This window comes from Intrasporangium mesophilum, from assembly GCF_054783095.1.
The window spans coordinates 54,885-109,936 of the sequence record NZ_BAAGRF010000001.1; the positions used below are offsets into that span (position 1 = coordinate 54,885).

General features: G+C 68.6%; 56 protein-coding genes and 3 tRNA genes (2 of these 59 cut by a window edge). 27 read left to right on the plus strand and 32 right to left on the minus strand.

Features of this window, described 5'->3' with window-relative positions; translation table 11 throughout:
- Positions 1-867: the 5' portion of a phosphoketolase family protein gene (locus ACYVLP_RS00285; RefSeq protein ID WP_460625351.1), read on the minus strand. Its footprint begins 1,515 nt before the window's first position; the window shows 867 of its 2,382 coding nt (coding positions 1-867); the start codon lies at positions 865-867; its stop codon lies beyond the left edge, outside the window.
- A gap of 154 nt (positions 868-1,021) precedes the next feature.
- Entirely contained in the window at positions 1,022-1,195 is a 174-nt protein-coding gene (locus tag ACYVLP_RS00290) for a CsbD family protein (RefSeq protein ID WP_452270761.1), read from the minus strand.
- Between the two features lie 238 nt (positions 1,196-1,433).
- Here ACYVLP_RS00290 and ACYVLP_RS00295 point away from each other — a divergent pair, with 238 nt between their 5' ends.
- From ACYVLP_RS00295 to ACYVLP_RS00340, 10 genes are all read left to right on the plus strand, one after another.
- The gene (locus ACYVLP_RS00295) at positions 1,434-2,456 is read left to right on the plus strand and encodes a cation diffusion facilitator family transporter (RefSeq protein WP_460625432.1); all 1,023 of its coding nucleotides are present in this window, start codon (positions 1,434-1,436) and stop codon (positions 2,454-2,456) included.
- Positions 2,453-2,965, plus strand: a complete 513-nt coding sequence (locus ACYVLP_RS00300) for a methylated-DNA--[protein]-cysteine S-methyltransferase (protein ID WP_460625352.1) — start codon at positions 2,453-2,455, stop codon at positions 2,963-2,965. The genes ACYVLP_RS00295 and ACYVLP_RS00300 overlap by 4 nt, the downstream gene beginning before the upstream one ends.
- 188 nt (positions 2,966-3,153) lie before the next feature.
- Positions 3,154-3,654 (plus strand): RNA polymerase sigma factor, encoded by a 501-nt coding sequence (locus tag ACYVLP_RS00305; protein ID WP_460625353.1) that lies wholly within the window; start codon positions 3,154-3,156, stop codon positions 3,652-3,654.
- Positions 3,647-4,255 carry a methylated-DNA--[protein]-cysteine S-methyltransferase gene (locus ACYVLP_RS00310; protein WP_460625354.1) on the plus strand — a complete coding sequence of 203 codons (609 nt, stop codon included), beginning with the start codon at positions 3,647-3,649 and terminating at the stop codon, positions 4,253-4,255. The genes ACYVLP_RS00305 and ACYVLP_RS00310 overlap by 8 nt, the downstream gene beginning before the upstream one ends.
- A 130-nt stretch (positions 4,256-4,385) precedes the next feature.
- Positions 4,386-4,934 carry an NUDIX domain-containing protein gene (locus tag ACYVLP_RS00315; protein ID WP_460625355.1) on the plus strand — a complete coding sequence of 183 codons (549 nt, stop codon included), beginning with the start codon at positions 4,386-4,388 and terminating at the stop codon, positions 4,932-4,934.
- Between the two features lie 116 nt (positions 4,935-5,050).
- Complete coding sequence (locus ACYVLP_RS00320; RefSeq protein WP_460625356.1) at positions 5,051-5,554, plus strand: RNA polymerase sigma factor; 504 nt, start codon at positions 5,051-5,053, stop codon at positions 5,552-5,554.
- On the plus strand, positions 5,551-6,417 hold the full coding sequence (locus ACYVLP_RS00325; RefSeq protein WP_460625357.1) for a hypothetical protein: 867 nt from the start codon (positions 5,551-5,553) through the stop codon (positions 6,415-6,417). The genes ACYVLP_RS00320 and ACYVLP_RS00325 overlap by 4 nt, the downstream gene beginning before the upstream one ends.
- Before the next feature lie 51 nt (positions 6,418-6,468).
- Positions 6,469-7,515 (plus strand): PHP domain-containing protein, encoded by a 1,047-nt coding sequence (locus tag ACYVLP_RS00330; RefSeq protein ID WP_460625358.1) that lies wholly within the window; start codon positions 6,469-6,471, stop codon positions 7,513-7,515.
- Between the two features lie 62 nt (positions 7,516-7,577).
- Positions 7,578-7,650: transfer RNA gene (locus tag ACYVLP_RS00335), tRNA-Glu, on the plus strand.
- Between the two features lie 21 nt (positions 7,651-7,671).
- Positions 7,672-7,745, plus strand: a tRNA-Asp gene (locus ACYVLP_RS00340).
- A 101-nt stretch (positions 7,746-7,846) separates the two neighbouring features.
- On the opposite strand, the gene ACYVLP_RS00345 is transcribed toward ACYVLP_RS00340, so the two are convergent.
- Entirely contained in the window at positions 7,847-8,980 is a 1,134-nt protein-coding gene (locus ACYVLP_RS00345; RefSeq protein ID WP_460625359.1) for a PucR family transcriptional regulator, read from the minus strand.
- Between the two features lie 156 nt (positions 8,981-9,136).
- On the opposite strand from ACYVLP_RS00345, the gene ACYVLP_RS00350 reads away from it, so the two are divergent.
- The 3 genes from ACYVLP_RS00350 to ACYVLP_RS00360 are packed head-to-tail and all read left to right on the plus strand — an operon-like array spanning position 9,137 to position 12,248.
- Positions 9,137-10,249: a ferredoxin reductase gene (locus ACYVLP_RS00350; protein WP_460625360.1), complete on the plus strand. Its 1,113-nt coding sequence runs from the start codon at positions 9,137-9,139 to the stop codon at positions 10,247-10,249.
- A 12-nt stretch (positions 10,250-10,261) separates the two neighbouring features.
- Positions 10,262-11,560 (plus strand): fatty acid desaturase family protein, encoded by a 1,299-nt coding sequence (locus ACYVLP_RS00355; protein WP_460625361.1) that lies wholly within the window; start codon positions 10,262-10,264, stop codon positions 11,558-11,560.
- On the plus strand, positions 11,550-12,248 hold the full coding sequence (locus tag ACYVLP_RS00360) for an HAD family hydrolase (RefSeq protein ID WP_460625362.1): 699 nt from the start codon (positions 11,550-11,552) through the stop codon (positions 12,246-12,248). The genes ACYVLP_RS00355 and ACYVLP_RS00360 overlap by 11 nt, the downstream gene beginning before the upstream one ends.
- A 24-nt stretch (positions 12,249-12,272) precedes the next feature.
- Here the strand turns inward: ACYVLP_RS00360 and ACYVLP_RS00365 are convergent, their stop codons facing one another.
- The 3 genes from ACYVLP_RS00365 to ACYVLP_RS00375 form a co-directional block, all read right to left on the minus strand.
- Positions 12,273-13,190, minus strand: coding sequence for a hypothetical protein (locus ACYVLP_RS00365; RefSeq protein WP_460625363.1), 918 nt, complete (start codon positions 13,188-13,190; stop codon positions 12,273-12,275).
- A 186-nt stretch (positions 13,191-13,376) separates the two neighbouring features.
- Positions 13,377-15,236, minus strand: a complete 1,860-nt coding sequence (locus ACYVLP_RS00370) for a hypothetical protein (RefSeq protein WP_460625364.1) — start codon at positions 15,234-15,236, stop codon at positions 13,377-13,379.
- Positions 15,237-15,349: 113 nt separating this feature from the next.
- On the minus strand, positions 15,350-16,786 hold the full coding sequence (locus ACYVLP_RS00375; RefSeq protein ID WP_460625365.1) for a GuaB1 family IMP dehydrogenase-related protein: 1,437 nt from the start codon (positions 16,784-16,786) through the stop codon (positions 15,350-15,352).
- Positions 16,787-17,029: 243 nt separating this feature from the next.
- Between ACYVLP_RS00375 and ACYVLP_RS00380 the strand changes: the two genes are divergently transcribed.
- Positions 17,030-19,207, plus strand: a complete 2,178-nt coding sequence (locus ACYVLP_RS00380) for an MMPL family transporter (RefSeq protein ID WP_460625366.1) — start codon at positions 17,030-17,032, stop codon at positions 19,205-19,207.
- A gap of 107 nt (positions 19,208-19,314) precedes the next feature.
- Here the strand turns inward: ACYVLP_RS00380 and ACYVLP_RS00385 are convergent, their stop codons facing one another.
- Positions 19,315-23,580 (minus strand): P-loop NTPase fold protein, encoded by a 4,266-nt coding sequence (locus tag ACYVLP_RS00385; RefSeq protein ID WP_460625367.1) that lies wholly within the window; start codon positions 23,578-23,580, stop codon positions 19,315-19,317.
- Between the two features lie 304 nt (positions 23,581-23,884).
- Here ACYVLP_RS00385 and ACYVLP_RS00390 point away from each other — a divergent pair, with 304 nt between their 5' ends.
- Both ACYVLP_RS00390 and ACYVLP_RS00395 read left to right on the plus strand, forming a co-directional pair.
- Complete coding sequence (locus tag ACYVLP_RS00390; protein WP_460625368.1) at positions 23,885-24,913, plus strand: M12 family metallopeptidase; 1,029 nt, start codon at positions 23,885-23,887, stop codon at positions 24,911-24,913.
- Between the two features lie 225 nt (positions 24,914-25,138).
- Positions 25,139-25,660 (plus strand): hypothetical protein, encoded by a 522-nt coding sequence (locus ACYVLP_RS00395; RefSeq protein WP_460625369.1) that lies wholly within the window; start codon positions 25,139-25,141, stop codon positions 25,658-25,660.
- Between the two features lie 71 nt (positions 25,661-25,731).
- Here ACYVLP_RS00395 and ACYVLP_RS00400 read toward each other — a convergent pair whose 3' ends face one another.
- Entirely contained in the window at positions 25,732-26,328 is a 597-nt protein-coding gene (locus ACYVLP_RS00400) for a YceI family protein (RefSeq protein WP_460625370.1), read from the minus strand.
- 347 nt (positions 26,329-26,675) lie between these two features.
- Between ACYVLP_RS00400 and ACYVLP_RS00405 the strand changes: the two genes are divergently transcribed.
- Positions 26,676-26,749 (plus strand) — tRNA-Phe (locus ACYVLP_RS00405).
- A 261-nt stretch (positions 26,750-27,010) separates the two neighbouring features.
- On the opposite strand, the gene ACYVLP_RS00410 is transcribed toward ACYVLP_RS00405, so the two are convergent.
- The 5 genes from ACYVLP_RS00410 to ACYVLP_RS00430 all read right to left on the minus strand — a co-directional run bounded on the left by ACYVLP_RS00410 (position 27,011) and on the right by ACYVLP_RS00430 (position 30,666).
- Positions 27,011-27,442, minus strand: a complete 432-nt coding sequence (locus ACYVLP_RS00410) for a VOC family protein (RefSeq protein ID WP_452270783.1) — start codon at positions 27,440-27,442, stop codon at positions 27,011-27,013.
- A 40-nt stretch (positions 27,443-27,482) separates the two neighbouring features.
- The gene (locus tag ACYVLP_RS00415; protein ID WP_460625371.1) at positions 27,483-27,935 is read right to left on the minus strand and encodes a helix-turn-helix transcriptional regulator; all 453 of its coding nucleotides are present in this window, start codon (positions 27,933-27,935) and stop codon (positions 27,483-27,485) included.
- Positions 27,936-28,041: 106 nt separating this feature from the next.
- Positions 28,042-28,743: a response regulator gene (locus tag ACYVLP_RS00420; RefSeq protein WP_460625372.1), complete on the minus strand. Its 702-nt coding sequence runs from the start codon at positions 28,741-28,743 to the stop codon at positions 28,042-28,044.
- Positions 28,740-29,987, minus strand: a complete 1,248-nt coding sequence (locus ACYVLP_RS00425; RefSeq protein ID WP_460625373.1) for a sensor histidine kinase — start codon at positions 29,985-29,987, stop codon at positions 28,740-28,742. The genes ACYVLP_RS00420 and ACYVLP_RS00425 overlap by 4 nt, the downstream gene beginning before the upstream one ends.
- A 157-nt stretch (positions 29,988-30,144) precedes the next feature.
- Positions 30,145-30,666, minus strand: a complete 522-nt coding sequence (locus ACYVLP_RS00430; protein WP_460625374.1) for a hypothetical protein — start codon at positions 30,664-30,666, stop codon at positions 30,145-30,147.
- Between the two features lie 488 nt (positions 30,667-31,154).
- Between ACYVLP_RS00430 and ACYVLP_RS00435 the strand changes: the two genes are divergently transcribed.
- Positions 31,155-31,703, plus strand: a complete 549-nt coding sequence (locus tag ACYVLP_RS00435) for a dihydrofolate reductase family protein (RefSeq protein WP_460625375.1) — start codon at positions 31,155-31,157, stop codon at positions 31,701-31,703.
- A 172-nt stretch (positions 31,704-31,875) separates the two neighbouring features.
- Here the strand turns inward: ACYVLP_RS00435 and ACYVLP_RS00440 are convergent, their stop codons facing one another.
- The 8 genes from ACYVLP_RS00440 to ACYVLP_RS00475 all read right to left on the minus strand — a co-directional run bounded on the left by ACYVLP_RS00440 (position 31,876) and on the right by ACYVLP_RS00475 (position 38,260).
- Positions 31,876-32,502: a PIN domain-containing protein gene (locus ACYVLP_RS00440; RefSeq protein ID WP_460625376.1), complete on the minus strand. Its 627-nt coding sequence runs from the start codon at positions 32,500-32,502 to the stop codon at positions 31,876-31,878.
- Complete coding sequence (locus ACYVLP_RS00445; protein ID WP_460625433.1) at positions 32,499-33,254, minus strand: ImmA/IrrE family metallo-endopeptidase; 756 nt, start codon at positions 33,252-33,254, stop codon at positions 32,499-32,501. Before ACYVLP_RS00445 ends, ACYVLP_RS00440 begins: the two co-directional genes overlap by 4 nt.
- Before the next feature lie 98 nt (positions 33,255-33,352).
- On the minus strand, positions 33,353-33,691 hold the full coding sequence (locus ACYVLP_RS00450; RefSeq protein ID WP_460625377.1) for a helix-turn-helix domain-containing protein: 339 nt from the start codon (positions 33,689-33,691) through the stop codon (positions 33,353-33,355).
- Between the two features lie 170 nt (positions 33,692-33,861).
- Complete coding sequence (locus ACYVLP_RS00455; protein ID WP_460625378.1) at positions 33,862-34,245, minus strand: VOC family protein; 384 nt, start codon at positions 34,243-34,245, stop codon at positions 33,862-33,864.
- 206 nt (positions 34,246-34,451) lie between these two features.
- Positions 34,452-35,948: a PepSY-associated TM helix domain-containing protein gene (locus ACYVLP_RS00460; RefSeq protein WP_460625379.1), complete on the minus strand. Its 1,497-nt coding sequence runs from the start codon at positions 35,946-35,948 to the stop codon at positions 34,452-34,454.
- Positions 35,949-36,117: 169 nt separating this feature from the next.
- Positions 36,118-36,864: a hypothetical protein gene (locus ACYVLP_RS00465; protein ID WP_460625380.1), complete on the minus strand. Its 747-nt coding sequence runs from the start codon at positions 36,862-36,864 to the stop codon at positions 36,118-36,120.
- A 63-nt stretch (positions 36,865-36,927) separates the two neighbouring features.
- Positions 36,928-37,341 carry a (R)-mandelonitrile lyase gene (locus tag ACYVLP_RS00470; RefSeq protein WP_460625381.1) on the minus strand — a complete coding sequence of 138 codons (414 nt, stop codon included), beginning with the start codon at positions 37,339-37,341 and terminating at the stop codon, positions 36,928-36,930.
- Positions 37,342-37,351: 10 nt separating this feature from the next.
- Positions 37,352-38,260, minus strand: a complete 909-nt coding sequence (locus ACYVLP_RS00475; protein WP_460625382.1) for a helix-turn-helix transcriptional regulator — start codon at positions 38,258-38,260, stop codon at positions 37,352-37,354.
- 174 nt (positions 38,261-38,434) lie between these two features.
- On the opposite strand from ACYVLP_RS00475, the gene ACYVLP_RS00480 reads away from it, so the two are divergent.
- The 3 genes from ACYVLP_RS00480 (at position 38,435) to merB (ending at position 41,047) form a co-directional block, all read left to right on the plus strand.
- Positions 38,435-39,454, plus strand: a complete 1,020-nt coding sequence (locus tag ACYVLP_RS00480) for a zinc-dependent alcohol dehydrogenase family protein (RefSeq protein WP_460625383.1) — start codon at positions 38,435-38,437, stop codon at positions 39,452-39,454.
- Positions 39,455-39,636: 182 nt separating this feature from the next.
- Entirely contained in the window at positions 39,637-40,308 is a 672-nt protein-coding gene (locus ACYVLP_RS00485; protein ID WP_460625384.1) for an alpha/beta hydrolase-fold protein, read from the plus strand.
- A gap of 76 nt (positions 40,309-40,384) precedes the next feature.
- Positions 40,385-41,047: an organomercurial lyase gene (merB, locus tag ACYVLP_RS00490; protein WP_460625385.1), complete on the plus strand. Its 663-nt coding sequence runs from the start codon at positions 40,385-40,387 to the stop codon at positions 41,045-41,047.
- Between the two features lie 41 nt (positions 41,048-41,088).
- Here merB and ACYVLP_RS00495 read toward each other — a convergent pair whose 3' ends face one another.
- On the minus strand, positions 41,089-41,718 hold the full coding sequence (locus ACYVLP_RS00495) for a TetR/AcrR family transcriptional regulator (RefSeq protein ID WP_460625434.1): 630 nt from the start codon (positions 41,716-41,718) through the stop codon (positions 41,089-41,091).
- Positions 41,719-41,860: 142 nt separating this feature from the next.
- On the opposite strand from ACYVLP_RS00495, the gene ACYVLP_RS00500 reads away from it, so the two are divergent.
- The 4 genes from ACYVLP_RS00500 to ACYVLP_RS00515 all read left to right on the plus strand — a co-directional run bounded on the left by ACYVLP_RS00500 (position 41,861) and on the right by ACYVLP_RS00515 (position 44,327).
- Positions 41,861-42,778, plus strand: coding sequence for an NADP-dependent oxidoreductase (locus ACYVLP_RS00500; protein ID WP_460625386.1), 918 nt, complete (start codon positions 41,861-41,863; stop codon positions 42,776-42,778).
- 114 nt (positions 42,779-42,892) lie between these two features.
- Positions 42,893-43,309, plus strand: a complete 417-nt coding sequence (locus tag ACYVLP_RS00505) for a hypothetical protein (RefSeq protein WP_460625387.1) — start codon at positions 42,893-42,895, stop codon at positions 43,307-43,309.
- A gap of 233 nt (positions 43,310-43,542) precedes the next feature.
- Positions 43,543-43,746 carry a hypothetical protein gene (locus ACYVLP_RS00510; protein ID WP_460625388.1) on the plus strand — a complete coding sequence of 68 codons (204 nt, stop codon included), beginning with the start codon at positions 43,543-43,545 and terminating at the stop codon, positions 43,744-43,746.
- A gap of 152 nt (positions 43,747-43,898) precedes the next feature.
- The gene (locus ACYVLP_RS00515; RefSeq protein ID WP_460625389.1) at positions 43,899-44,327 is read left to right on the plus strand and encodes a nitroreductase/quinone reductase family protein; all 429 of its coding nucleotides are present in this window, start codon (positions 43,899-43,901) and stop codon (positions 44,325-44,327) included.
- A 128-nt stretch (positions 44,328-44,455) separates the two neighbouring features.
- Here ACYVLP_RS00515 and ACYVLP_RS00520 read toward each other — a convergent pair whose 3' ends face one another.
- The 3 genes from ACYVLP_RS00520 to ACYVLP_RS00530 form a co-directional block, all read right to left on the minus strand.
- On the minus strand, positions 44,456-44,989 hold the full coding sequence (locus tag ACYVLP_RS00520) for a hypothetical protein (RefSeq protein ID WP_460625390.1): 534 nt from the start codon (positions 44,987-44,989) through the stop codon (positions 44,456-44,458).
- The gene (locus ACYVLP_RS00525) at positions 44,986-45,552 is read right to left on the minus strand and encodes an RNA polymerase sigma factor (RefSeq protein ID WP_460625391.1); all 567 of its coding nucleotides are present in this window, start codon (positions 45,550-45,552) and stop codon (positions 44,986-44,988) included. Before ACYVLP_RS00525 ends, ACYVLP_RS00520 begins: the two co-directional genes overlap by 4 nt.
- A gap of 150 nt (positions 45,553-45,702) precedes the next feature.
- The gene (locus ACYVLP_RS00530) at positions 45,703-47,280 is read right to left on the minus strand and encodes a Na+/H+ antiporter (protein WP_460625392.1); all 1,578 of its coding nucleotides are present in this window, start codon (positions 47,278-47,280) and stop codon (positions 45,703-45,705) included.
- Between the two features lie 177 nt (positions 47,281-47,457).
- Between ACYVLP_RS00530 and ACYVLP_RS00535 the strand changes: the two genes are divergently transcribed.
- On the plus strand, positions 47,458-47,667 hold the full coding sequence (locus ACYVLP_RS00535; RefSeq protein WP_460625393.1) for a hypothetical protein: 210 nt from the start codon (positions 47,458-47,460) through the stop codon (positions 47,665-47,667).
- Here the strand turns inward: ACYVLP_RS00535 and ACYVLP_RS00540 are convergent, their stop codons facing one another.
- The 6 genes from ACYVLP_RS00540 to ACYVLP_RS00565 all read right to left on the minus strand — a co-directional run bounded on the left by ACYVLP_RS00540 (position 47,668) and on the right by ACYVLP_RS00565 (position 53,322).
- Positions 47,668-48,372, minus strand: coding sequence for a VIT1/CCC1 transporter family protein (locus tag ACYVLP_RS00540; RefSeq protein ID WP_460625394.1), 705 nt, complete (start codon positions 48,370-48,372; stop codon positions 47,668-47,670).
- On the minus strand, positions 48,369-49,700 hold the full coding sequence (locus ACYVLP_RS00545; protein WP_460625395.1) for a DUF2252 domain-containing protein: 1,332 nt from the start codon (positions 49,698-49,700) through the stop codon (positions 48,369-48,371). Before ACYVLP_RS00545 ends, ACYVLP_RS00540 begins: the two co-directional genes overlap by 4 nt.
- A 539-nt stretch (positions 49,701-50,239) precedes the next feature.
- On the minus strand, positions 50,240-50,464 hold the full coding sequence (locus tag ACYVLP_RS00550; protein WP_460625396.1) for a hypothetical protein: 225 nt from the start codon (positions 50,462-50,464) through the stop codon (positions 50,240-50,242).
- Between the two features lie 59 nt (positions 50,465-50,523).
- Entirely contained in the window at positions 50,524-50,973 is a 450-nt protein-coding gene (locus ACYVLP_RS00555) for a hypothetical protein (RefSeq protein WP_460625397.1), read from the minus strand.
- A 361-nt stretch (positions 50,974-51,334) separates the two neighbouring features.
- Positions 51,335-51,838: a hypothetical protein gene (locus ACYVLP_RS00560; protein ID WP_460625398.1), complete on the minus strand. Its 504-nt coding sequence runs from the start codon at positions 51,836-51,838 to the stop codon at positions 51,335-51,337.
- 476 nt (positions 51,839-52,314) lie between these two features.
- On the minus strand, positions 52,315-53,322 hold the full coding sequence (locus tag ACYVLP_RS00565) for a DUF4917 family protein (RefSeq protein WP_460625435.1): 1,008 nt from the start codon (positions 53,320-53,322) through the stop codon (positions 52,315-52,317).
- 256 nt (positions 53,323-53,578) lie between these two features.
- Between ACYVLP_RS00565 and ACYVLP_RS00570 the strand changes: the two genes are divergently transcribed.
- Positions 53,579-53,773: a transposase gene (locus ACYVLP_RS00570; RefSeq protein ID WP_460625399.1), complete on the plus strand. Its 195-nt coding sequence runs from the start codon at positions 53,579-53,581 to the stop codon at positions 53,771-53,773.
- A 447-nt stretch (positions 53,774-54,220) separates the two neighbouring features.
- Here the strand turns inward: ACYVLP_RS00570 and ACYVLP_RS00575 are convergent, their stop codons facing one another.
- Positions 54,221-55,052: the 3' portion of a HesA/MoeB/ThiF family protein gene (locus ACYVLP_RS00575; protein WP_460625400.1), read on the minus strand. 56 nt of this gene lie beyond the right edge of the window; only the last 832 of its 888 coding nucleotides appear in the window; its start codon lies off the right edge, out of view — the gene reads right to left on this strand; its stop codon occupies positions 54,221-54,223.

A 55,052-nucleotide genomic window follows, 5' to 3' on the forward strand; every position in this document is an offset into this window, starting at 1 on the left:
GCCCTTGGGCGTCCGCAGCACGATGAGCGGCCAGTACGGCCGCCGGCCGTCCCAGTCGCCGCCACGCGCGGATGCCTGGATCGCGGTGATGCGGTCATATGCCGTCGCGAGCGTCTCCGCGAACCGTTCGTGCATGCCGGGCAGGTCGTCGCCCTCGACCTCGAGCACGTCGTAGCCGTGCCCCTCGAGGTAGCTGCGCACCTCGGCGGGGTCCTTGCGGCCCATGACCGTGGGGCCGGCGATCTTCGCGCCGTTGAGATGCAGGATCGGCAGGACCGCACCGTCACGCCTCGGGTTGAGGAACGAGACACCGTTCCAGGAGCCCGCCAGCGGGCCCGTCTCCGCCTCGCCGTCACCCACGACCGCGAGCGCGAGCAGGTCGGGGTTGTCCATGACGGCCCCGAAAGCGTGGGAAAGGACGTAGCCGAGCTCGCCGCCCTCGTGGATCGAGCCCGGTGTCGTCACCGACACGTGGCTGGGTATGCCGCCGGGCGCGGAGAACTGCCGGAACAGCCGTCGCAGGCCGGCCAGGTCGCAGGTGACGTTGGGGTACGTCTCGGTGTACGTGCCCTCGAGGTAGCCGGCGGCGACGAGCGCCGGGCCGCCGTGCCCGGGTCCGGTGAGGTAGATCGTCTCCTGGCCGGTATGCCGGATGATCCGCGACATGTGCGCGTAGGCGAAGGACAGGCCCGGGCTCGTGCCCCAGTGCCCGAGCAGCCGCGGCTTGATGTGCTCCGGCGCAAGGGGCTCGTGCAGGAGCGGGTTGTCCTGGAGGTAGATCTGGCCGATGGTCAGGTAGTTGTTGGCCCGCCACCAGGCATCCATCGCCGCGATCTCGTCTGCGGTGGCTGCGGGGACGGTGGGCACGGTTGTCGTTGTCACAGGGTGCCGCCTCTCGACCGAAGAGCTCGGGGGTTCAGAACGAGCCTCACGGACTCAGCGGATGGCCGCAAGGCCTCGCCCCGAGACGGGTGTATCCGCGTGCCGGCGTGGGCGCGCGGATACACCTCGTGCGTTCAGCTCAGCTCTTGAACGCGTCCTTGACGTGCTCGCCCCGTTGCTTGAGGTCGGCCGCTGCCTGGTCGCGCTTGCCTTCGGCCTCGAGCCGCTCGTTGTCGGTCGCCTTGCCGGCGGCCTCCTTGGCCTTGCCCTTCACGTCCTGGCCGGCGTTCTTGGCCTTGTCTGCGTTACCCATGTGCGGACACTCCTTTCGCATCCATTCGGACACAGGCCTCCCTACCCGTTTCGGTCATCCGCTCACCAGCCAGACGGTGGACATGGACGAGACAGTCGGTGCCCTTTGCGACACTGGAGGGGTGTCACAGCCCTCCACGCAGCCCCCCGAGCAGTCCGAGTCATCGCCCGAGTCATCCCCCGAGTCATCGCCCGAGTCGTCATCGCCTCAGCCCGCGCAGTCCACGTCGGCGAGCCGCGTGCAGCGGCCGCACGACCTGAGCAGGTTCGCGTACCTGTCGATCGCGGCGGCGATCGTGACGATCACGCTCAAGGTGATCGCCTGGCAGATCACCGGCTCGGTGGGACTGCTGTCCGACGCTGCGGAGTCGGTGGTCAACCTCGTCGCCGCCGTCGCTGTGCTCATCGCGCTCAAGGTCGCGGCCATGCCCGCGGACAAGAACCACCATTTCGGCCACACCAAGGCGGAGTACTTCTCGGCGGCGATCGAGGGGGTCATGATCTTCGTCGCGGCCCTGGTCATCATGTGGACGGCGGTCGACCGGTTCCTGCACCCGCAGGCGCTGGAGAACGTCGGCCTCGGCCTCGCCATCTCCGTCGTCGCCTCGATGGTCAACGGCGTCGTCGCCGTCGTGCTGCTCCGAGCGGGGCGCCGCTACCGCTCCCTGACCCTGACGGCAGACGGCAAGCACCTCATGACGGACGTGTGGACCTCGGCCGGCGTCGTCGTCGGCGTCCTCATCGTGGCACTGACGGGTGTGGCCCGGCTCGACCCGGTCGTTGCCTTCCTCGTCGGTCTGAACATCGTCTGGACGGGCTGGAAGCTGATCCGCGAGTCCACCGAGGGCCTCATGGACATCTCGATGTCGAAGGAGGACAACCGCGCGATCGCCGACATCCTCACGAGGTTCGTCACGAGCGAGGTCCACTTCCACGCGCTGCGCACCCGTGAGTCCGGTCACCACCGTTTCGCCGAGGTGCACGTCCTCGTGCCGGGCGCCTGGACCGTGCGGCAGGGACACGACCTGGTCGAGGAGGTCGAGGCGGCGGTGCACCGCGACTTCGGGGAGATCGCGCTGACGTGCCATCTCGAGCCGAAGGAGGACCCGCGGGCGTACGGCGACTACTCGGCCGAGTTCCCGGTGCCGACGCACGAGGACATCCTCGCCGCGCACGAGCCCGTGACCCGGTCCCGCGGCGCGACGAGCACGACCCGGCGCGGCCCGTCCAGCGCGACGACTCCGGGTGGCGACCTGCTGTGAGCCGCAGCCATGTGGTCCTGCCCTCGCCCCTCGGCGAGCTCACTGTCGTCGCCGAGGACGGCGCGATCACGCACCTGCTCATGGATGCAGCGAGGCACCGGCCGGACGACGCGGAGGTCTACGGACCGGTGGGCGACATCGCGGAGGAACCCTTCGCGTCGGCGAGCGTGCAGCTGGCGGCGTACTTCACCGGTGCGCTGACCACCTTCGACCTGCCGCTCGCACCCCAGGGCGACGACTTCCACCAGAAGGTGTGGGCGCTGCTGCGCGAGATCCCGTACGGCGAGACCCGCAGCTACGGCGATCTCGCACGCGCGCTCGGCGACCGCAACCTCGCCCAGGCAGTCGGGTCGGCCAACGGCCGCAACCCCATCTCCATCGTCGTCCCCTGCCACCGGGTCATCGGCAGCGACGGCTCTCTGGTCGGGTATGCCGGTGGGCTCGACCGCAAGCGGTACCTCCTCGCGCTCGAGGAGCCTCCCGCGGACCAGGTCGGCCGGCTCTTCTGACCTCGAGCTCACTCGACTCACTGCCCGCCGCCCCACCCAGGTCGAGTGGGCGCTCCGTCACACCAGCCCCAGCAGCCCCAGCAGCCCTGTGACAGGTGGGACCACGCGCTCACTCGACTGGATCTGGCGGGGCTGGTGCGATGCTGGGCCCGACCTCACACTTTCGCGGGCTGGAGCGTCTACCGGACATGAGGACACCGTTCGAGCAGGCCGTCACCGACCACGGGGCCGTGGTGCTGCGGGTCTGCCGCGCCGTCCTGGGCCCCATCGAAGCCGACGACGCGTGGTCAGAGACCTTCCTGTCGGCGTTGCGTGCCTGGCCGGACCTGCCGGACGACGCGAACGTCCGGGCCTGGCTCGTCACCATCGCCCACCGCAAGGCGCTCGACGTGGTCCGGGCCGAGAGGCGGCATGCGCTGCCGGTCGAGTCGGTGCCCGACCGCCCGGGCCCACAGGCGGACCAGCCCGATGCTGATCTACCCGACGACGCTCTGTGGTCGGCGCTGGCCCAGCTGCCCCCGAAGCAGCGCCAGTGCGTGGCCTACCACCACGTCGCCGGCCTGCCACACCAGGAGGTCGCCGTCATCGTCGGAGGCACCGCAGCGGCCGCACGCCGCGCCGCCGCCGACGGCATCGCGCGACTTCGCGAGACCTATCTCACCCGTGAGGAAGTGAGTTCCTATGTCTGACAATGTGATTCAGCTACTGTCCAATCCCGGCGCCGGTGACGCCGAGCGCCTTGTGGCCCTGCACGATGCGCTCGTCGAGCGCGCCACCGCTGCAGAGATCGTCGACGTCACCTACCGCACCGTCGACTCCCCTGTCGGGCCCCTGCTGCTCGCCGCGACCGACGCCGGCACCGTCCGCGTCGCGTACGCCGTCGAAGACCACGACCGCGTGCTGGAGACCCTGGGCAGGCACATCGGGACGCGAATCCTCAAGAGTGGCAAGCGTTTCGACCAGCTCGTGCAAGAGCTGGACGAGTATTTCAACGGCCAGCGCCACACCTTCGAGACTCCCGTCGACCTTCGCCTCGCGCACGGGTTCCGCCTCTCCGTGCTCCAGCACCTGCGCGACATCCCTTACGGCTCCACCGAGAGCTACGCCCAGGTCGCTGCGGCCGCGGGCAGCCCCAGGGCAGTCCGGGCCGTCGGGTCGGCCTGCGCGACAAACCCAGTCCCGATCGTGGTGCCGTGTCACCGGGTGGTCCGCTCGGACGGCAGCCTCGGCGGGTACCTCGGCGGCATCGCAGTGAAGGAGCGGCTGCTCGGCCTGGAGTCCGCCGCCTGACCTCGCAGGGGCGATCCCCCCGGACGCTGTGATCTTGCTCCGTATTCCGGAGCAAGATCACAGTGCGCGAGGCTCCCACCTGCGAGGCGCGCGGATGGCACCATTCCGGCATGGCTGACGGGACGCGACGATGAGCTGGCCGGTGCGGCATACCCGCGTGGCGTACGAGAACCGTTGGCTGACCGTCCGGGAGGACGCGGTCGTCCGGCCGGACGGCACCGACGGCATCTACGGGGTCGTCGAGCTCCGCCGACCGGCAGTGTTCGTCGTAGCCCTGACCGACGAGGACGAGGTTGTCCTCGTCACGGTCGACCGCCACACCGTGGGGCTCTCGCTCGAGGTGCCAGCGGGTGGCACCGACGGCGAGGACCCGCTGCTGGCGGCGCAGCGCGAGCTCGCCGAGGAGACCGGCCTCGCCGCGCACACGTGGCGCCAGGTAGGCGTCATGAACGCCCTCAACGGCGTATGCCGAGCGCCCGAGCTGGTCTTCCTCGCAACCCGCCTGTATCCCACCCCGGCCGTCGACCACGACGCATCGCGCGCCGAGGAGGGCATCCAGGCGGTCTCACGGGTCCCGGTCGCCGAGGTGCTTCGACGGCTCTCCGAAGGATCGATCACGGACGGCGAGACGGTCGCCGCGCTCATGTTCGCCCTGGTGGCGCTGGGTCGCGTGCACTGACCTGGTGCATTTCGCCGCCGGGGCATGCAACGGTTCGGGCGGCTGGCGGGTCCATGAGGTGTACGACAGTGACAGCAGAACCGACAGACCGGCGATCCACGACCTGGCGGGAGCACATGAGACGCAGGGACGAGGCGGCCTTCCGCACGTTCGTCGTCGAGCAGCAGACCATGCTGCGTCGACGCGCCTTCCTGCTCTGCGGCAACTGGGCCGACGGCGACGAGCTGGTCCAGGAGGCGCTCGCCCGGGTCTACGTCGCGTGGCCACGCATCGGGGACGGCGCCGAAACGGCATACACCAGGCGAACCATGTTGAACCTCTACCTCAACCAACAGCGGAAACGACGACGCGAGGTGCTCACCGACACCACACCAGAGCCGGCCGTGGAGGGCCCCGACCGCGAGCTGGCGATGACGCTCACGCAGCTGCTCGAGGACCTTCCCGAGAAGCAGCGAGCGGTGCTCGTGCTGCGCTTCTGGGAGGACCTCACCGTCCCTCAGATCGCGGAGTGCACCGGCGTCAACGAGGGCACGATCAAGAGCCAGATCTCGCGCGGGCTGTCGGCCCTGCGCAACCGGCTGGCCGATCCACCACTCACCGGGGCAGGAGCGGTGACATGAGCGGCGACATGAGCGAACACCCGATCCGCGACGGCGCGCCCGACCCCGCAGAGCAGGCGCTGCGAAAGGCGCTGGGCACTATGAACGACCTCGAACCGCCACGGGACGACCTCTTCGTCCAGCGCGCCCTCCTGCGCGGCCGCGCCGCCACGGCCCGACGCCGCTCGGCGCTGATCGGGGCGGCCGCGGCCTTCGTGGTCCTCGGCTCGGTCGGCGGGACCTGGTATGCCGCCAACCACAGCCTGACCGCGAACAGCGCGACCTCCGCGGGCGCCGGGGAGGCGGGCTCCGAGGCCAAGGCGCCTGCGGACGCCTCTGGCGGCTCTGGGTACAGCAGCGGCGGCGAGCCTGTCCCGCGCGCGCCGGCCGTGGCCTCGCAAGGCACCACGTCGGTCTGGTTCGAGGGGCCCTCCACGCCGGTCACCCAGGGCTTCGACTTTGTGTGGCCGTCGATCGCCTCGCGCTGGCCCGACACCTTCTCCGGCGCCTACACGACCGACGCCACCAACACACACCTCGTCGTCGCCGAGACCCAGCCGAACCCGGCCCTCGAGGCGCTGGTGCGGGGCGCGATGCCCTCGCCCAGCGACGTCGAGTTCACCACGGCCACGCACTCGTTCGCGCAGAAGGAGCAGGTGGCGCAGCAGGTGGTCGACGACACCGCCTCCTGGCGCTCCCAGGGCGTCGAGGTCTACAGCGTTCGCCAGGACGGGCGGGCCGACCGGGTCGTCGTCGTCGCGGACGAGGGTTCGACGCCCGGGGTGATCGTCCGACGCTACGGCGAGATCGTGCGAGTCGTTCCTGCGTCCCCAGCGCCCTCGGTGGCTCCCAATGGCGGCACCCTGCCGAACCTGCACCCCTGAGGCCGTCCTCGATCGCCGGCAAGGTCGGAGGCCGCGGTTAGGCTGGCCGCCATGGAGGAGCCGATCCCGCCGCAGGCACCGGTCAGCCCGCTGGAGGCGCTGCGTCGCATCTGCTTCCTGCTCGAGCGGGGCCGCGAGAGCAGCTACCGCATCGATGCGTTCCGCCGCACGATCGAGGCCATCACACTGGTCCCCGAGTCCGAGCTGCACGAGCGCGTCGAGGCCGGGACCCTCAAGCAGATCAAGGGAGTCGGCGACTCCAGTGCCGCGATCATCACGCAGGCGGTCCGCGGCGTCATGCCGTCCTACCTCACCTCGGCGGAGGAGAAGCACGGCGCGCCCCTGACGACCGGTGGCGCCGAGCTGTATGCCGCGCTCCGCGGAGACCTGCACACCCACTCCAACTGGAGCGACGGCGGCAGCCCGATCGAGGAGATGGTGCTCACCGCCGTGGAGCTCGGCCAGGAGTGGATGGCGCTGACCGACCACTCGCCGCGGCTGACCGTAGCCAACGGCCTGACCCGGCAGCGCCTTGCGGACCAGCTCCGGCGGGTCGACGCCATCAACGCCAGCCTCGGCGACCACTTCACGCTCCTGCGGGGCATCGAGGTCGACATCCACCTCGACGGCACCCTCGACCAGGACGACGACATGCTCGACCAGCTCGACGTCGTCACCGCCTCCATCCACTCCAAGCTCCGCCAGCCGGCATACGAGCTGACGCCCCGGATGCTCACCGCGGTCCGCAACCCGCGCACCAACGTCCTCGCGCACTGCACCGGGCAGCTCGTCACGGGCAACCGCGGCAAGCGGCCACCGTCCACGTTCGACGCCGAGAAGGTCTTCCGCGCGTGTCTCGACAACGATGTCGCCGTCGAGATCAACTCCCGGCCGGAGCGGTGCGACCCTCCGGACGAGCTCATCGAGCTCGCCCGTGACCTCGGCTGCCTGTTCACCATCGACTCAGACGCCCACGCGCCCGGCCAGCTCGACATGAAGTCGCTCGGCTGTGAGCGGGCGGAGCGGCTCGGGATCCCGGCCGAGCGCATCGTGACCACCTGGTCGGTCGACGAGGTGCGAGCGTGGGCCAAGGGGTGAGCCCGGCGGATTTGGAGCCGTGCCCAAAAACCCCTATAGTTTCGACGTCCCAACGGAGATGGGTCCCCATCGTCTAGCGGCCTAGGACTCCGCCCTTTCACGGCGGCAGCACGGGTTCGAATCCCGTTGGGGATACGCAGTTCAAGTTCATAGCAAGGCCCCGTAGCGCAGTTGGTTAGCGCGCCGCCCTGTCACGGCGGAGGTCGCCGGTTCGAGCCCGGTCGGGGTCGCTCGTAAGGTCGAGTGGCCGTGTCGTCACACACGTCTCGGTGAAGGTTCCCTTCACGTGGGACTGGTGTGACGACGCGGCCACTCGACGTTTTGGTGCACGCTAGCGGTAGCCGGCGCGCAGGACCAGCTCGAGCTCGAACCGCGCCTCGGGATCCTCCAGCACGTCCCCGAAGACCTGTTTCAGCTGGGCGACGCGGTAGCCGACGGTCTGCTGGTGGACGAAGAGGTCCTCGGCGATCGGGGCCCGCTGGCCCTGGTGCCGCAGCCACGCGAGCAACGTCTCGCTGAGGCGCTCCCGCGCGAGCGGCCGGAGGCTGTCGAGCGGCGCCAGCCGGCTGCGCGCGAGGTCGGCGGTGGCCAGCGGCTCGGAGTGCACGACGAGCGCCGCGAGGTGGTCCTCGACCCAGAGCGGCTCTGTGCGCGCCCGGTCCGTCTCACGGGTGGCCCCGATGTCGTGTGCGGCCGCGCTGTCGGCCAGGTGCAGGCTCTCCGACGCCTGCTGCCACGGGCGTGCCGGCCCGACGATCGCGGCCCTGCTACGCAGCGCCCGAGCCAGGTCGCGGCGACGCCGCTGGCCGGCCACGAACGGGTAGAGGACGAGGACGTCGGTGCCCCGCTCCGCGACGAGCGCATCCGGACCCAGAGCGGCCCGCAGACCGTCCGCGAGCGGCAGCGGGACGAGCGCGACGACCACCGTCTCGGGCAGCGACCAGCCGAGCGCGGCGGAAGCACGGCTCACGGCGCCGTCCGTGGAGTCGCCACGCAGGATCATGTCCACGAGCTCACCTCGCAGGCGCTGGTTCTCGCCGGCGCGCTCGGACTGCTCCTGCGCATAGCCCTGCGCACTGGCGGCCGACAGCTCGTCGATGTACGCGAAGAGCGACTCACCGAGCGACAGAAGGACATCCGGCGCCATCTGCGACACGTCGACGTTGTGGGAGATGGCCCGGAAGGTCACCCGGGCGCCATAGCGGTATGCCGCGAGCAGCGCCTCGAGGCTGCGGCCCGAGCGAACCTCTCCGCGCCCGAGGCTCTCGTACACCCACTTGCCGTCGTCCGACAGGGCCGGGAGCCGCGTGCCGGGCAGGTCGAGGAAGCGGTGGATCGCCATCTGGACGCCCTGACGCACACCTTGGCCGAAACGGCCCTCCATCGGCATCGCGTAGACCGGCACGTCGCGCGGGATGCCCGCGATGATCGCCTCGACGATGTCGCCGACGACGGGTCGCAACATGGTGCTGATTTCGGCCGGGAGATACAACCACGGCGGGTCGGACGTGGCGTGGGCCACTTTGCCCTCCTGTTTTTTGTCGCCAAACAATAGTTTCTTGTGCCAAAGAGTACGCGCTGGCCCAAGATCCGGACAGGGCTTGTCAAGGACCATGGATGTATGAGCCAGATCCGTGCCCTTCGCCGCGTGGCGTCGATCCTGACGACCCCGCACACGCCGGAGGACTTCCTCGGTCTGCTCAACCCGCTCGCCTCGTCGCGGCAGCTGCGTGGGGTTGTCACGCGCGTCGTCCGCGAGACACCGGACTCGACGACGATCCACTTCCGCCCCGGCCGCGGTTGGAACCCGCACCTGGCCGGTCAGTGGGCCCGCATCGGCGTCGAGATCGAGGGCGTGCGCCACTGGCGCAGCTACTCGCTCTCGGCCGCCGCCGGCCACGACCCCGCGATCACCGTTACCGCGATCGGCGTCGTCTCGACCGCGCTGGCCCGCCGGACCAAGGTCGGCGACATCCTCTTCCTCGACACACCGCAGGGCGACTTCGTGCTCCCGACCCGCCCGCGGCCGCTGCTCATGCTCACAGCCGGCAGCGGGCTGACCCCGGTCATGTCAATGGTCCGCACCCTCGTCCCGCGCCGTCCGGACGCCGACGTCGTCCTGGTCCACTCGGCCCGCCGCCCCGAGGAGGCACTGTTCCGCGACGAGCTGCTCGAGCTGGCCGACCAGTTCCCCGGGCTGCACGTGCGCCACTGGTACACCCGTGTCGAGCCCGGTCCCGCCGAGGCCGGAGACGTCGAGCAGGCCGGCCGCAGGCTGGACCTCTCCACGCCAGCCGACCTCGACCTGCTGTGCCCCGACTGGCGGCAGCGGGCGGCATACGCCTGCGGTCCCGCTGACTTCCTCGACGACGCGACGGCACTGTGGGAGCGTGAGTCTCCCGGCGGGGTCGACGACACCGGCGCCAACCTGACCATTGAGCGCTTCGCTCCCGTGCTGCTGCCGGGAACTGGCGGCGCCGGCGGGCTCGTTACGTTCGAGAAGTCCGACAAGGAGGTCGAGGCCGGCGGCGACGTGCCACTGCTCGACGCCGGCGAGCAGTGCGGCGTCGTCATGCCGAGCGGCTGCCGCATGGGCATCTGCCGCAGCTGCCTGACTCCCCTCGTCGCGGGCAAGGTCCGCGACCTGCGCACCGGTGAGGTGCACGGCGACGAGGGCGAGCTGATCCAGACCTGTGTCAACGCGGCTGCAGGCCCAGTCCACCTGGACATCTGAGAAGGGAATCCTATGACCGCCACAGCGAACCGCCCCACGACCACCGCGGCCGGCACACCGGTCGCGACCCAGGGACCGGGGGCACCAGGGGCATCCCAGGGCGCGCTCGTCCGCGCCAGCAAGCCCGTGCTCGCGGCCTCCGGCGGCCCGGCCAAGCGCCCGAGCGCCGCCGCCCACCTCAGCGATGCGGACGTCGAGCGGCTCGGCCAGGAGCTCGACGCCATCCGTGACCGGATCATCGCCTCACGCGGAGCCAAGGACGCGGCATACATCCGTCGCGTCATCCGGGTGCAGCGCACCCTCGAGGTGGCCGGGCGCGTGACGCTGCTGTTCTCGAAGAAGAAGGCAGCCCTCGTCGCGGGGACGGCCATGCTCTCGGTCGCCAAGATCCTCGAGAACATGGAGATCGGCCACAACGTCCTGCACGGCCAGTGGGACTGGATGCGCGACCCCGACATCCACTCGACGACGTGGGAGTGGGACTTTGTGTCCCCGGCGAAGTCGTGGAAGCACACCCACAACGACCTGCACCACACCTGGACCAACGTCCTGGGCAAGGACAAGGACGTGGGCTACTCGATCCTGCGCATGGACGAGGACCAGAAGTGGGAGCCGCGGCACCTGTTCAACCCGCTCTTCAACGCGGTGCTCGCGCCGTTCTTCGAGTGGGGCATCGCGATCTACGACCTCGAGCTCGAAGCCTGGCGCGACGGCGACAAGTCCACCGAGGCCGTCAAGAGCGACCTCAAGGACACCATGCGCAAGGTCGTCCGGCAGTTCGGCAAGGACTATGCCGCCACCCCTGTCGCGGCGATCCCGTTCGGGTCGGGCAAGGAAGCCTTCATCGGCACCTTCACCGCCAACATGATCCGCAACGTGTGGGCGCACTCGGTGATCTTCTGTGGCCACTTCCCTGACGGCGTCGACACGTTCACCGAGGAGGAGATCGAGGGCGAGACCCGCGGCGACTGGTACATCCGCCAGATGCTCGGGTCGGCCAACATCTCCGGCAGCAAGCTCATGCACATCATGACGGGCAACCTCAGCCACCAGATCGAGCACCACTGCTTCCCCGACCTGCCGAGCAACCGGTATGCCGAGGTCGCGGTCGAGCTGCGCGAGATCTGCGAGCGCTACGGCCTGCCCTACACGACCGGGCCCCTCCCCAAGCAGGTCGGCTCGGCCTGGGCCAAGGTCTTCCGGCTCTCCCTGCCGCCGAAGCGCAACCGAAGGCTGCCCAAGGCCGCGGTGAACACCGTCCCGCCGATGGCGCGACGCTCCCCGCTGCCGGTGGCCGCCCGTGTCGTCTGACGCGGTCGCCGCGGTCCCCTCGGCCGCGTTCTTCGACCTCGACCGCACCCTGATCCGCGGCTCGGCGAACTACCCGCTCGCCGTGGCTGCCTTCCGGGGCGGCCACGTGCCCTGGGTTGACCTCGTCAAGGACACGCTCAACGCAATCGCCTTCCACCGCAAGGGGTCCACGGACGAAGGGTCGGCCGCGCTGCGCGAGCGGATCCTCCGGGCGGTGGCGGGCGTGCGGCAGGCCGACGTCATCCACCTGGCCCACGGGATCGTCCCGAGCATCGTCCGCAAGGTCATCCCCGCGTCGGCCGTCCTGCTGTCCGACGCGCGGGCGCTCGGCCAGGACCGCATCGTCGTGTCGGCCTCGCCGATCGAGCTCGTCCAGCCGATCGCCGATGCGCTGGGACTCGAGGGTGCGGTGGCGACCCGCAGCGAGCTGGACGGTGAGGGCCGCTACACCGGACATCTGGCAGGCGAGTTCTGCTACGGCGCCGGGAAGGTCGTCGAGATCGAGAAGCTTGCGGCGGAGCGCGGCTACGACCTGTCCCGCTGCGCGGCATACAGCGACTCCATCAGCGACCTGCCGATGATGGAGCGGGTCGGCACGGCGGTAGCGGTCAACCCCGATCGCGAGCTGCGCGAGATCGCTCGCCACCGCGGCTGGCGCATCGTCGAGGTCGGCCGCAAACGCCACTGAGCGTCAGCCGGGCCCGCCTGACGCTCAGGAGGTCAGCTCTAGCTGGCGCGCCTCGAGGCCGTCGAGGGCCGAGGTCACGGCGTCCAGAGCAGCCCCGACATCGCGCCTGCACCGCTTGATCTCACTGCGCACTGCCAGGTCGGTGAAGATGTTGTCGAACCAGATGTCCAAGCCTCGGGTCAGTCCGTCGAAGTCTCCGAGCTGGATGCCGGGCAGGTGCAGGTCGTCGAGCTCGCGAGTGAAGTCCGTGAGCGCCTCGGCAGCGGACTCCAGCCGCCCACGTGCCTCGTCGAGTCGCTCGTGCTTCATCATCGAGCTGAGCATGCCGCCGCCGCCGAAGGTGTCCCATCCAGACCAGGAGTCGGCCTCGGCGATCACCGAATGGGCGTCGCGGAGCGACTCGTGGGCGGCCCGCCCTGCGACGATCGCCTGCTCGATCTCGCGCAGCTCACGACGCACGGACAGCTCGTTCGCGGCCGCTGCGACGGCGTGCGGAGCCGATGTCTCGAGTCCGTCGATGCCGCGAGCGACCATCTCGAGCGCCACCTCCAGGTCAGCGTCGACGTCGGCCAGGGCCGCGACACTCGCGGAGAGCGCGTCGACCACCGCTCCCTGACGGTCGACCTCACGCTCTGCGTGCTGGACTGCCGCCGCTGCCGTGTCGACCTGGCCGCGCTCGCGGCCGAGGTCGGCGTCCCGAGTGCCACGCAGCGACGACCAGAGCCGCCTCGCGGACGCCCCCTCGAGACGCTCGACGTCGCGGGACTCCGCCGCCAGTGCATCATGCGCCTGGTCGAGGTGCTGGAGAGCGGCGTCGAGCGCGCGGGACTCGCGGTCGAGGCGCTCGAGGACTCGATCGCGCTCTGCGACGTCGTCGCGGGCCTGCTGCAGCCGCTGCAGGGGTGGGATCACGTCGTCGGGAACCGCCGGGTGCATGGTCATGCATGTAGGGATGCACCAAACGGCGCCGGCGTTCCATGCATCGCACCGTCTCGTGTGACGGGAGTGACGGAGCGCTCACCCGACCGGGGTGGAAGGCGCACGCCTGGGCAGGGGTCCGATAAGCCAGTCGAAGGTATGCCGTCGGCGGGGGTGATCACCCCCGGCGACGGCATACCTTGTGCTCGGTCAGAGCGTCCAGCTCGACTTCTCGTAGCCCACTGCCACGCAGCGGGTCGGCGTGCACGCGAGCTTGAAGGGCTCGAACGCGAGCTTCGTCGGCGCCTCCGTCCACGTGCTGCCGTCCCAGGTCCACACCGTGCCGCCGATCCCCGTGGTGAGGCAGCGCTTGCTGTTCTGGCACGCGAGCCGGTCGGACGCGCTCGGCAGCACCCGGCGCACCGACCACGTGGAGCCGTTGAACGTCGAGAACGAGGCTGTGCTGGACGCGACGATGCAGAAACCGGTCGAGGTGCAGCTGAGCTGGTTCGCCTCGGTCACACCGGAGCGACGGACGGCGGACCACGATGTGCCGTTCCAGGTCCGGAACAGTCCGTCATAGGTCATCGCGATGCAGAAGCGTGGTCCACGGCAGGTGACCTCGGGCCTGCGGAAGTCGGAGAACAACCGAGTGGGTGCAGACCACGTCTTGCCGTTCCACCGGCGGACATCGCCGTCCTGGAACGCGAAGCAGGCGGTGGTCGAGGCGCAGGCGAGCGGCCAGTTCGGGTTGATGGTGTCGAAGGCGATCGCCTTGCCCCAGGCTCCGGTCCACAACCGGTAGGTGCCCTGCTGCATGTCGACGGTCATGCACCAGGTTGCGGACAGGCACGAGACTGACGAGGGCCGGTTGCCGATGCGCGTCAGCCCGGCCCACCCGACTCCGTTCCAGCGCACGGCGTTTCCGAGGTCGTCCGCCGCCATACAGAACGTGTCGGTCGGGCAGGACAGGTCCACGACCCACCCGGACGTCGGGTCGAAGCCGACGGCCGGGGTCCACGTCGAGCCACCGCCGCGCATGAACCGTCCCCGGTCGTCGACCATGAGGCACGTTGACGCGCTGGGGCAGTCGAGGGAGTACTCCGCCCCGTAGAGGCTCGTGATGTCGCGGATCGCCCAGACAGACCCGTTCCACCGTCCGACACGCATGTCGCCGGCCGCCTGGCACGAGGTCGGCGACGTGCACGACAGTGTCTCGGCATCGAGGAGCATGCCGCTCTGCGCGTCACCGGCATATCGCCAGGTCGACCCGTTCCAGCGCCACGTGCGGTAGGACGAGCCGCTCGTGGCCAGGCAGAACGTCGTCGAGGTGCACGAGATGTCGAACGTCGAGCTGAAGCTGACCTTGTTGAGGAACATGGCGACCCATCCAGACCCGGAGGACCGCAGCGCGATGGCCGCTCCGTCGCTGGCGACACCGATGCCGTGGCAGGTGGTCGCCGATGGACAGGAGACCGCGTCGACGCGTGCGGCCCAGGGCGCCGTGACGATGCCGACGATGGCCGACCCGTTCCAGTAGCCGATCTTGCGAGGGCTGTAGTAGTCGCCGCCCACGACGGCGCACCGGGTTGCGCTGAAGCAGTCGACGGCGTGGAACGGTGCCAGCGGCGAGGCCACGACCGTCCAGACGCCCGAGCGGTATACGCCGTACGAGTGGGCTGCCACGGCGAGACAGAACGAGGTGGTCGGGCAGGAGACGGCGCGAATGTCGTCGTTGCGGTCGTCGACCCGGGGGAACACGAGCGTGGCCGCGCCCCAGGTGCTGCCGTTGAAGGTCATCGCGCGACCGCCGCGGTCGACGGCCATGCACCACGTCGTGGTCGGGCACGAGACGTCGGTCGGCTGCCCACGGTCCGGGATCGCCGTGACCGGCGCGCTCCAGACCGGTGCAGGCGCTGCCGCTACGGACGCAAGCCGCTGCCCGGACCCCGCGGCAGGCCCATACCCCGCGGCGGGCACCGACCCGCTGGCCGGGCCGGCTGTGGAGAAGGCGAGCGCGACAAGTGTCGACGCTGCGAGGATCCGACCGAACCCACGTCTGGCACGCACGGTGATGACTCCCCTGTCACTCGCTCGCGGGCCGCGGCGCCGCCCGGCTGCCGAATGCTAGCCGGTCACGAACGACTCAGCGGGCCAGAGGGCCGAACTGATATCTCGAACCGTCACCAGGAGGTGTGCAGCGGTCGCCCCTCGGCGAAGCCGGCGGTGCTCTGAAGCCCCACGATCGCGCGCTCGTGGAACTCCTCGAGGGTGCGCGCACCGGCATACGTGCAGCTGCTGCGCAGTCCCGCGATGATCTCGTCGATGACGTCCTCGACCGAGGGGCGGGCCGGGTCGACGTACATCCGGGCCGAGCTGATCCCCTCCTCGAAGAGGGACTTGCGGGCGCGGTCGTATGCCGTGTCGCTCGCGGTGCGGTTGCGCACCGCACGCGAGCTCGCCATCCCGAAGGACTCCTTGTACTGGCGCCCGTTGCTGTCGGTGTAGAGGTCGCCCGGGGACTCCAGCGTGCCGGCGAACCACGAGCCGATCATGACGTTCGACGCCCCCGCGGCGAGCGCGAGGGCTACGTCGCGCGGATGCCGGACGCCGCCGTCGGCCCAGACGTGCTTCCCGAGCCCCCTTGCGGCAGTGGCACATTCGAGGACAGCTGAGAACTGCGGACGACCGACCGCGGTCATCATCCGGGTCGTGCACATGGCACCGGGGCCGACGCCGACCTTGACGATGTCGGCGCCTGCCTCGATCAGGTCGCGGGTGCCCTCGGCGGACACGACGTTGCCGGCGACGACCGGGATCTGCGGGTCGAGGGCGCGGACGGCGCGCAGCGCGTCGACCATCTTCTCCTGGTGGCCGTGCGCCGTGTCGATGACCAGGACGTCGGCCCCGGTCTCGAGCAGCTGCGCAGCCTTGGCAGCGACGTCGCCGTTGATGCCGACGGCGGCGGCGATGCGCAGGCGGTTGTTCGCGTCGACCGCGGGCTGGTAGAGCCCCGCACGCAGCGCCCCTCCCCGCGTCAGGATGCCGACGAGCTCACCGTGCTCGGACACGACGGGTGCGACCTTGCGTCGCGCCACCGAGAGCCGCTCGAACGCCTCCTGGGGCTCGATGTCCTCCGGGAGCACGACCATGTTCTCGTACATGACGTCCTGGACCTGGGTGAACCGGTCGACGCCCGTGAGGTCCTTCTCCGTGACGATGCCGACGGGCTTCGGGCCGTCGACGACGACGGCGGCACCGTGGGCGCGCTTGCCGAGCAGGACGAGCGCCTCGCCGGCGGTGGTGTGGCGGTCGAGCCGGATCGGTGTGTCATGGACGAGGTGCCGCTGCTTGACCCAGCCGACGACCTCGTGCACGACCTCGACGGGGATGTCCTGCGGGATGACGGCGATCGCGCCGCGGCGCGCCACGGTCTCGGCCATCCGGCGGCCCGCGATGGCGGTCATGTTCGCCACGACGAGGGGGATGGTCGTGCCGGTGCCGTCGACGCTCGAGAGGTCGACGTCGAGCCGGCTGGTCACCGACGAGCGGCTCGGGACCATGAAGACGTCGTCGTAGGTCAGGTCGAACTGGGGCTGCTGGCCGTTGAGGAACTGCACGAAAGACCACTGTATGCCGCCGCGCGGGCTTCCTGCGCCGCGCACCGGGTGGTGGGACGACCGCGGGACGACCGTGGGACGACCGTGGCGTCGTGAGGCGGTGCCGACTCAGGGTCCACCCCGATCCATCCCTGAGGACAACCCCCAAATCTGGCCGCAGCCCTGTGCGGGAGCTAAGAGCCGACCTAGCGTTGACCGAGGGCCGCTTTTCGCGGCGATGAGTCCAACAGAGGGGCAAACGCCATGAATGACAACAAGATCGGCGATGTCGGACGTCTCGCCTGGGTGCCCTCGTCACGGGTCACCAAGTGGGTCGTCGCCGCGTTCTGGCTCGTCCTTGCGGGCGTGCTGGCCAGCTCGGCGGGCAAGCTGCAGGGGGCGCTCAACAACGAGGCGGCATCCTGGCTGCCCGAGAACGCGCAGTCGACCCAGGTCGTCAAGCAGATCGAGGCGTTCCAGAGCACGAACGAGTTCCCGGCGGTCATCGTCTACGAGCGACCGAGCGGGGTCACCCAGCAGGACCTCGCCGCGGTCACGGCTCAGGTCGCCAAGTTCAACGCGCTCCCGTCGGTCAAGCGGGATGCGGTCGGGCCGATCCCGTCGCAGGACAAGCAGGCCATCGAGGTCGTCGTCCCGGTCGACGCCGGCCCGGACGGCTGGGACTCGCTCGGCACGGCTGCCGACCAGATGCGCGACATCGCCAAGGCCTCACCGGCCGGGCTGTCGATGCACGTCACCGGTCCGGTCGGGTATGCAGCCGACTCGTCGGAGGCCTTCTCCGGCATCGACGGCAAGCTGCTCTACAGCGCCGCGGCCGTGGTCATCCTCATCCTGCTGATCACGTACCGCAGCCCGCTGCTGTGGATCCTTCCCGTGGCCTCGGCCGTCATCTCCCTGCTCATCGCCCAGGCCGTCATCTACTTCCTCGCCGACAGCGGCACGCTGACCGTGAACGCGCAGAGCTCGGGCATCCTCACCGTGATCGTCTTCGGCGCCGGCACCGACTATGCCCTGCTGCTTGTCGCGAGATACCGCGAGGAGCTCAGACGCCACCAGGACCGGCATGAGGCCATGGCGTTCGCGCTGCACCGGGCGGGGCCGGCCATCTTCGCATCGGGCTCGACGGTCATCGTCGGCATGCTCTGCCTGCTCTTCGCGACGATGAGCTCGACCAAGGGCCTGGGCCCCGTCGCCGCCATCGGCATCGCCGTCGCTCTGCTCGTCATGCTGACCTTCCTGCCGGCACTGCTCGTCATCTTCGGCCGCTGGTTCTTCTGGCCCGTCCGGCCGGCATACGGCTCCGTGGACCACACGCGCGACGGCTTCTGGGCCCGGATCGGCACCCGCATCGCCCGCGCACCGCGGCAGACGTGGATCCTCACGTCCGTGCTGCTGGCCGTCGCCGCGCTCGGTGTCCTCCAGCTCAACGCCGTCGGCCTGCAGAACAAGGACTCCTACACCAGCACGCCGCAGTCGGTCATCGGCGAGCAGATCGCCGCGAAGCACTTCCCCGCCGGGGCCGGCTCGCCCGTCGTCGTGCTCGCCAACACCCCGCAGGCGGAGGCGGTCAAGTCGGCTGTCGCCTCGACCCCGGGCATCGCTCAGGTCACGGATCCCGTGTCCCGCAACGGCCGCTCGATGATCCAGGCCACTCTCAAGGACGCGCCGGACTCCGACGCCGCCTCCACGACCGTCGAACGGGTGCGTGACGCGATCGCCACCGTGCCTGGTGCCGATGCCATCGCCGGCGGCGACACCGCGACGCGGCTCGACACGTCGCAAGCCTCGAGCCAGGACAACCTCCGCGTCATCCCAGTCATTCTCGGGGTCGTCCTGCTGATCCTCATCCTGCTGCTGCGCGCTCTCACCGCACCGCTCGTGCTGATCGGGACCGTGGTGCTGTCGTTCGGCGCAGCAATGGGCTTGTCGGCGTTGATGTTCCGCCACGTCTTCGGCTTCGCCGGCGCGGACACGTCGTTCCCGCTCTTCGTGTTCGTGTTCCTCGTAGCCCTGGGCATCGACTACAACATCTTCCTCATGACCCGAGTGCACGAGGAGTCGAAGCAGGTCGGGATGCGCCGTGGCGCGCTCATCGGGCTCGCCGCGACGGGTGGGGTGATCACCTCTGCAGGTCTGGTGCTCGCCGGCACGTTCTCGGTGCTCGCGACGATGCCGGTCGTGGCCTTCGCGGAGATCGGCTTCGCGGTGGCGCTCGGGGTCCTGCTCGACACCCTCATCGTCCGCTCGGTGCTCGTCACCGCTCTCAACCTCGACATCGGGGCCCGCATGTGGTGGCCCAGCCGCCTGGCCCGCCAGGACCGGGAGCTCGCCGCTGCAGCCGACGCCGCCGAGGCGGCCGAGGCCGAGGCGGAGGCCTCCGGGAGGCCGGGCAAGGAGCCCAGCCTCGAGCCTGCCGGCTGACCACCCAGCCACGACGAAACACGAGGTATGCCGCCCGCCGAGCCGGGCGGCATACCTGCGTTCTCGTGTGGTGGGGATGTCCGGTTCGAGGTATGCGGGTCGCGGTATCAGGTCGCTGGATCCGGCGAGGTTTCACCTCCAGCCGGCTCCTCCGGGCCCTCGGTGACCGCGGGGATCCCGCCGGCCATCCGGAAGGAGAAGCGCGCGACTCGGGGTGCCCATCGCTGGTAGACGGGCATGCCGTGCGGTTTGACGCCGATGATGAGGTCTTCGAGGGGCTTGTAGACCTGCGGAGATGTCGCCTCGAGGAAATCCTTGAACACCGCATCCTTGGGCTGCGACATCACGGCGGAGAACACGTCCGAGACATCCGAGGGGCGACCGACGAGGATGCCGAGCAGCACGACGACGACCTCGAACTCGCGACCGTGCTCTGGGTCGAAGTCGCTGAATTCCGTGTCGGGCACGCTGACGCGCAGCATCCGGTAGATGTTCACCAGGCGCTTGGTGGCACGGGGAGTCAGGGACAGGCCGTCAAGCTCGCCGAGAAGCCGTCTCTCCTCCGACGATATGAAGAGCGCCTCGGACCGCGGCAGCGCTGGCGGGGCCTCCGGAGCCGGCGCCTCCGCGTGCTCCTCGGGCTCGACTGTCTCTGGGTGCTCGTCGGGCGTGGCGTGCTCCCCACGGGCTGTGTCGTCCGCGCGGGCGTCGTCCTCCCGGGCGGCGTCCTGTCCGGCGTCGTCCCGTCCGGCGTCATCCTGTCCGGCGTCGTCCTCCCGGGCGCCGTCCGCCCGGGTCGGCTCCCTGTCTCGAGTTGAAGGGCCGGGCTCCCCCGTGGGCGCCCCGTTGGCACCCGGTCCGCCCGCCGTGCTCGGGGTGCCTGTCTCGCCGTCGACGACCGTCTGCTGGGACACGGCGGGGTCCCCGTTCGCGCCCGGCAGACCCGGCGAGGCGGGCGCCGGCCCCGCCCCACGACGCCCATCCGTGCTGCCCGGCCGCTTCTTCGGCGGCGGAGTCAGCTCCACGATGAGGTCGCGATAGCTGTCGGTCGACATGCGTCGCAGGATGTAGGGGATCTGGAAGATCTTCTCGAGATACTGGGCCGGCTCTTCGAGCAGCTTCTCGAAATGGGCGTTCAGCGAACGCACCAGCCAACGACTGTCGACGCCGACAACAACGATGAAGAGCTCGAATGCCAGCAGGAGATGCACGGCCTGGAGCACGTCGACGACCTTGTCATCGGGGCATCGGTCGAGGTCGTCGATGAACAGGACGATGCGCTCCACGCCGGGGATGTGCTTCCTGACCTCCTCCGCCAGCGCGGCTTGCTGTTCGGCCCTCTCCCGCTTGACCTCAGGGTCGGCGACGTCTCCCTCCGGCTTCGAGGTGTTGCCGTCCTGGCCTGACATGGCGGAAGGAGCCGCCGGCATCAGTGACACGAGCTGCTCGAAGTCGTGCCTCACCTGCGACATCACACCGAGCCGGCTGCGATAGTCCGCGCTGGCGGCCCGCTCGCGGACGAAGTTCTGCAGCTGCAGGCCCTTGTCACGCATCTCGCGGACTTCGCTCTCTCGCCTCTCGACCTCCCGCTCGGCGATCTCCTCCGCCGCGCGCGCCTTGGCCAGCTCCTCCTGCTTCAGCTCCAGCGGGCGCTCCCTCACCTCACGAGCCTCGCGAGAAAGGCTCAGGATGCGAGTCGTGGCGGCCAGGGCCGGGGTGAGGCCGGCCAGAAGTGCAATGACGAACGAGAGGACGGCTCGGCCAGAGTCATGGCTCAACCACCACCACAGCCCGCCGATGACCAGGAAGACGAGCAGCGTCACCAGGCCCGTTCGGCGGCGCCGGACGACCTCCTCGCGGAACAGGCGCTGCGCGTCTCGCGCTTTCTCCCCGACCGTCTCGGCCGCTCCCAGGGCCTCCGCGAGCCGGACTGCGTTGGTCCTGGCATCGTCGAGTCCATCGGCGACCGGCTGGCCGTCGGCGACGGGCTGGCCGTCGGCGACAGGCTGGCCGTCGGCGACCGGCTGGCCGTCGGCGACAGGCTGGCCGTCGGCGACCGGCTGGCCGTCGGCGACAGGCCGGCTGTCGGCACCGGGCTGGCTGTCGCTAGTGCCTTGCCCCCGGGCGACAGCCTGCAGGTTCGACAGAAGATCCTTGTCGTGCCGAAGGGCGTGGAGAGCGACGGCGAGGGACGGGCGCCAGGCCGCGGTGGCCTTGCCGGTCTTCTTCTCGAGGGCGTCGCACTCTCGCTCGAGCTCGATCCGGGCGGCCTTGGCCGTGTCGACCTCGGCACGAGCCTCGTCGAGCCGCACCAAGGCCTTGTCCGCCTGGTCGGCGGTCGTGTCCTTGGCGAGCTCGTCGAAAAGGGTCGCGGCGAGGCTGGCCCAGAGGTCGGCGTCCACGTAGTGCCAGGCGTTGAAGCGGACAGTGCGGACGTTCCCGCAATATGGCATGGCTTCTGGCACCTTCTTGCCTGCCATCGAGGACAGCTCGCCCATGCGCTCCTCCATGAGCGCCATGAAGAAGCTCTTGCCACTGCCCCAGTCCCCGAACAGGCCCACCGCGAGTGGCAGAGGCGTGTCTTTCGCCAGGAGCACCGAGACGAGCATCTCGACCTCTTCGGTCACACCGAGGCGGTCCGCCTTGCGCACCCGGCCGTCACCGGGCCTCGGGACGGTGTCGGCCGCTGCACCGGCCAGCAGCTGGGCTCGGCCTGCGGGTCGTGCGGCGGGGCCGCGCTGGGTCTCCGGAGGCGGTGCCGTGCTCTCGTCGGCGCCCGAGGCAGTGTCGGTCGAGTCGTCCGCAACGTCTACGGCGGCGCTCTCTTCGCCGGCCCCGCGTCTGGCATTCAGGCCGTCGATGACGCCGCGGAGCACGTCGCTCGACACGGCGGTGACCATGCGCTCGGTGAGACTCATGGCCAGGCCGATGACACGACCTCCGACGAGGATCGGCGCTCCGGCGACGACGACGTCTGGAGCGACGGTGTCCACCTCGATCGCGAGGGACGACGGATCGGAGGAGGCGACCGACCCACGGACGACGCGAAGCTGTCCCTCGGAGGCCACCATGACCACTTCGACAGGGTCACCGCGGACCGCGGGCCCGACTCCGAGGCTCAGCTGACCCGACGTGGCCTCGAGGGGGGACAGGGGCGCGAGCACAGCAACCCGCTGATCGGGGTCTGCGCGGTCGTCTCGGACCACCCCCGCCTGGCTTGAGACCTTAGTCCCCAACGACTCGATGTCGACGAACGGCAGGCCGTCAACGGCCGCGAGCGACGTCACCACGGTCTCGTCCTCGACCAGGACGGCGATTCCTCGGATGCCCTGCGAGCCGAGAGTGTCGATGGCGAACACCCGATCCAGGTAGGGCGGGACCCAGGGGTTCTCTGCGACAGGGCCGAGAATGCTGTCCCACTCCACGGCCGACTCACTCCTCCAGCGCAGGCCGATCGCGTTGCGCAGAGCTATGCGTAAGTCTTCCTCGCCAACTCCCAACGAGGACAGCACGACTGGCTCGATGCGTTCGTCGTCGAGCGCCGCCGCGAGGACATGGTGCGCGTAGATCTCTCGCGCTCCGACGCGGCCGGCGATGCTGTCCGCACTACGGATGACGTCCAGCAGCCGCGAGTTGGTGTCAGGGTCGGTGTCCTGCAGAGCCACCTTCCGGCGTTCCACTCCGACCGAGCGCATCGCCCTCGAGACTCGCTCGTCCGATGGCGCAGGAACCATCTCGCGGACCAAGGCGGTAGCCCCGGCCGCGAGCTGCCGCAGGTCCAGCTGCGTGTGCTCAGGCTGGACGAGTATGGCGAGGAGCACGTCGAGCGCCGACACGTCCTTCGCACTGCGAATGACGCTCACCGACAACGCAAGCCGCAGCAGCTCGTCAGCCGCAGGACGCAGCGGTCGACGCGAAGGCACCTCCGCCTCGCCCTTCTTCGACGCACTCGAGGTGGTGGCCTCGACTGCGTCGGGGTCGGCTTGCCACGCCGACAGGTCGGAGGCGAGTCGATCGATGAGCGGATCGTCCGACTCCCCGCGCCAGTCGGTGAGCATGACGGTCTGCATCGCCCGGAACGCGGGAGGGATGGTGCCGTCGATCGAAACCGGCAGCAGCTTGCGTTCGTCCTGGGCGATGGCGGCTTCTCGAAGCACGAACGATGACTTCACAGACTCCGCTGACCACACGACAACGACCACGGCTGCGTCGCCCAGCATCTTCGCCAGCTCTTGGTCGAACCTGCTGCCTGCAGGGACGTCGTCGTCCCAACGAACTGAGAGTCCCCGCGCCCTGAGAGCACCGACCAGCTGAGCAACCGTCGCGTGATCGCTGTGGCTGTAGCTGATGAACACATCGCGGGAAGTCACCATCAGTCCCCCTCGTCGCGCCTGACGAGGAGCCGGGACCACAGGAGAAGCCACCGCACCTGAGCCACGGCATTGCCCCGCAGAGCGCGTGACGCCCTTTCCCTTTGTCGTCGGAGCGATTCGATCCTTTGACCAAGTTTATTCGCGCAGCAGTAGGGCAATGCCTGAATCGATGAACACGCGAAGTGGGCCTGGGCGCTTGATCGGGGCGGACGGCATACCCCGGTTTCTCCATGGCAGGTCCGGAGTACGAGGACGATTGTGCTCGGGGGTCGACGAGGACTCCCCTATGACCAAGGGGACTGCCATGACTGACGCTGCAGAGCACGTGTGCTTCGACCGCATCCTGCCCAAGGACCTGATGCGCCCGCACCGGCGGGCGCAGGGCCCTGACGGCGGGGACCGCGCGATCTCGCCCATCGGCAAAGCCTGGGTGAACGGGACGACGCTCAAGGTGCGCTTCCTTGCGGGCACTCCTGCCCAGCAGGCCACGGCGCGCGAGCAGGCAGCCTGGTGGCAGGCGGCCTGCAACATCTTCTTCGACTTCGGTGACCATCCCGACGCCGACATTCGAATCTCCTTCGACCCCAACGACGGTGCGTGGTCGTACGTCGGCACGGACAACAGGGGCATCCCCGCGAACCAGGCGACGATGAACCTCGGCTTCCTCGACGGCGGCACGGCGGGACACGAGTTCGGCCACGCCGTCGGGCTGGCGCACGAGCACTCCAACCCGGCGGGCGGCATCCAGTGGAACGAACCCGTAGTCCTCAGGGCCCTGGCCGGCCCGCCCAACTACTGGGACGAGGCGACGGTGCGCCACAACGTGTTCATGAAGTACCGGCTCGACCAGATCAAAGGCACCCAGTTCGACGCCGACTCGATCATGCTCTATGCCTTCCCCGCGTCGTGGACGCTCAACGGGGTGGCGACGCACGCCAATGACGTCCTATCGGCATTGGACAAGGCATTCGTCTCCGGGGCGACGATGTACCCGCGGACGGCGCCGGTGGTCAGCGACGCCACACCGATCACCGTGGGCGGCCCGAAGGTCAACGGCTCGATCGGGAAGCCGGGCGAGGAGGACCTCTACTCGTTCACGGCCGCTGCCGACGGGCTCTACGAGGTGTCGACCCGCGGCGTGACGGACGTCTACCTCAAGCTCTTCGGACCGGACAGCGACACGCACCTCGTGGCCGAGGACGACGACAGCGGTTATGGCCTGAACGCGCGGATCCGGGCTCAGCTGACGCCGGGCAAGTACGTGGCCCAGGTGCGGCACTACAACCCGTCGAGCGGCACGGGCACGTACTCGATCCGAGCCCGACGCCGCTGACGGCTGTCCGCCCGCCTGACGCTTGGTCACCTCGACGGGTTTCGTCTCCGGGCTACGGGACCTGCCGGAGCCCTGTGATTCTGCTCCGGAATACGGAGCAGAATCACAGGGCGGCGGGAGGAGGGCATGGCTTCCAGTCCGGCCCCGGTCGGGACCGAGTCCGGACCTGCTGACGGCCAATCTCGATCGGTTGCAGATGCTCAGTAATCGAGTAATGATGATTACATGATTACGGAAGAGAAGCTGGAACGGGTGCGGGGCTGGTTCGCCGGCCGACTGCCCGAGGAGTGGCGGAGCGAGGCACCTGAGGTGACCGTCGACCGCGAGGAGATCACCATCGTGCTGACGATCGGTGATGTCGACCTGCCTGACGGGTCCAGCGATGCCGAGCGCGACGAGGCCAGGGCGGGGCGTGCCAAGGCGTTCCGCGAGGACACGCGCGGGCGCCGCATCGAGATCGCCCGCGAGGCGGAGCACCGGTTCGACCGCAAGGTGTCGTGGGCCGTGCGGGTCGGCGATCGGACGGAGCTGTTCACGCACGTGGCGGCGCCGGCGATGACCCGGCTTCGTCAGCCCGAGCGGCTCGTGCTCGACACGCTGGTCGACGCGGGTGTGGCCCGCTCACGGGCCGAGGCGCTCGCGTGGTGCGTCAAGCTCGTCGGCCAGCACGAGAGCGACTGGCTCGGAGAGCTGCGCGACGCGATGTCGAAGGTCGCGGACGTCCGCAGCAAGGGTCCTGGCGCGTAGCGCTCGGACCGCGGCTGGTTCGAGGTGTTACCTCGCGGCATACCGCGACGTAACACCTCGAACGGAAGGGCTCAGCCCTCGCCGTCGTCCTGGGCGTCGCTGTCGTCCTGGGCGTCGCTGCCGCGCTTGATCGCCGAGATCTCGAACTCGAGCGAGATCTTCTCCGAGACGAGCACGCCGCCGGAGTCGAGCGGCATGTTCCACTCGAGACCATAGTCGCGGCGGTTCACGCGGCGAGAGCCCTCGAAGCCGGCTCGGAGCGCGCCGAACGCGTCCTTCTCGACGCCCATGAGCTCGAGCGGGACGGTGATGTGCTTCGTGATGTCGCGGATCGTCAGATCGCCGGAGACCATGTAGGCGTTCTCCTCGACCTCCTCGATCTGCGTGCTGACGAAGCGGATGTCGGGCCACTTCTCGACGTCGAAGAAGTCGGGGCTGCGCAGGTGGTCGTCGCGCTGCTGGTTGCGGGTGTCGACGCTGCCGGCCTTGAGGGTGACCTCGGCATACGACTTCGACATGTCCTCGAGGTCGGCGTAGAAGCGGCCCGTGACGTCGTTGAAGGAGCCACGCACGGTCGTGACCATGGCGTGGCGCGCCGAGAACCCGATGCGGGTGTGGGCCGGGTCGAAGTCCCAGTCACCACTCAGCGGCGATCCTTTGTCGGTCATGGCCTCTCCCCTGCGAATGGATGATGGAGTCGCGGCAGTCTTTCACGACCCACGATCATTGAACGTTTCACGATCGGTCCGTTTCACGCAAGTCGGTCCCTGACGTGCCCGCGCGTCCCCTGGTCGGCTCACACGGGTGCCACGTCGCATCCCATACCCGCGAGCCTGTCCCAATAGCGGCGATCGCGCCACCCCAGGGCACGGACCAGTCCGCATCGGACATTGCGGTCGTGCGTCTGGGTGGCGGTCCCTGGGGTGGCGTTGGGGGGCGTTGGGCGGCGATGTCGGGGTCCGTGAGCCGTTTGGGAGTTCAGCCTGGGGGTCGGCTATAGTTCGTCACGTTGCCTGGCCAGGTAGCTCAGTTGGTACGAGCGTCCGACTGAAAATCGGAAGGTCGGCGGTTCGACCCCGCCCCTGGCCACAACCCCACGAAACCGCAGGTCAGTATGCCGCTGACCTGCGGTTTCGTCGTCCAAGGCCTGGCTCGGCCTGTCGCCTCGCGACGGTCGCGAGTGACCGTGAGTAGTGCATCGCGCGACCCATCACCTCCACCCGAATACCTTGAACCGGATCAGGCCGGGCGGGCGATTCATCGCGGTCGCCCCACCAACAGGTCGGGGAGCTCCTCCTGCACTCAGAGCTGGAGGAGCTCCCTGACCTCGAATAGCGTGTGGCTGCCTCGTCAGGCGGTTTCCTGTTGCGCAACTGGTCCCTGCTGCAGGATCCGGATGGGGTTGCCGAAGGGGTCCCGGATGCCCATGTCAGTCCCGTAGAAGTGCTCGGTGGGCTCTTGGGTGAAGTCGGTTACGCCACGCTGGCGCAGCGTTTCGTACAGCCCGCGAGCGTCATCGGTAGTGAAGACGAGGCCGCCGAGCGCACCCTTGGTGATGAGCTCGCGGAGGCGCTCGGCCGTCGCCTCGTCGTGGAGGGGCGGTCCGGGCTGTTCCAGAGAGATCTCGGTCGGGTGGTCGCCGGGAACCCGCACGGTCAGCCAGCGATAGTCGCCTTGCTGCACATCGTTGCCCTTTTCGAGCCCGAGCTTGTTGACGTAGAAATCGAGCGCCTCGTCCTTGTCGAGGACGTAGATGGACGTGACATTCAGCCTGCTGATCATGATGTTTCTCCACAGCCGTTCCGATTGGGTCATCCCGAGCCTAGGGAGCCGCCGCCGGGGAGACTTCTCCAAAACTGCTCGATGACGGCAGCGACTGGACTGTGCTGCTAGGCCGCATCGCCGCGAGCTGGACACAGTGGGGCGCCACGACCGGACCATGCCCCGTCCGATAGCCGCGCGGCGTCTCTCCGACGATCTGCCGGAAGGTTCGGCTGAAGGTCCCCAGACTCGTGAAGCCGACATCGAAGCAGATGTCGGTGACCGTGCGGTCAGTCTCACGCAGCAGGAACATCGAGCGCTCAATCCGCCGTCGCTGCAGGTAGCGGTGGGGTGTCTCGCCGAACACGGAACGGAAGCAGCGGCTGAAGTGTGCGGGCGAGATATGCGCGACCGCCGCCACGGCGCGGACGTCGAGCGGCTCGGCATACGCGCGGTCCATCGCGTCGCGGGCGCGAAGCAGCCGCCGATTCAGATCCTCCGCTTCGCGGCTCACCCGGCCACGGTAACGCGGCACCTACGGATCGGCCGCCGTGGTGACGTCGGTCTCGCCCGGGAGTGGCCGTCGCCAAACCGACCTCACGCACCGACGGGGTCGGCCATCACATACGGAGATCGTGTTCATAGGCGTAGCGGACGGCCTGGCTGCGGTCTCGGACCCCGGTCTTGGCGAAAATGTGGTTGATGTGGGTCTTGACCGTGGCGTTGGACAGCACCAACGTGCGAGCGATCTCGGTGTTGGACAGCCCACGCGCGACGAGCTGGAGGACCTCGACCTCGCGGCTGGTCAAGCCGTCCGGCATCAGGCCGGGCCGGTCCGCGGCGGTGGGCGTGAGGGACTTCTCGTCAGCGACGACCGAGGCGACCAGGCGGCTTTGGACTGTGTGGTCGAGATGCGTGCGCCCTGCGGCAACGTCCACCAGGGCGCGCTGGATCTCCTCTGCCGTCGCGTCCTTGGTGAGATAGCCGGTCGCTCCAGCCCTCAGCGCGGGTAGGAGGTCAGCGTCCTCGACGTAAGTGGACAGCACGAGCACCTGGGTCTCCGGATGCTCGGTGCGGATCCGCTTGGTCGCCTGGATGCCGTCCATCACGGGCATGTGCAGGTCCATGAGAACTACGTCCGGGTGTAGGCGGGCCGTCTGCTCGACGGCCTGGGCACCGTCGGCCGCCGCGCCCACGACGTCGACGCCATCCAGCAGTTCGAGGATGAGGGCGAGCCCTTCGCGGACGACACGCTGGTCGTCCGCGACGAGCAACCGCAACTGCCGCGCGGACCGACCCTCCAGCGGGCCAGGGCTGCTCACGGATCCTCCTCCGAGTTCGGGACCGCCAGGACCACCCGCCAGCCGCCGTCGATCGGCCCGGCATCCATCGTCCCTCCGAGGCGCTCGACCCGCTCACGCATCCCGGCCAGGCCGTTGCCTCCGCCATGCCCTGCGGGCGCAACCAGGTCGAACGGCCCCGGCTCGCGGACGCGCCGGTCCGGGGATCGTGCCACCGTGTCGACCTGCACGTCGGTCCGGTCGGGCAGGTAGGTGAGCGACACGTCGGTCACAGCGCCGGGGGCGTGTCGGGCGGCGTTGGTCAGGGCCTCCTCGACACCGCGGTAGAGGGCGAGCGCCGGTTCGGGCGCCAGTACGTGCGGGGCGCCCCGGACGTGCAGGGTGACATCGAGGCGAAAGTCGCGTCGACAGTCCTCGACGAGCCGCTCGAGCTGGGCTAAGGACGATATGCCGGCCCCGCGCAGGGCCTGGACCGCCTGCTTGGCGTTGACCAGACCATCGGCTACCAGCCGGGCGGCTCGTGCGATGGCGTCGTCGAGCGGGGCGCTCACTCCCGCGTGCTCGGCGAGCAGGCGCGCGCCCTGCAGCTGCAGCGCCGCTCCCGAGAGCGCATGGGCGAGAACGTCATGGAGCTCGGCCGCGATCCTGCCCCGCTCGGCCACGACCGCTGCCCTGGCCTCGGCGTCCCTGGCGTCGGCCAGCTGGGCGAGCAGCACCTCGGTCCGAGCGTTGGCGTCACGCCCCTGCCGCAGCATGTAGGCGATCAGTCCCATCAGAGCGGTGAGCAGCACCGTCGCCACGACCGCCGCGGGGCTCCCCGACCGAGTGGCCGCGGCGGCACCTCCGGCGCCCGTCGCGACGGCGACCGCCACACCGGTGCTGGGCTGTAGTCGGGCGATCGCCATCCAGGCTGCCGCGCCTGCCGCGAGCCCGGTGACTCCGCGCGGCTGCAGCCAGGACAGAGCCACACCGCATACGGCCATCGTGACCACGACAGCGACCTGCACCCAGGCGGGCCGGGTCGGGAACCGGTTGCCGATCACCGCGGCCGTGGACGCGGCATACCCAGCGGTGAACAGCGTGACCGCGACGCCCGTGGCGCTCAGCCCCGGGGAGGGCTGCTGCGTGGCCGCGCCGACGACCACGACCGCGATCAGCGCCCACCCGAGCGGCCGCAACAGGTCTCGATCGTGGCGGAGCCGTGCCTCGGCACGCTGCTGGGCCTCGGCGACCCGCGCCGAGACGACTGCCTGGTCGGAGCTCATATTCCTGCCCTCCGCACGACCCGGCCTGACTCGTTCACCAGTCGTGTCACTTCATGGAACCTCGGCGGGGGCCCCAACCGCGAGACCCCAGACGAAACCTCTGGCGAGACCCCGGCAGAAACTCTGCACGGGGCCTCGCAGAGGCCGAGCGCCGCGGTCAGGCCGGCAGACCGGACACGGTCGCTCGCCGGGTCGAGGTGAGCCGGTGCCCGCGCAGGTGGACCACGACGATCCGGGCGGTCACCTCGCACAGGGCCATGGAGACCAGGGCCAGTGGCCAGGCAGCCGCATCGATGTGGTGGGCGATGCTGAAGCTGCGCACGGTCGGCTCAAACCCGTGCTGTAGCGCGAACACGAACACCATGCGTGCGCTGATCCCGGCCACGAGGAACGCCCCGGCGATCCAGCCGACTCGGGCCCATGCGGTCCCGTCGTCGTCGGCCCGGACGAACGTGGCGTACCCGGACAGCACGCCACAGGCGAGCCCTACAGCCGTGAGAGCACCGGCGATGGCGAGGTCGCCGCCGCCGGTCGGGATGGAGTGCACGTAGTACGTGGCGACGAACACGACGATCGCGAGCGGCGCGATCACGCTGCGGACGTCGAGCCGCCGTTCCCTGGCCTGGCGGAGCACGACGAGGACGAAGATGCCGTTGATGAGATAGTCGGTGAAAGTCATGCCTCCACGGTCGCCCGGGCGTGGTGTCGCTCGCATCGGCGCACGGGTCGAGTCAGGGTTGACTCTGGGTTGAGTCTGTCGGATTCGTTGAGTCAACCCCCAGTTCGACACAAACCCGGCTGGACGGTGGAGAGTCGATGGCAGGCGTCAGGGTCCGGGCGCCACACGTCGAAGATCCGAGGCACGTCGTCCTCGGTCTACGACAAGGATTGTGCCCTCCCGCATCGACTCCTCGACAAGCTCTCGCATCTGGTCCGAGTCGTCGCCCTCGAGGACCATGTGGTGGCGGGCGTGCGACGGGACGAGCTCGATGTCGGGTCGGCCTGGCTCCCGGTCGATGCATCCGACCCGCACGACGTCATCTCGATCAATGTTTCGGAAATCGAACAGTTGGCTGATGTCGATTCGGGAGGCCCTCGTTCGGCGTATCGGTGAGGGCGCCGAGAGCCGGCACCCACCCGGCACATCAATCAACAGGAGCAACGACCATGACCATCAAGTCCAGCCTCTTCATCTCGCTCGACGGCGTCATCGAGGCGCCCGAGACCTGGCACTTCCCCTACTTCAACGACGAGATGGGAGCCGCCGTGGGGGCCCTCATGAGTGAGTCCGAGGCCACCCTGCTCGGCCGACAGACCTACGAGGAGTTCGCGGCCTACTGGCCCAACGCCGACCCGAACGACCCGTTCACCGCGGTCATGAACGGCGCACGCAAGTACGTCGTGTCCACCACCATCGAGGAGGCCGGCTGGGAGAACTCCACCGTGGTCAGCGGGGATGTCAAGGCCGAGCTCGAGACGCTCAAGGAGCACACCTCGCTCGGGACGACCGGCAGCGCCACCCTGGTGCAGTGGCTGCTCGAGCAGGGTCTCGTCGATGAGCTGCACCTGCTCGTCCACCCGGTCGTGGTCGGCAAGGGCAAGAAACTCTTCGCCGACGGCGCCCAGGTGTCGCTCGAGCTCAAGTCGTCGACCCAGTTCTCGACTGGTGTCATGCACCTCGTCTACGCGCCGGCGCAGCCCGAGGCGCAGAACTGATCACGCAGGCGCAGCGGTCACTGAACGCCAGTAGCGATCGGCTCGCCGGGCTTATCGAAGACCAGGTTGTGCGGATTGCGATCGGCTCGCCGCCTCGCTTGGAAGCATCCACCTGCGTGACTGCAACCTGACGCATCCATCGCGACGATCCAGACCATACGAGGGCGCTAGCTCAACGCCTCCACAACTCAGGCGCCAGTAGACCCGTTTGGTCGATGGGGAGCAGCCCATCGTCCAGGCCACGCAGCTGTTCGTACACCCTCCGCAGCTCGCTCTTGTCCGTGATCAGCTTTTGCGTGACGGCACCCTGGAGCACCGTCACTGTCGTGACGACGGTAATGCGACCGACCCGCTTTCCCTGCTCGCGAAGCCGTTCCAGGCGTGCAGCCTCATAGGCAGCCATCGCGATGCCGCCCTGATCGTCGATCAGCACCATGACCGGACTCCCGGCCTCGGCGAGCACCGCCGCATGCGCGACGACCATTGTCTCCCCGAGGTCATTGCCCGAACGCATCCGCTGCTCCAGCGGTAACCCGCAGATCCGTGCAACAGCCCTCTCCAGATCCGGGGTCGCCTCATCAGAAAGGATGTCGACCCACGAACCCGCGACCTTGCGCCACACGGCCGCGGCCGGCTCGAACCGCGCGTCCCTGCGGGACTTGCGCAGAACCTCATCGGCGACGATCTGCGGCGCGCAAAGCTTCCCCATCGCTCCGAATAGCAGTCGCTCTTTGCGGATCGAAAGGAAGTTCAGACTCGGGCCCGCATCGATGATCGGACGCTGGTCGGCCCCACTCATCCGTCGGGCTCATCGCGTTCGCCCAGCAGCGCGTCGAGTTCGTCGAGATCCAGGCCGGCATCCGGCAGCTCGTCCACGCCCACGAAAGGAACCTCCAGCCGGCGCTGCACGATCCCTTCCGCCTCCAGCCTCGCCACCGCGTCAGCGACTGGGAGACCACGCACCCGCGCAACAGCCTCCGCAGACAGCACGCCGGCCTCATACGCCATGACCGCTCTCGCGAGAAGCCTCTGCGGAGCGCGAGCGCGCCGCGAAGCCGCGGACAAGGCCTCGTACTGGTCACCCCACCCGTACCTGGCCGCGAGGCCCGGGGTCGTGATCTTGCTCCACTGCGCGAATCGAGCAGGCGTGATCAGTTCGGCACCTTTCAACGCATGGCGCACGATGTTTGGTGACGCGAGGAACCACTGCACGATGTCTGAGAGCGTCTGAGTGTCCTCGACAAGCTGGCCTTTGGTGACCTCGTACAGACCTTCCTGCGGAACCAGCAGGTGTCGCGCGTGGGCTCGTGCCCTGGCCTCCGCCATGTCGAAGCCGCCGACGGCCGCGGATCCCGGCTCGCCCCAGTCTCGGAATATGACGTGCCCAAGTTCGTGGGCCAGACTGGCTCGCTGACGCATCGGGTTCTCGGTAGTAGCGACGCCGATGATCACGTGCCCGCGCTGCGGGTCGAAGACGCTGTACCCGTGCTCTTCGTTCGGAGCCGGCATGATGACGACGTCGTGGCCGAGCCGCTCAACGAGGGCGACCATGTCGCCGATCGGCGCGGATCCCAGTCCCAGATCGGCCCGGATCGCTCGAGCCGCTAGCAGCCCGTCAGCCTCTGGGTCGCCGGTCGGGGTCAGTGCACTCACTGTCCAATGGCCTGCTCGTCGAGATAATCCGCCAGCTCCAGGTAGCCGAGCAGACGCTCGTGCATTTCCGTCATGGCCGCGCCGCTATCACCCCGGGCCGCACATCGCGTCCTCTCCGCCACCGTCGAGGCCCCGGTGAGGCGCCCCATCGGTGCTCCGGTAGCTCTTGAGATCGCAATCAGCTCCGGCAGCGTCGCTGCGCGCTGCCCCTGGACGATCCGGGACACGGTGGCCTGCGAGATGCCCGTGGCGTTCTGGAGCTCCCGTTGGCTCATCCGAGCACGCTCAAGCGCAGCCTGGATGCGCTTGCCATAGCGCGTCTCATCGTTGTCCATGACCAACCCCGCCCATCTGAATCACTCTGGTCATCAGTGATTCACTGTAGCAGCCTGGCATGTCAGCACGGCAGGTTGCCGGGCCGGCGGCCGTGGCGAGCATCGGCCAGGTGCACCGTGCCGTCGGGCCTGCCCGGCTGACAGTTCGGCGGATCGTCCCTTGCGTGACTTCAGACCCAGCCGCCGTAGGGGACTGTGAGGATCTCCAAGCTGTGCCCGTTCGGGTCGTTCCAGTACAGGCCGCGTCCGCCGTCATCGTGGTTGATCTCACCCGGCCGGCGGTGGAACGGGTCCGCCCACCATGGCAACCCGCGCTCCCGGATGCGGGCATGGATCTGGTCGAACTCCTCCTCGGAGACGAGGAACGCGTAGTGCTGTGGGTGGGGTTCGCCGTGGTCGTCGGCGATGTCGAGGGAGACATCGTTGCTGACCTGCACCACTGCGAACGGCCCGAATGTCGTCGGTTCGGGCAGGCCGAGGATGTCGACCAGATGCCGGGCGGTCTCCTGCTTGTCATGGGCCCGCACGATCGTGTGGTTCAGCTGGACGGCCATGGAGCTTCTCCTCCGAACGAGAGTGCGCCATCCATCGTCGCACTGTGGGGTAGTCGCGAACGGTCGCCACGACGATCTCCTGGACGATGTGGCCCCAACCGAACAGAATGTCGAGCCGACAAGGCCGCTGCGCCGGCGCGGCCGGGGCCACACGTCAAAGCCGTCAGGGCGCAGGCGCAGCGGTCTTCATCGGCGGGACACTCCCCTCACTTTGCGCCGACGAACGTCATCAGTCGTTCGCTGCGGCGGACGACGAATTGGTCGATGAGGAGCACGATCAGCAGCGAGACACCGAAGACGGGCAGGAAGATCCCGAGCGCGACGATCGCGACGGCCAGCGGCGGGGAGGCCTTGAGCGGCATACGTCCTCGGGGTGCCCCGATCTGGCTGGTGGCGCGGGGGCGGCGGCGCCACCACATGAGCGGGCCGGTGATGCAGGACACGATGACGCCGAGGCAGAACGCCGTGGTCAGCCACAGGTTGAAGGTGCCGAAGCGGCGGCCCTCGTGAAGCGCGATCCCCTGGGAGACGACCTTGGCGAGGGCCGGGTACTGGTCGTAGCCGTAGGTGCTCACGCCCTGCCCGCCGTATTGGTCGATGTGGACGGTCTGCTCGCGGGAGGGGTCGTCGAACGCGTACCCGATGACGGAGTAGACGCCGGCCTGGTCGCTGGGCAGGGCGACGGTGAAGGGGTGCGCAAGCCCGGCGCGATGGGCGACCTCGACGGCCGTGTCGACGCTGGCGGTGCTGACCTGCTCACTCGGGCTGGCGCTCGGTGGGGTCGAAGAGGGCACGCCGCTCTTCTCCTGCGCCCAGGGGATGGCGTGGTGGCTGTGCGGCAGGGACTCATCCAGGGTCGAGGTGGGGTTCGACAGGGCACCCGGGTCCTCGCCCCAGAGTGAGGTGCCACTGTTGGTGGCGAGCTTCTGGACCTGCTCTCCCCAGATCCCGGTCCAGGGCAGCCCGGACACGACGAGCAGGAGCATGCCGCCGCCGATGACCGCGCCCACGCGCGCGTGGGTGGTCCGCAGGCTCGCTTGCGGGGTGCCGCTGGCACGTTGCCGGCGGCGGGCCTTCAGGCCCCGGAAGTAGAGGTAGTAGCCGGTGATGGCCATGACGATGGCCCAGCAGACGCCGAGCTCCATGATCGTGTCCCCGACCCGACCGGCCATCAGGTCGGCGTGGATCCGGACGGCTGTGCCACTGATCGTGCTGTCCGGGTCGAGCGAGCCGAGCACCTCGGTCGTGTACGGGTCGACGAACACGTCGCGCGTCTCACCTGCCGTGGTTTCGACGGTGAATCTTGTTGTGGCATCAGGTGATCCGGGTTCGGTCACTGAGATGACGGTGGCATCCGCGTAGGCCTTGGTGACCTGTTCGAGCTGCGTCTCGTATGGCTGGGTGAGCTGGCCCTGCGCGTGGTCGACCCGCATCAGGTCGGCGTGCAGGAACGGCTCGATCTGGAACCGGAACAGGTAGATCAGCCCGGTCACCGCGAGCACGAACAGCACCGGTATGACGATGGCTGCGGCGTAGAAGTGCCACCGCCAGAACGCGCGAAACAGCCCGCCGACCGGTCGAGCGGCTGGTCGCGTGGCTGGTTGCGTCGGCGACTGATCTCTGGGCGGCTGCTCGACGAGGGCAGGCTGCGTGCCGGTACTGGGTGCGGGTTGGGGTCGCGACGGGTCGTCGACAACGGACATGATGAAGCTCCTGGAATGCGTAGGCGGAAGGAACGGCCGCAGGACCGGCGAGCGCGTGAAGTCGCCGGGCGGCCGTGAGCCGTGGGCCAGCGAGGAGCTGCCACGGCCGGATCGGTGCGCCCGCAACGGCGGGCACACCCCATCAACACCGCACGAAGGTGCGGCGGGCTTATCCCAGGAGCGGGAGGGGCGGTCCTCGGCGGACCAGGCTCGGTCGGGTCCAGACGTCGCGGCCGGGGTGCAGCGAGGGCAGCGCCATGATCGGCGCGTCGGCGACCTCGAGCGGCATCGCGCACGCAGCCGCGATGGCGCGCAGACCGCGGGCGAGGTGGTGCAGAAGCACGGCGAGGGGTCGAGTCGTCGCAGCGTCGAGGAGCCTCCGGGTGACCTGCCAGGACCGCTCAGTGGACGTGAACGCCCACGCCAGCAGGGTCGCCGCAACCAGGTGCGCGGTCAGCATCGGCGCCGAAGGCACCAGGGTCAGCAGGCCCGAGTCCATGCCCGAGTCCATGCCCGAGTCCATGCCCGAGTCCATGCGCGTGTGCATGCCGGCCATCAGCGCCTCGGCGTTCGCCCGGATCGTTGCGCCGGGGTGTTGCGCGTGGTGATGGCTGTGGCCGAGGTCCCGGACCGGTGGTGTCGCGGCCACTCGACCCCAGGAGGCGACGACGTTGCCCGCGTGGGCGACGCCCTGAAGACCGGTCAGCAAGACCGCCGCGCACGGGAGGCTCGTGGCCTGGTGTGCGACGGGCAGGGCCAGGCCGGTCAGGAGCCCGAGCATCACGACCAGTGACCCGCCCGTGGCCGTATGGCCGCCTGCGAGGGCGTGCGCGATGGTCGAGCACGCTGCGGCGGTGAAGGCCAGTACCGCAGCGCGCGCGATGCGCGTCGTCGGCTCCTCGCGGCGCTGGCTCACGGCCCCACAGGGTAGCGGCCGGCATACGGTGGGCCCGTCGAGCCGGGGTGCGGCTTTGGGGTGTCAGTCGGCCGGGGAGGGTGCGGCGGCATACTCCTCGTCGGTGACGGGCGTGAGCCAGTGCACGACGTCGTGGTCGGCGTCGCCCTCGTTGATGGCGATGTGCACCATGAGCCGGTTGGGCGCGGCACCGTGCCAGTGCTCCTCGTCGGCCTCGAACAGGACGCGGTCGCCGGGGCGGATGACCTGGACTGGGCCACCGCGACGCTGACACAGGCCGACGCCCTCGGTGACGAACACTGTCTGGCCCAGCGGGTGGCGGTGCCAGTGGGTGCGGGCACCCGGCATGAAGTGCACCAGGTTGGAGGTGACGCGCGAGGGGGCTGGGGCGGCGGCGACCTGGTCCAGGTACACGTCGCCGGTGAACCAGTCGCTCGGGCCCTTGACGGTGTCGATGGAACTGCGGGTGATCTGCATGGATTTCCTTCTAGCTGTTCGGGATCGAGGTGCTGGTCGAGGCATTCGAGGTCGTCGGCGAGGGAGGGGTCGAGGCCGCCCAGGAGGCGAGCAGCTGGAGGCGCTCGGCAGAGGGTGAGCCGGGTTCGGCGGTGTAGACCAGGAGAACGAGGCCGGGCTCGGCGGTGATGGCCAGCTCCTCGTAGGCGAGGGTCAGCTCGCCGACGACGGGGTGGTTGAACCGCTTGGTGCCGCTGCCGTGGGTGCGCACGTTGTGTGCGCTCCACAGCCGCCGGAATACCTCGCTGCGGGTCGAGAGCTCGCCGACGAGGTCCTGCAGCCCGCGGTCGTGCGGGTCGCGGCCCGCCTCGGCGCGCATGATGCCGACGCACATCTCGGCGAACAGGTCCCAGTCGGGGTAGAAGTCACGCGATGCGGGGTCCAGGAACTGGAACCGGGCAAGGTTCGGCAGGCGCCCGCCCTCGCCGATGACGGGCGAGTAGAACGCGCGGGCAAGGAGGTTGGTGGCGAGCAGGTTCTGGTGCGGGTCGCGGACGAACGCGACGCCGTCGCGGATCGACTCCAGCGCCCACTGCAGGCTGGGCCGCGAGGCCGGCTTGCCGGCGGCGCGCCGGCGCGGCCGCCCCGAGGTGGGTATGCCGTCCGCGGCGCGGGCGAGATCGAGCAGGTGGGCGCGTTCGGTGTCATCGAGCTGCAGGGCGCGGGCGAGCGCGTCGAGCACGCCTGTCGACGCGCCGGCGATCTGCCCGCGTTCGAGCCGCGCGTAGTACTCGACGCTGAGCCCGGCGATGGTCGCGACCTCGCTCCGGCGCAGGCCGGGAACGCGTCGGCCGCGCCCGGCGGGCAGACCGACCTGCTCGGGGGTGATGCGGGCGCGGCGAGTCATGAGGAACTCGCGCACCTCTTGGCGGTTGTCCACGTCTTCGAGACTAGGCCGCCCCGCGGTGGCGTCCGAGCCGTCAGGGGTGCCCTGTCAGTACGTCCCTCGACAGGGACTCCCCCGAGCCGCGGTCCGCGGGTTCACTCGAGGGGTGGGCCTGTTGCGCCCGGCGGGCCTGGGCCCGCGTTCGTAGCGATCGAAGGAGCACACGCGATGCGTGGAGTTGTCATGTACGGACCCGGCGACGTGCGGGTGGAGGACCGCGAGGACCCGAAGATCATCGAGCCGACCGACGCGATCATCCGCCTGTCGGCCACGTGCATCTGCGGCAGCGACCTGTGGCCCTACCGGGGGGCCGAACCGGTCGACCACCAGGTGATGGGGCACGAGTACGTCGGTGTCGTCGAGGAGATCGGCTCCGAGGTGCGCACCGTCAAGGTCGGCGACTTCGTCGTCGGGTCGTTCTGGGCCTCGGACAACACCTGCGAGATCTGCCGGGCTGGATACCAGGCGTACTGCGTGCACCGTGTCCTCATGGGCACGCTCGGCACGCAGTCAGAGCTGGCCCGCATCCCGCTGGCTGACGGAACGCTGGTCGCGACGCCCGGCCTGCCCGACGCCGACCTCATCCCGTCGCTCATGGCGGCTTCCGACGTGCTCGGCACCGGGTGGTTCGCGGCGGTCGCGGCCCAGGTCGGACCCGGCAAGACGGTGGCCGTCGTCGGTGACGGGGCCGTTGGGCTGCTCGGCGTCCTGGCCGCGCGCGAGCTCGGCGCGGAGCGGGTCATCGCGTTCAGCCGGCATACCGACCGGCAGGCGCTCGCGCGCGAGTTCGGCGCCACCGACATCGTGGAGGAGCGCGGCGAGGCCGGTGTGGCGCGCGTCAAGGAGCTGACGGGCGGGCTCGGCGCGCACTCGGTCATCGAGGCCGTCGGCACTCAGGAGGCGATGATGCAGGCCATCCAGTCGACGCGCCCCGGTGGCCATGTCGGGTTCGTCGGCGTCTCACACGATGTGGCGATCCCCGGCGATGAGCTGTTCATGGCCGGAGTCCACCTCCACGGCGGTCCGGCACCCGTGCGCCAGTACCTACCGCACCTGATCGAGCTGATCTGGGACCGGAAGATCAACCCTGGCAAGGTCTTCGACCTGACTCTGCCGCTCGAGGACGCCGCCACCGGCTACACGGCCATGGACGAGCGCACCGCCACCAAAGTGTTGCTGACGCTGTGAGCGCAGGTCTGAGGTTGTCGGCGGACCCGGCGCGAGGAGGCGAGTGACTCGTGGGGCTGCAGGCCAGGAAGATCCGAAGAACCGGACTCCACGCCTGAGCCTGACCGCCTTGGTGCGCGCTCAAGCGTGAGCGATGCGACGATGCGGGTGGCCGAGGACTCGCGGATCGGGGTGGTGAGGGCATGGATGGTCATGACGAGGTCAGCTCACCTCTGGGCGAGTTCGTCACCGAGCATTTCGCGTACGACGATGGACGTGACGTGACGGTGTATGTCCCGCCACACCAGCCCGAGGCGATCGTGTTCGCCGGTAACGGTCAGGCCACCTCGCGCTGGGGCGCGGCCCTGGAGACACTCGACCTGCCGTCCACGATGGTCGTCGGAGTGCACAGCTCGAGCGATGAGCAGGTGCGGCTCCACGAGTACTCGCCAGGTTTCGACCCGGAACGGTTCGTTGCCCACGAGAGATTCGTCCTCGACGACGTCCGAGGTTGGGTCTGGGCGAGGTTTGGCCTCAAGCTGCCTGTTGCACGCACGGCGGCGCTCGGCGTCTCGGCGGGTGGAGAGCTGGCGCTCGCCCTGGGCTTGCGACATGGTGAGGTCTTTGGCGCCGTGTTCTGCTCGTCGGTGGGCGCGGGTTACCGCCCGCCTGAGCGGATGCCGGTGCCGCTTCCGCGTGCCTACTTGGTTGCCGGAACGCAGGAGCCGTTCTTTCTCGACAACACGACACGGTGGGCAAGGGCCCTGCGCGACGCGGGCGGTGACGTCGTCATGCAAGAGCGAACCGGCCAGCACGGCGACGCTTTCGCACAGCAGGAGTTCCCGCTGATGGTGGCCTGGGCGTTCACCGGGTGAGGCGACCCAAAAGTCTGCTTCTGCCGCGATCCGAGCGGTCCTGCCGATGACCGGTCGGTCCCATACCCTTCGTTGGGTGGACTCCGAAGACCTGCGTATAGCCGTGTACGACCGGTTCCGGCATGGTGAGATCCCGACGGTGGCAGTCCTAGCCGGCACCCTGCGGCTGACGGCGGAGGAGGTCAGGGCGGGCCTGCGCACGCTGGCCGACCGACGACATCTGGCGCTCGGTGCGGATGGCGAGATCACCATGGCTCATCCGTTCACGGCAGTCCCGCTGGGGTTCTCGGTGATGGGCCGAGACACCCTGTGGTGGGGTGGTTGCGCATGGGACTCCTTCGCGCTTCCCCACCTGCTGCCCGAGCAGAGTCCCGTTCTGGTGGCAACAGCCTGTCCCGCCTGCGACACACCGCACGCCTGGCACGTCGACAACCAGGGGCCGCCGCCCGGGGACCAGGTCGCACATTTCCTGGTCCCGACCAGCCACATGTGGGACGACGTCGTGCACACGTGCGGGAACCAGCGAATCTTCTGCTCCGAGCACTGCGTGACCACCTGGCTGGACCGGACCGGACAACAGCGTGGCTACGTCATGGACCTGCCGACGCTCTGGCGACTCGCCTCCGGCTGGTATGCCGGACGACTTGAACGCGGCTACGTCAGGCGTGAACCGAGTGCCGCTTCCGACTACCTCCGGAGCGTCGGGCTCTCCGGTTCATTCTGGGGACTCGCAGACTGAGCGGCGCGCTGCCTGGATGTACGCGGCTTGCTGTGCCCGCGTCAGAGAGCGATCACGGGCCACAACACGGCGACGACATTCTCCGGGATCTCCTCCTTGGGGTCGCCTCGGTAGAACGCGCCGAAGTAGCTGCCGAAGCACATGGTGGCGATGGTGTGCTTGTCGATGTTGTCGGACACGGCCCCGTCGGCTTGGAGCTTCGACAGCACGTTCTCGACGAGCGCGACCCGAGGTTCGACTGCGTGCCTGCGCAGCATCTCGAGTAGCTCCGGTGTGTGGATCACTTCGCCGGCGAAGTTGCCCATCAGCACCATGGCGTCAGGGTTGAAATAGGCCGGATCCAGGCGGCGGACCGCCTCGACGAGAGCCTCCCGTGGCTCCAAGCGGCTCAGGTCGATGTCGTAGAGGTCGCGCTGCTTCCGGAAGCCGTAGTCCAGGGCGTCGGCCACGAGCTCGAGCTTGTTGTTCCAACGTCGGTAGAGGGTGGGGCGACTGACACCGGCGTCGGCGGCGATGTCGCCAAGCGTCATGCGCGAATAGCCGTCCCGGACGAGGCGGGCGCGGGTGGCCAGAATGATCGCGTCATCGAGAGCAGGGTCGCGCGGACGCCCGCCGGCACGCGAGCCGGCCGTGTCGGAAGGCCTCTTCGGCGTTGCCTGCGCTCGGGGCATCTCCACCTCGCATCGGTATGGTGCGTCCCATCCTAACCAGTTCCGTTACAGACCCTTGATGTAACCCATTTGGTTACGTAGAGTGTTCGTAACGGAACCAGCCCGGTCAGGTCGCGGCTGGTGCAGAAGGAAGGTGTCGCAGATGAAGGCGATCGTGGTGACCGACCAGGCCGCAGGAACCGCCGGGATGAAGCTGGTGGAGCGGCCCGAGCCGCCGGCAGCCATCAATGACGTCATTGTCCAGGTGCACGCGTCGGGATGGGTCTCGACGGAGCTCGCGTGGCCTTCGACGTGGACCGATCGCGCCGGCCACGACCGGACCCCATCGATCCCCGGCCACGAGCTGGCGGGCACGGTCACCGCACTGGGCTATGGCACGACGGGGGTGTCGGTGGGACAGCGCGTGATCGGCCTCGCGGACTGGCATCGCGATGGCACCCTCGCGGAGTACGTCGCGATCGAAGCTCGCAACCTCGCGCCCTTGCCGGACGATGTCGAGTTCACGGTCGGCGCTTCCCTGCCGATCTCCGGGCTGACGGCGTGGCAGGGACTGTTCATCCACGGCCGGCTCCAGGCGGGGCAGCGCGTCCTCGTACATGGCGCGGTCGGTGCAGTCGGAGCGATGGTTACCCAGCTCGCGGCCGAGTCCGGAGCCGATGTCATCGGCACCGGGCGCTCCGCTGACAGGGAACGGGCGCTCGATCTCGGGGCGCGGGAGTTCGTCGACCTCGACAACGACACCTTGCGAGACGTCGGCCACGTCGATCTGGTGTTCGACGTCATCGGCGGCGACATCCAGAAGACCTCCGCGGCTCTGCTCAAGGCCGGAGGCACCCTGGTCTCCGTTGTAGGCCCGGTCGAAGAACAACCGACGAACGGCCGCGCGGTCGACTTCGTCGTCGAGGCCGACCGCAACCAGCTGAATGAGCTCGTCGAGCGGGTGCGTGACGGACGGCTGCGCGCGAACATCGGAACCATTGCGCCCCTCGAGGAAGCCGTCGCCACCTTCAACTCCAGCCACCGACCCAAGGGAAAGACGATCATCAAGGTGCGCCCCTGAGAAGCTGTCTGGCCGAGGGAGCCTGCCGCTGAGGAATCGACGCTCTGCGGTGGCTGCGTCAACGTGGCGGCGTGTACGCTGTGTACACAGGCTGAATCCTAGGGAGCAACGCCGATGACTACCTCAACCGTCAACTATCGCAGCGCTCGTGAGGCGCGGGACCACTTCAAGGATCTCCTCGACGCCGCTGACGAGGGGCGCCCAGCGACCGTCACGCGCGACACGCGACGGGTGGCGGCAGTCGACGCCGACCGACTGGTGCACTTCCTGACCCGTTTGCGCCCCTCCGGCGCCCAGGCTATGCCGGACGGCGACGGCTGGAGCATCGTCCTGCCCGGAGTGCCGGTCGCCGCGGACGCAGCCACCATCGAGGAGGCCGTGGACGAGATGATCGACGCGCTGCGTGGCTACGCCGAGGCGTGGACGGAGCGGCTGCGTCTCGCCCCGAACCACGAGGACAACTGGGGTCTGGTGCAGATCGTCACGTTGGCTTCCGACGAGCAACTTCGCAACTGGCTGCTGGCCGTCTGACCGGCTTGTCCGAGAAGCGGCCTCCGGCCACCCGCAGCGACCATGAGAACTTCTGCACCACGGAGGGGTGGGTCGAGCGCAAGCGTGCCAACGGAAAGCGCAGATCACACCACGTCAACTATGAGTTGCCGCTGCCGGATGGACGGATCCTGTACACGCGGATAAGTCATCCAGTCGACCGGAGCACCTATGGGCCGGGCATCTTTGGACACATCCTGCGTGACCAGTTGCAGGTGAGCACTGAGGAGTTCTGGGACTGCGTCAACGACCAGGTGCTGCCGGACCGGGGACAGATGCAACAGCTCACAGAGGCGATCCCGCTGGGCGTGGTCCGGATCCTCACCCAGGAAGCGCACATCCCGGAGTCCGTGGTGCGAACGATGACCAAGGCCGAAGCCGTCGCCAGGGTCGCCGAGTTCTACACGACCGGCAAGTGATCCGCCGACCTCGGCTCTGCGTCAATCCAGGCGGAACCGAAGCCGGTCGGGACGGTCGCGCCGGGGCCCGTCACGGAGCTGACCGCGTCCAGCCGTGGTTGACTCGTCGTTGAAACCCTCCACGGCGAAAGAGAAAGGCTGACATGGCCTCGATGGCACAGCGATTCTGGAAGGCCGGTAACGCGGCGGCCGTGTGGATGTACCGGCGTACCGGCGGCAGAGTCGGCGGTAGGGCGAGGGGCGGCAGCCGCGTGCTCCTGCTCACCGTGGCCGGACGCAAGTCCGGGATGCCGCACACGGTGCCCGTGTCGTACGTCGAGCGCGACGGCGCCTACTTCCTCGCGGCGACCGCCGGGGGCCAGCCGAAAGAGCCGCAGTGGGTCCGCAACCTCCGTGCCGCCTCGACCGCGACCATCGAGGTTGGCCGCGAGACAAGGACGATGTCGGTCGAGGTGCTGCGCGGAGCCGAGTCCGACGCGGCGTGGAAGGACGTCATCGTCGCGGCATACCCCTCCTTTGCGCCTTACGAGGCGAAGGCAGGCCGCAAGATCGCGATCGCGCGGCTGACCCCGACGGCGTGAGTCGGCCGGCCTAGCCGGTCTCGGCCCTACCTCGACGGCGGACCTCAGCCAGCCGATGACCACCCTGCGGCGAGGTGACGCGCACCCAGGCCTGGTGAGCCCGGGTGCAATGTGCGACAACGCTGGTGTCAGCAGGCTCCGCCCGACCACGTGACCGCTACCGGAGAGGTCGCGTCTGCCGGGCTCGAGCCGCTGGTGATGATGTCGAGCTCAGCGCCGGCCGCGATCTGGGCCTGTCCGAGGGTGAAGCGGAGTCCGCCGTCGATCTTGGCGAGCTGGATCGTGCAGATGGTCGGATCGACTGGATGACTCGTGGTTGGGGACCTTCCGTCAACCTGGGAGAACCCCGCGACGTACGACACCTTTGCATTCACGCCCTTCGCTGCCAGCGCGTGTTCGAGTCCAGTGACATCGGAAAGGTCGTAGATCGTGACGATCAGACTCCCGTGGGCTCCGGCCTCCACGGCATACGCGCCGCTCGGTCCGGTGAGGCCGATGCCCAAGGTGACGGCGAAGACAGCCGCGGTGCCGGCCAGGCCGGCCGCGAAGCCCACGGAACGGTGACGACGCCGTCGGGATGCAGCGGACGCAGTCCTGGCATGGGCGCTGACGTGCTGGCGCAGCTCGGTGAGCAGGGACTGTTCGAACGTGTCGAGACTCATGGGGTGACCTCCTGGACGATTGGCGTGATGTGCTTCTGGAGCCGGGCCCGGCCTCGGTGAAGCCGGACCCGCGCGGTGCCTGGCTTCACCCCCAGCACTGCGGCGGCCTCGGTGACGGAGAGCCCGTCGATCGCCACCAGCTCCATCAGCTCGCGTTCGCGTCGCGGGAGGGCGGCAAGGGCGGAGTAGAGGTTGCGTGCGTCGCGCTCCGCGTCGATCTGCTCCTCGATGCGAGTGATCGAGTCGGAGTCGAGCAGGCGCCTCCCGGAGACGCGGCCGGCGATGCGACGTTCGCGCGCCTGGCGGCGAAACTCCTTGGTCACGACATGACGCGCGACTCCCACGAGCCAGGCCGCCGGTGCGCCTCGATCCGGCCTGTACGAGGATGCGGAGTCGATCGCGGCCAGAAACACCTCCGCGGTGAGATCTGCCGCAAGGTGCGGGTCCTCGACGCGGCGCGCGACGAACCGCCGGACCGTGACGAGGTGTTCCCGATAGAACGCCTCGAATGCATCAGGGTCTGCCGCGATACGCGCGAGGTCGGGATCCCGAAAGGAGTTCACACCTGATCTTGTTCCCTCGACTGCCAGGCGTTACGTCCGACTTTGGAACGCGCCTCCGTGGACAGCCTTCACATGAGCCCGACCCGGGGCCGTGCCATGGTCATGGCCGAACTGAAGATTCTCTTCTTGGCCTCGGTGTCCTGACGGGTCTCAGTCCAGAGGGTTCGCCCGAGAGAACCGCACCTCTTCCTGGTCGAGTCGTGTCTGGACCCGGCGTAGCACGATGTCGTCGATGCGCTGCTCGTCCCGCAGTTCCAGGAGCGCCTCGCGGCGTCGGGCGATGAGAGCGAGTGAGAGGTTTCGGTACTGGTCGTCGTGCTGGATGACGATGTCACCCTCCTCGCCGACGGTGGTGATCAGCTTCCGCTGCTTGTCCAGCTCGTGGCGCACCCGTTGGACGACCTTGTCACCGCTGCCGAGCTCGTTGGCCGTGGTGTCGAGAGCCTCGATCGCTGCGTCCAGGGTGTACTCGTCGGCGAACTGGAGCTCCTCGGCGACCGAGGTGTCGGCTGGCAGTCGGGCGAACCGCACGACCGACGGCAGGATCAGCGCCTGCAGGAGGGTCAGCACGATGACGCCGCAAGCGATGAGCACCATGAGGTCCCTGCCGGGGAACGGGGCGCCGGAGTCGAGTGTGTGCGGTACGGCCAGGACCGCGGCGAGGGACACGGCACCGCGAAACCCGGCGGCCGCGCTGACGGTGCGTTGTCGGGCCGGCACCCGACGCAGCCGCTGGGCGGGACGCCGATCGAGGAGCCGGATGACGTACGGCGTGGTGTAGACCCACGCCCACCGCACCCCGATCACGACGGCGGTGACGACGAGGATGTCGAGCAGGGCCTGCAGTATCGAGGTGCTGTTCAGCGCGTGGAAGGCGGACTGCGCCGAGAGTCCGATCAGGACGAAGAGCGCGCTGCTGAGCACCGTGGTGGACAGCGCCCAGAAGGGGAGGGCGATCTGGCGCGTCGCGGCACCGGTGATCCGTGGCGTCACCTGGCTCATGAACAGTCCGCAGACGACGACGGCCAGCACGCCTGAGGCATGGGCGACGTCGGCGAGCAGGAACGCAACGAACGGGGTCACCAGCATGGCGATGCTCTCGAGCATCGGGTCGTCCATCCGGCGGCGGACCTGCCAGCTGAGCAGTCCGATGAGGACGCCGGCGAGCACGCCTCCGATGTAGGACCACACCAGCAGCCAGGTCACGTGCCAGCCGGTGAGCTGCTCCTCGCCTACGGTCACGCCCACAGCCAGGCCGTAGAGGACGAGCGCGGTGCCGTCGTTGACGAGGCTCTCGGCGCGCAGCACAGTGACCGTGCGGCGTGGCAGGTCGCCGGCCAGGGTGCCGACCGCCGTCGCGTCGGTGGGCGCAAGCGCGGCGCCGAGCACCCACGCCGGCCCCCACGGGAGGCCGAGCGCGTGCGCAGCGGCGGCGATCGCGGCAGCAGTGGCTACGACCAGCACCGTGCTGGTGAGAACCACGACCCGCAGGTTGTTCCGGATCTCCCGCAACGAGGTCGTCAGGCTCTCCCAGTAGAGCAGCGCGGGCAGGAACACGAGGAGCACGACCTCCGGGGGCAGCTGGGCTTCCCGTAGGTGTGGCACGAACCCGACCAGCACGCCGACCAACACCAGCAGGATGGCCGGCGCGATCGGGTAGCGCTGCGCGAGCGCGCCGCACGCGACCAGAGCGACCCCCAAGACCACGACCATCTCGAGTCCAAACACGAACTCATCTTGGCCAGTCCGCGTGTCGCTCGACCACTTAAGCGGACGGCCATTAGTCCTACGAAGACAGGGGCGCGGCGGCTCCAGGTTGTCCGCACCGGTCGACCGCACCACGCCCAGGCCTCGATCTGCCCGCCCAAGCGTGGATCGCTCGAGTCGCCGCCACGTCTGCCCGCCGTGACCACGCCGCTCGTGAAGAACCTCGCGGAGGAACCGATCAACTGGGCGATCACATGTGTGAGCGCGCTTCGCACCAAAGGGCGGCGGTATGCCGCGCCTGGGCCGCAGCTTTATCGCGGCGCGCAGAGGTGGGAGGGGTTTCTGGGTGGTGGTGATCTGGGCGCGACCGATCAGTCCACGACGCTCCTGATGTCGGAGTCCCGGTGATCAGCTGAGGAAGAGCGTGCCGGACGCCAGCGTCAGCAGCATGGCCAGCATCCCGATCGACACAGTGCGGACCAGGGTGCGCCACACCTTGGTCCCACCCGTGGCAGAGAGGACCAGCGACGTGACCGTCAATGAAACGATCACCGCGAGGAAGATGACCGAGACCCTCAATGCATTGGGGGCCAGCGCGACGGACAGCATCGGCACGAGAGACCCCAACCCAAACGCGAGCCCGGCCGCGACGCCACTGACAACGGGTGAAGGCTGTGGGGCTCCGAGAACTATCCCGTGCTCGGCTTCGAGGTGGGCTGCCAGCGCGTTCCGCCGGGAGAGCGCCTGCGCGACCTCGTGGGCCAGCCGCGATGGCAGCCCCCGACGTTCGTAAGCCTCGACCAGCTCGGCCATCTCCTCCTGCGGGGAGAGACTCAGCTGACGCTGCTCCTCCTCGAGGATGGCCAGGCGCGCCTCGAGTTCGGCGGCCTCCTCGCCGTACTTCGCACCGCCGAGAGCGATCCCGCCACCGACGATCGCGGAGAACCCGGCAACGAGGATCGTCGTAGTACTGGCCCCCGCGCCGGCCAGCCCCTCGACGACGCCGGCCGTGACGATGATCCCGTCATTGACCTCGACCATCATCGAGCGCAGCCACGCTGCGCCGTAGCCGCGCCCGGCGACGGCGGCCAGTCGTGGCCCGACCCAGCTCATCGGGACGATCGGCCCAGCGCTGCGACGAGATCGGCGTGGTCGGCCTCGTTGCGGTCGGCGTAGCTCGCGGCGAACACGGTCATCGCCGTCGTGAAGGTGGGGTTTCGGCCCAGATAGGCGTCGATCGCCGTGGGATCGCCCGACCGGGCGTGAGCCTTGGCCAGCGCGGCTCCGCAAGCGCGGGCAAAATCGGCGAGGACCCGCCGGAGCAGATTGCTGTCAGGGATGACCTTCATGTCGCGGAACTGGCGCACATAGAAGTCGGCTCCCCCGAAGCGGGTCCAGCCGGCGAACATGTCGCTGGCGCTCTGGATCAGACGCTTGCCGTTGATCACCCGCTCGGCGTGATTTGCGTAGGGGCTTGGCCCCAGGTGCTTCTCATAGACCGAAGGTCCGGCCTGCTTGACCTGGAGGAAGAGCGGCTCGTCCCGCGGACCGCTCAACAGGATCAGGTAGACCTGCATCCCGACACTGCCGACACCGACGACCTGGCGAACGGTATCGACGTGGGTGAAGTTGCTCAGGCAGACCTGACGGTCCGGCAGCAGGGTCTGCCGGTACTGCTCGAAGATCTGGTGTGCGATGTCGACCTGCACCGGCTCCGGCAGGTGGGTCGTCCGCGGCGGCTCCTCACGAATCCTGAGCCGACCGTCCACGCGCTCGACCAGCCGATCGAAGGCTCCCTGGCTCGTACGCTTGCGCGCCTTCTTGGCAATGTGCTCGCGCGCCGGCTCGCGGGCATCACGTGGAAAGTAACCGATCAGCTCCTCCACGTGGATCGCGTCATACCAGATCTCCAGCTGGCCGGCCGTCGCGTACCGTCGCATGCGCTTGCGGTATTCGCCGACACAGGTGCGCACCGCGTCCAGACCGACCTCGTCGGGGCGCCCGTTCTCCCGGGCGATCACCACGAGGCTGGTTGCCAGGCGCTTGATATCCCACTCGAACGGTCCGGTCAGCGTCTCGTCGAAGTCGCGCAGAGCGAAGGCCAGGTTGCGCTCGGGGGTTGCCCACAGACCGAAGTTGAGGACGTGCGCGTCACCGGACATCTGCACCATCAGTCCCGTGTGGGCGTGCCCGGCCAGATCCGCCGCCATCACGGCCGCGGCGCCCCGGAAGTAGCTCCACGGCGACAACGCCATCCGCTCATAGCGCAGCGGCAGCAGCGTCGGCACCCGGATAGGCTCCTGCGCGCGAAGTTGTTCGAGCGCGGGCGCGCCGTCCGGCCTGCGCTGCCACTGTGCCTGCTCCGTTCTGGGCACGATTCTGCGCGACGCACGGCCGACCGCCCGCCGTTCGGCGTGCGGCAGTCGCCCGCCAGTGACCACCTGCCGACCTTCTTGCTTGCTCGGAAGATCTGCTGGCATGTCAGTGATCACCTCCGCTCTCGCGCTGAGCGACACGCAGACTGCGTTCCCCGGGAGTGGTGGACTTTGGGGTTGAACCTCGGTGTCTACCCGCCGCTGTCGATCGCCGTGACGGGTCCAGTATCGCTGGTGGGTTTGGGGAGTGCTATCGAAGCTACGGCGAGGTGGCGGCGGTCGCCTCACCCTCTGGCGGAAAGACTCGGCATAACGGCACTTGAACCGTCCGTTTCGCGGCCGTGCCCGGATGCCGAGGCTCGATCGTCGGTCTCAGTCCCGCCGGCACTGTGCGGCGGGGGTGGGCATTGAGGCTCAGCGAGAGGCAGAGGCTGTCGTGAGCTTCCTCGCGTTCGACACGGCCGATCATCCTGCGACCGGTGCGTCTTGAGGTCGGCCCCGAGCCCGGCCGCACGGCAGGCCTCGGTGAAGTCGCGCACGTCGCCCCGGCCGCCGCGCCAGGACGAGGAGGCGACCGAGTATGCCGTGGTGGTCGTGGGCCACAGTCAGAAGCCGTCGTGGTGCTTGGCCGTCAGGACGGCATCGCGCGCTCCGCCCGGGCCGCGGTCTCGACCCACTGGTGTACGTCGTTCGGACGGCAGGGACGTGTCGGGGTGGAGTGTCCCGTCGCTCCACTCGACGCCGTTGAACGTGTTGATCCCGAGATGGAAGAAGAGCCCGAAGCCGGCCCGTTGGCATGCGAGCTGGTCGGGGCGTGCTCGCCGCCTCACACGCCCCTGTCTGAAGTCTGGGTCACGATCTTCGGGCCGGCCGGTGCCGGGGCCGACCCTTACCGTCTGGTGGACTCCATCACCCAGTTTGGTAACCAGGTCGAGCCACCATCGCGCGAGAAGGCCTGCTCCCATCGAGCCGTGGTGTCACTGATGTCGGTCCAGAGGAACCGGACGCGCACCGGGACGCCGTCCCATGCTTCGTCATTCATGAACTCCCCGCGACCATTGACGAAGCGACCTGTCACGGGCGTGGTGATGACTGGTGCCGACCGGCTGATCCAGTAGAGAGACCACAGGCTGGTCGCGGGGTCGTAGAGCCGGACGGTCAGCCCGGCCCATCCCTTCGTGGGAAAGGTGATCTCGTCGATGTTCGCGGCGCCGTCAAAGTGTCGCGCGGCCACGCTCACCGCTGGAAACTCCTCCCACGGGCTCGCCTCATCGAGGTAGTCGACGCGCCGACGATTGGCGATATCCCACGTGCCCACGTAGAAGTCGAAGTCACCCATGGCGCCACGGTATGCCGCAGCGCCGACACGGGCAGGGCCCGCGGTCATCGACATGGTCGAGACGGCGGCGGCGTGACCCATACGTTGACAGGAGATCGCCGAGTCGATGTCCAGATCTGAGGCCGGGCCCGTCGTAGCGTTGGGCCCGTCGGCGGCGAAAAGAAGCATCTTACATACACGTGTGGCGCCGAAGGGCCACGTGCATCGGTGAGGCGTGATCTACCGGAGCAGCTCTTTAGCCGGCACATCAGACGGACTCGAGACCCATCACACTGCGTACCATCGCCGCCATGAACGCGAATTGCGGGCCGATCTAATGGACTAAGTTTGCTGGGCTGCAGGCCCGGATCTCGATGAGGCGTCAATCCCCAGCATGGCCCAAAGGTGGCTCAGATTCCTCATTAGCGCCTGCGACTGCGGGGGGCGGAGGAGACTTAGCGATCGCTATGAGTCCTTCCATCCAGGTATCTGGGATTGTCTTGTGGCCCTCTTCGGAGGACAAGGCATATTTCAACATCCAGTGGTCACTCGTCTCAAGGACATGCTGAGCCATTTTGTTCTTGAGATTCTCTGGCGCACTTTCAATATCTTGTCCGTTTGCTTCAAGGGCCGCCTTTACAGCAGCGTAGACGTCTGCCATTTGCTCGGCATAGGCCTCTCCATCGGGGGCGTCCAGCGCTGGCCAAGACGCGAGAGGCACCAGGAGATCGCCTTCGCCACCGTCACCCCTCAGGCCCTCCGGCAAATCTACATGAACCTCGCGCTCTCGCCCCGTGAGCGCCTCAATGGCCTGCTTCCCAGCGCTCCATGCGCCATCGACCACCCTTCCGCCGAAGGCGGCTGGGATCGAGAGAGCGGTGAGCACGGCGGCTATCTTTTGCTTGCGACTGTAGGGGGACGCGTGCTTGCCCCCATATTCAGTTCCCACGAGCGCCCCCTTCGACGCCAACGCCCCGGTCCAAGTGCCAAGTGCCAAGTGTACGCTTGCATCGCTCCAAGGCCGGGCGAACCGGCGGACGCCCACGCACCCTGAGCGGTGCGAGCCGAACCCAAATGCTCACCGCGGCCTTGACGGAAGCCAGGGATCGACGCCAATGGACCGCTTGGGGCAACCACGTCCATGGTCCGCTCACCGAAGTCCCGGATCGACCGTGGCGTCCCGCCTTTGAGTGCCGCGGCCACCTCGGGTGAGTGCGATCGGTTGGCCCGGAGCTAAGCAGGTCCGGCGACGAGCTGGGCCCGCTCGCGGCGGAAAGACGCATGCCGTCCTCCCGACTAGCGCGGCAGTCCACGCCGACACATCTCTGCGTATCGGCACGTGAAGTGCTGAAGACGCGGCACCTAACCGATGTTGAGGCGCGGGTCACCAAGGGGGTGAGTCTCGCTGTCGAAGAAGCACACCTTATGTCTACGCAGCGCCTTTGACACGCCGGCCTTGAAGTCGACGATGTCTTCCGGACGTTGGTGCGGGTAGACGGCCACCGCGATTTTTCGCCCAGGCCCGCTTCGCAATGCCCTGATGATGTGGGTGTCCCAGTCGGAGAGCGAGTGGCCGACGACCACGGTGTTTTCCTCGTCGTCCCGAAGTGTGTCATAGCTGTGGAGCAGGTACGGGGACCGTCGGATCGCCTGCATCTTGGCCCGCCACGTTCCTTCGGACACAAAGAGCGGGCGGCGCGAGGAAGACGGGGTGTACCGGCCAGCGATGTCGAGGAGATTCCCTCGGTCACTGTTGGTCCACTTCCCGTTGTTGCCATCGTCGTCCTGCCACAGGTGTATGGCTCCGTGGAGGTAGTAAAGGGCGGTCCAGCCCTGCCAGATCTGGGTCCGACTCGCATCGAAGAGGTTGCCGTTGCCCCAGAACAGATCTGCGACGCGGACGCCCTGAAGCTCATGGATATAAGACCAGTACAGCGTTAGGTCGTAGTTGGTGGTGAACACCGTCTCGAAGTCGTCGATGGCTTCGGCGATGCGCCGGTGCCGATCGATCGGGAACAGGTTCCAGTCGATGTGGATGTCACGGATGGTTTGGAAGAGGGCATCACGCACCCCTTCGTAGAGGTCGTCAACGTCGTCAGTGTTGGCGCCCAACGCATTCATAACCAGGTGGGCGTGGTGGATCGCTTCGAGTACCGCCTCGAAGTTGGTCGTGTCGAGGTCGTTGAACAGCTCGTCGGCTTCACGGTCCAGCTCCGCCTCGTCGCGGAGAGTGGCGTACCGGAATCTCGACCAGAGGTTAATGGAACAACCGTTCCCGAGGAGGAGGGTCGGCCAAGACTTCTCGGCCAGCGTGTCCCAGTCGAGGAGAGTCGAGTCGACGGCGGTGGCGTGCTCGGAGGGCTGTGTCAGTCACAGGTCGACGCTAGAGGTGGTGAGCAACAACCGCCTCTCGGTCAGGGTGACGAACGAGGGCGCCGCGTCCTGACGACAACCAGGTTCGCCGTCTCCGGTACTCCTTCAACACGGCCGCCCGATGGCCGTCGACGCCAAGCTAGGGCGATCAAGAAGGAAGTGCGCTCCGCCGTCACCGACCGGGGCTCGCACTGGTGGACCTGTTGGGCGTCGGTCCCGCCGGTGCCGCCGGATCCTGTGTGACGTCGGTCGCGTGACCCGGTTCCCCGACCGCAACCACTTCGCCTCCTGTACGGGCACCGCACCCCTGGACCCCTCCTCCGGCGACCAGATCCGGCACCGGTTCTCGTGCGCCGGGGCCCGCAGGCTCAACCACGTCCTGCACATGGCCGCGATCGTGCAGATCCGCCACGACACCAAGGCCGGGCCTACTGCCGTGGCTCGCTGAGTCCAAGACACCGATGGAGGCGCTGCGGTGCCTCAAACGCCGGCTCTCTGACGCCGTCTACCGGCAGCTGAAGGGCGACACCGCCGCGCCGGACCCGGGCGCTGCCCAGGTCGGTGTCGAGGCGGGGCCCGGAGGGTACTCGGGGGCGTCATCACAATCCAGCGCGGCCGACCTGTCCACCCCGGTCATCGGCTCTTCGGACCAGCCACTTCCCGGGCCCGCAGGAACGACGCTACCCGCACCCCAGACCCATGCGAAGGCCGCCGCGGGCTCGGCTCCAAGCTCCCTGCGACGACGCGCCGAAGCTGTCAAGGTGCAGCGTCCCACCGGACGAACGAACGTGACGGCGACAAGCGCTGGCGCACACTCCCGGAGCCCGAAAACCGCGGCCTTGACACATGGAGACCAGATTCGGAACACCGTGGGTGTCGTACAACGTCGTCTTGGTCATGCGCCGACGTTGGGCACCGCCGACATGCGCCGGCAGCCTCCGGGCCGGACTGAGGCCTTCTCGCGCCAGCGGTGACAGAACAAGCACTCGGGGTGCCCGAGGCTCGTGTTTCGGCGAACGGTTGAGGTGTTGCCGATGTACGTCACCTGCCGCGTCGGCTCACGCAGGCCGGTGAGGAACATCAGCGCTTCGGTGCACGACAGGGATGCGACTACGCCGTTGATGGTGACCACCGACGGGCCGGACCCGCCGAGGTCGTCGCCGTCGAGGCCGTACATCTTGTTCCGTTCGGCGAGCTGCGGGGTAGGCATCTGCTCCCGGGCCACCTCGGCCATGTCGATGAGGTTCAGGCAGACCAGGCATCCGGTCCCGTCGTGGCTGAACACGACCCGACCGCCGTAAGTAAGCTCCTCGTCGTCCTGGCCCGGAATGATCTCCGAGGCGAGGTCCAGGTAGGCCACGCCGGCCTGGGAGCACAGCTTGACGGCCTCTAGGCGCGGCGACTCGAGGTCGAAGCAGCCGACGACCACGGTCGCGGTGGCAAGCGCCGCGATTATGTCGTCTCGGACGTCCGGATCGCCGACGCGGCCGAAGATCTCGACCGGCGTGGCGTCGGGGTGCTGCGACTTCACGACCCGAGTCGCGATCTTGATCTTCTCGGTGCCGACGTCGTCCGGAACAGCCCCGATGAGCCGGTTCAGGTTGGTGTCTTCGACGACGTCAAACTCGACGAACGTCCAGTCGCGCACGCCGGCATAGGCCAGTTGCTGCACGACGTGCATGCCGTTGCCGCCGGTGCCGAGGATGACGACGTGCGCTGCGCGGATG

What these genes read in the sequence shown, in the direction of transcription:
- ACYVLP_RS00430 (WP_460625374.1), bottom strand. Translation starts at nt 30,666, where the DNA reads ATGACTTTCACCGACTATCTCATCAACGGCATCTTCGTCCTCGTCGTG.
- ACYVLP_RS00350 (WP_460625360.1), top strand. Translation starts at nt 9,137, where the DNA reads ATGAGCCAGATCCGTGCCCTTCGCCGCGTGGCGTCGATCCTGACGACC.
- ACYVLP_RS00505 (WP_460625387.1), top strand. Translation starts at nt 42,893, where the DNA reads ATGACTACCTCAACCGTCAACTATCGCAGCGCTCGTGAGGCGCGGGAC.
- ACYVLP_RS00555 (WP_460625397.1), bottom strand. Translation starts at nt 50,973, where the DNA reads ATGGGTGACTTCGACTTCTACGTGGGCACGTGGGATATCGCCAATCGT.
- ACYVLP_RS00385 (WP_460625367.1), bottom strand. Translation starts at nt 23,580, where the DNA reads ATGGTGACTTCCCGCGATGTGTTCATCAGCTACAGCCACAGCGATCAC.
- ACYVLP_RS00325 (WP_460625357.1), top strand. Translation starts at nt 5,551, where the DNA reads ATGAGCGGCGACATGAGCGAACACCCGATCCGCGACGGCGCGCCCGAC.
- ACYVLP_RS00330 (WP_460625358.1), top strand. Translation starts at nt 6,469, where the DNA reads ATGGAGGAGCCGATCCCGCCGCAGGCACCGGTCAGCCCGCTGGAGGCG.
- ACYVLP_RS00365 (WP_460625363.1), bottom strand. Translation starts at nt 13,190, where the DNA reads ATGACCATGCACCCGGCGGTTCCCGACGACGTGATCCCACCCCTGCAG.
- ACYVLP_RS00395 (WP_460625369.1), top strand. Translation starts at nt 25,139, where the DNA reads ATGATTACGGAAGAGAAGCTGGAACGGGTGCGGGGCTGGTTCGCCGGC.
- ACYVLP_RS00515 (WP_460625389.1), top strand. Translation starts at nt 43,899, where the DNA reads ATGGCACAGCGATTCTGGAAGGCCGGTAACGCGGCGGCCGTGTGGATG.
- ACYVLP_RS00480 (WP_460625383.1), top strand. Translation starts at nt 38,435, where the DNA reads ATGCGTGGAGTTGTCATGTACGGACCCGGCGACGTGCGGGTGGAGGAC.
- ACYVLP_RS00455 (WP_460625378.1), bottom strand. Translation starts at nt 34,245, where the DNA reads ATGGCCGTCCAGCTGAACCACACGATCGTGCGGGCCCATGACAAGCAG.
- ACYVLP_RS00320 (WP_460625356.1), top strand. Translation starts at nt 5,051, where the DNA reads ATGAGACGCAGGGACGAGGCGGCCTTCCGCACGTTCGTCGTCGAGCAG.
- ACYVLP_RS00310 (WP_460625354.1), top strand. Translation starts at nt 3,647, where the DNA reads ATGTCTGACAATGTGATTCAGCTACTGTCCAATCCCGGCGCCGGTGAC.
- ACYVLP_RS00425 (WP_460625373.1), bottom strand. Translation starts at nt 29,987, where the DNA reads ATGAGCTCCGACCAGGCAGTCGTCTCGGCGCGGGTCGCCGAGGCCCAG.
- ACYVLP_RS00355 (WP_460625361.1), top strand. Translation starts at nt 10,262, where the DNA reads ATGACCGCCACAGCGAACCGCCCCACGACCACCGCGGCCGGCACACCG.
- ACYVLP_RS00470 (WP_460625381.1), bottom strand. Translation starts at nt 37,341, where the DNA reads ATGCAGATCACCCGCAGTTCCATCGACACCGTCAAGGGCCCGAGCGAC.
- ACYVLP_RS00440 (WP_460625376.1), bottom strand. Translation starts at nt 32,502, where the DNA reads ATGAGTGGGGCCGACCAGCGTCCGATCATCGATGCGGGCCCGAGTCTG.
- ACYVLP_RS00460 (WP_460625379.1), bottom strand. Translation starts at nt 35,948, where the DNA reads ATGTCCGTTGTCGACGACCCGTCGCGACCCCAACCCGCACCCAGTACC.
- ACYVLP_RS00435 (WP_460625375.1), top strand. Translation starts at nt 31,155, where the DNA reads ATGACCATCAAGTCCAGCCTCTTCATCTCGCTCGACGGCGTCATCGAG.
- ACYVLP_RS00400 (WP_460625370.1), bottom strand. Translation starts at nt 26,328, where the DNA reads ATGACCGACAAAGGATCGCCGCTGAGTGGTGACTGGGACTTCGACCCG.
- ACYVLP_RS00410 (WP_452270783.1), bottom strand. Translation starts at nt 27,442, where the DNA reads ATGATCAGCAGGCTGAATGTCACGTCCATCTACGTCCTCGACAAGGAC.
- ACYVLP_RS00290 (WP_452270761.1), bottom strand. Translation starts at nt 1,195, where the DNA reads ATGGGTAACGCAGACAAGGCCAAGAACGCCGGCCAGGACGTGAAGGGC.
- ACYVLP_RS00445 (WP_460625433.1), bottom strand. Translation starts at nt 33,254, where the DNA reads ATGGTCGCCCTCGTTGAGCGGCTCGGCCACGACGTCGTCATCATGCCG.
- ACYVLP_RS00540 (WP_460625394.1), bottom strand. Translation starts at nt 48,372, where the DNA reads ATGAGCTGGGTCGGGCCACGACTGGCCGCCGTCGCCGGGCGCGGCTAC.
- ACYVLP_RS00485 (WP_460625384.1), top strand. Translation starts at nt 39,637, where the DNA reads ATGGATGGTCATGACGAGGTCAGCTCACCTCTGGGCGAGTTCGTCACC.
- ACYVLP_RS00305 (WP_460625353.1), top strand. Translation starts at nt 3,154, where the DNA reads ATGAGGACACCGTTCGAGCAGGCCGTCACCGACCACGGGGCCGTGGTG.
- ACYVLP_RS00380 (WP_460625366.1), top strand. Translation starts at nt 17,030, where the DNA reads ATGAATGACAACAAGATCGGCGATGTCGGACGTCTCGCCTGGGTGCCC.
- ACYVLP_RS00315 (WP_460625355.1), top strand. Translation starts at nt 4,386, where the DNA reads ATGAGCTGGCCGGTGCGGCATACCCGCGTGGCGTACGAGAACCGTTGG.
- ACYVLP_RS00390 (WP_460625368.1), top strand. Translation starts at nt 23,885, where the DNA reads ATGACTGACGCTGCAGAGCACGTGTGCTTCGACCGCATCCTGCCCAAG.
- ACYVLP_RS00345 (WP_460625359.1), bottom strand. Translation starts at nt 8,980, where the DNA reads ATGTTGCGACCCGTCGTCGGCGACATCGTCGAGGCGATCATCGCGGGC.
- ACYVLP_RS00450 (WP_460625377.1), bottom strand. Translation starts at nt 33,691, where the DNA reads ATGGACAACGATGAGACGCGCTATGGCAAGCGCATCCAGGCTGCGCTT.
- ACYVLP_RS00500 (WP_460625386.1), top strand. Translation starts at nt 41,861, where the DNA reads ATGAAGGCGATCGTGGTGACCGACCAGGCCGCAGGAACCGCCGGGATG.
- ACYVLP_RS00520 (WP_460625390.1), bottom strand. Translation starts at nt 44,989, where the DNA reads ATGAGTCTCGACACGTTCGAACAGTCCCTGCTCACCGAGCTGCGCCAG.
- ACYVLP_RS00495 (WP_460625434.1), bottom strand. Translation starts at nt 41,718, where the DNA reads ATGCCCCGAGCGCAGGCAACGCCGAAGAGGCCTTCCGACACGGCCGGC.